Source organism: Pantoea sp. SO10 (assembly GCF_005281435.1).
GTDB lineage: Bacteria > Pseudomonadota > Gammaproteobacteria > Enterobacterales > Enterobacteriaceae > Pantoea > Pantoea leporis.
The window spans coordinates 3275050-3332720 of sequence record NZ_CP040095.1 but is presented as its reverse complement, the minus strand read 5'-3'; the positions used below and the strand labels follow the sequence as shown (position 1 = coordinate 3332720).

The window sequence follows — 57671 nt, the reverse complement described above, 5'->3', positions numbered from 1 at the left end:
GGCGATCAAACTGTCGCCGGGCGGGATTTGGCTGCTGGCTGCCGGTGGCATTGTCTATTCGCTAGGAGTGATATTCTACGTCTCGCGCCGTATTCCTTACAGTCACGCCATCTGGCACGGTTTTGTGCTCGGCGGCAGCGTGTTGCACTTCTGCGCGATTTATTTTTACGTGATGTAAGCTCAATCCAGGTCGCCGAAAATGGCGACCTTACGTGTTTAGTACGGACCCGGCCCGCAATTATTCGGTTAATGAATACGGCAGCGGCTGAATGGTCAATTTGCCACTTTCGTCGCCTTCCACGCGCAATACGCTATCCGGCTCCAAATCATTATTCATCACCACCTGCACCCAAACGCTGCCGTCATCCAGCTGCACACCGCTCAATACGGTGCCGGTGCGACGCCATTTATCGCCCATCTGCAGCTCCATCGAACCGCCAACCTCCGGCACTTTGCTGGCTTTACCTGCCAGCCAATAGAGTGCGCGTTTGTTCGCACCGCGGAATTTGGCGCGTGCCACCATCTCCTGGCCGGTGTAACACCCTTTTTTGAAGCTGATGGCATCCAGCGCCTGTAGGTTAGTGGCTTGTGGAATCAACTGCGCGCTGGTGGCGCTTTCAATCACCGGAATGCCGGCTTCGATATCCAGCGCCAGCCATTGCAGGCTGTCGTTGAACTGCGCTTCTCCCGCCAGTTTCTCTTTCAACGCATTCGCCTGTTCTGGCGTGGTCACCAGCAGGAAACGTTCGGCTGGCTGATCAAACCACAAAAGCGTGCTCTCACCTTGCTGTACTACCGGCGTTTCGGCATCCGGCAGTGTGCTGAATACGCCTGCCAGCGCGGCGCGCGCCTGGAAACCGGCAACGCCGAGCAGCACCGCTTCATCGTCAGCCACGATGGTGACTTTGGCGAACACCGCGTATTTCTTCAGTTCGGTAAGCTGCTGCTCACGCAGGTTGCGACGCACCACGTAAGCGTAACCTTCGCTGCGATGGAACAGACGAATGTTGCTCCACATTTTGCCTTTGGCATCGCAGTGCGCGGCGGGACGATGCTGCGTCTCGCCCATCGCCGCGACATCCAGCGTCAACTGACCTTGCAGATAAGACGTGCTGTCGTTGCCTTGCACCTTAACCAGCGCCCATTCGTCGAGCGAAATCAGGGTTAAAGGCAGGCGTGACGATGCAGCAGGCTGGCGAGGTGGAAGGGTAAAAATCGACATGTCTCTTTCCTGATTAATGAGGTAATAGGTTGCAATGGTAAAAGAGCAGTGCGGCTTTGCAACCTGTTTACTGAATATGGCGCACAAATCGCGTGATACCCATTGCAAACTGGGGGATGTAACGCCGAGGTATTGCACAGGGTTAAGCACAGCGCCTGCAGCGAGAAAAAAAAGCAGGTACACTGAGCCCCACTGTTTTTAGTCATGGAACCTGAGACATGGAAATTAACGACAAAGCCCGCGTCCAATGGGCATGCCGTCGCGGCATGCTGGAGCTGGATATGGCTATCATGCCGTTTTTCAAATTTGAATATGATTCGCTGAACGACACCGATAAGCAGGTTTTTATCGCGCTACTAAAGAGTGACGATCCCGATCTGTTCAACTGGTTGATGAATCACGGTGAACCGGTTGATCCCGAGTTCAAACGTATGGTGAAACTGATTCAGCAGCGTAACCGTGAACGCGGTCCGGTGGCAATGTGATCTGCGAGCGTCACGCAGTGCGCGCGCACTGAATGTGACGCTTTCTCTACTGTGCACCGGTTTGCTGCTGGCGCTGGAGTGGCCTGACGCGTGGGCGTGGAGCAAAGCGCCGGTGTTAGTGCTGCTGCTGGCGGAGTGCTGGCGTAACGAGCGCCGTTTGGTACAGCGCGTAGGTCATTTGGGGCTGGACGTGACGGGCAATTGGCTGTGGCGCGGCGTGCGCTGGCGAGCGGAACGTAATGCGGATTGGTTGCCGTATGGCGTTTTGCTGGTGCTGCGTAATCAGCAGGGAAAACGCTGGCGGCTGTGGTTAATGCATGACAACCTGCCGCCCGGTGAATGGCGCACGCTGCGCGCCTGCTGTTTTCTAAGGGATGGTCAAACGCTGCCTTAAAGCAGCGCTGCGGTTTCCGTCAGAATCTGTTCGCACCACTGCTCAATGCGCTCATCGCTCTGTTCGAACTGGTTAACATCGTCGAGCGCCAAACCGACAAACTGCGTGCCATCGGCGGTCAGCGGTTTTTTGCTGGTGAACTCATAGCCTTCCAGCGGCCAGTAACCCACAAACTGCACGCCCATCGGCTGCAGCAGTTCGTGCAGCATGCCCAGCGCATCAAGGAACCATTCGGCGTATTCGCCCTGATCGCCCATGCCGTAAAGCGCCACGATTTTTCCGCGCAAATTCAGCGCCGGAATCTGCGGCCAAATCGCTTCCCAATCTTCCTGTAACTCACCGAAATCCCACGTCGGAATGCCAAGGATCAGCAAATCGTACTGCTCCATCAGCGACGGATCGTCATCTTTCAAATTGTGCAGCGTGACTAATTCTTCACCGATAAAGTCGCGAATCTTCTCCGCCGTCATCTCGGTGTAACAGGTGCTCGAACCATAAAACAAACCGATATTCATGCAATTAATGCTCTGTCTGAACCTGACTCGGGGGCAATTGTACCAGAAGCAGGCTACTTTCAGGCATAATGAGCACGATTTCACACGGGCGGAGAGTACAGTGCAGGACAGCGATCTGATCGAACAGTTTCTGGATGCGCTTTGGATTGAGCGTAATCTGGCGCAGAACACGCTCGCCTCTTACCGGCAGGATCTGCAAACGCTCACCGGCTGGCTGCATCACCACGATCGCACGCTATTAACGCTTGAAGCGCTTGATTTGCAGCAGTTTCTTGCCGAACGCGTTGAGGGCGGCTACAAAGCCACCAGCTCGGCGCGCACCCTCAGCGCCATTCGCCGCTTGTGCCAATACCTCTATCGGGAAAAAGTGCGCAGCGACGATCCCAGCGCGCTGCTGTCGGCACCGAAACTGCCGCAGCGTCTGCCGAAAGATCTCAGTGAAAACCAGGTCGAACGCTTACTGCAGGCACCGAGCATTGATGTGCCGCTCGAACTGCGCGACAAGGCGATGCTGGAGCTGCTGTACGCCACCGGTTTACGCGTAACGGAGTTGGTGGGTTTGACCATCAGCGATATCAGCCTGCGTCAGGGCGTGGTGCGCGTAATCGGTAAAGGCAACAAAGAGCGTCTTGTGCCGTTAGGTGAAGAAGCGGTTTACTGGATTGAATACTATATGGAACATGGTCGGCCGTGGCTGCTCAACGGGCAAACGCTGGACGTGATGTTTCCCAGCCAACGCGCGCAGCAAATGACGCGGCAGACCTTCTGGCATCGCATTAAACACTATGCGACCCTTGCCGGTATCGATAGCGAAAAGCTGTCGCCGCACGTGCTGCGCCACGCATTTGCCACACATTTACTGAACCACGGCGCCGATTTACGCGTCGTACAGATGTTGCTGGGCCACAGCGACCTCTCGACCACCCAAATTTATACGCACGTCGCCACTGAGCGCCTGCGTCTGTTACATCAACAGCATCATCCGCGCGCTTGAGATGCGGTAACAAGGATTTAAGATGAAAAAGCAGCTAACGATGCTGGCTCTGCTGGTCAGTGCATTCACTGGATTGGCGCATGCCGATGACAACGCTATTCAGCAAACGCTGAAAAAACTGGGATTGCAGCAGGCTGAAATCCAGCCGTCCCCGCTGCCGGGTATTAAAACGGTGCTGACCGAAAGCGGCGTGCTTTACGTCTCCGAAGACGGCAAGCACATGATTCAGGGCCCGCTGTATGATGTCAGCGGCACCCAGCCGATCAACGTTACCAACCAGCTGCTGGACAAAAAAGTTACTGCGCTGGCGCCAGACATGATTGTCTATAAAGCGCCGAAAGAGCAGCACGTCATCACCGTGTTCACCGACATCACCTGCGGCTACTGCCGCAAGCTGCATGAGCAGATGGCCGACTACAACGCGCTCGGCATCACCGTGCGCTATCTGGCCTTCCCGCGTGAAGGTCTGAATGGTCAGGTAGAAAAAGCCATGCGCGCCATCTGGTGCAGCGCCGATCGTAACAAAGCTTTCGATGCAGCAATGAAAGGCGATGCGCCGCAGATGGATGCGCCAGCGACCTGCAAAATCAATATCGAGCAGCAGTACAAACTCGGCATCCTGTTTGGCATTCAGGGTACGCCAGCCATTCTCACGGATAGCGGCATGATGATTCCTGGCTATCAGGGACCGCAAGAGCTGAAGCAGGTGCTTGACGGCCAGAAGCGTGGCGGTTAACGCACAGTGATTCATTCTGTTGAATTGCGTCGGCGCGAAGCCGAGACCGAAGCCAGCTTACCCGCTGATTTGCCCCCTTTGCTGCGCCGCTTGTATCTGCAACGCGGCGTGAAAGAGGCGATTGAACTGGAACGCGGCGCTAAACACCTGCTGCCGTGGCAAACGCTGGGCGGCATCGAAGCCGCCGTGACGTTGCTGCATCAGATGCTGCTGGCGGGCAAACGTATCGTGGTGGTGGGCGATTTCGATGCCGATGGCGCCACCAGCACCGCGTTAACCGTGCTGGCGCTGCGCAGCCTCGGCGGTAATGTGGATTATCTGGTGCCAAACCGTTTCGAAGATGGCTACGGTTTGAGTCCGGAAGTGGTCGAGCAGGCTAAAGCGCGCGGTGCGGAGATGATCCTCACCGTCGATAACGGCATCTCATCACATGCCGGAGTGGATACCGCGCATCAGCAGGGCATTCCGGTGCTGGTTACCGATCACCACTTGCCGGGCGAAACCTTGCCCGCCGCCGAAGCGATTGTTAATCCGAACCTCAACGACAGCGAATTCCCTTCACGTTCGCTGGCGGGTGTTGGCGTGGCCTTCTATCTGATGCTGGCGCTGCGTGCGCACCTGCGTCAGCAAAACTGGTTTAGTGAGAGCCGAGCCGAGCCAAATCTGGCGGAGCTGCTGGATCTGGTGGCGCTGGGCACCGTGGCCGATGTGGTGCCGCTGGATGCCAACAACCGCATTCTGGTGTGGCAAGGTTTGAGTCGTATTCGCGCGGGCAAATGCCGTGCCGGGATTCGCGCGCTGCTGGAGATTGCCAACCGCGATGCGCGCCAACTCGCCGCCAGCGATCTCGGTTTTGCCGTGGGTCCGCGCCTGAATGCTGCCGGTCGTCTGGATGATATGTCGGTCGGCGTGGCGCTGCTGCTCACCGAAGATATTTCCCAGGCGCGCATGCTGGCGAATGAACTCGATGCGCTGAATCAGACGCGCAAAGAGATTGAGCAGGGCATGAAGAGCGAAGCGCTGGCGCTGTGCGATGAGCTGGAGCGTCAGCATACCGATCTGCCGCTTGGACTGGCGTTCTACCATCCCGAGTGGCATCAGGGCGTGGTGGGGATTCTGGCGTCGCGCCTGAAAGAGCGCTTCCATCGCCCGGTGATCGCTTTCGCCCCCGCCGGAGACGGCACGCTGAAAGGTTCGGGCCGCTCAATTGCGGGTTTGCATCTGCGCGATGCGCTGGAGCGTCTCGACACGCTGTTCCCTGGCTTAATGATCAAATTTGGTGGTCACGCTATGGCGGCCGGATTGTCACTGGAAACCGCGAAGTACGAGGAGTTCCGTGCGCGATTTGCCGCGTTGATTGATGAGTGGCTGGATGGCGAAGCGTTGCAGGGCGTGATTTGGTCGGACGGCGAACTGCATGCGCAGGAGTTTACCCTGCATACTGCCGAAATGCTGCGCGAGGCTGGTCCGTGGGGCCAGGCATTCCCGGAACCCGTGTTCGATGGCAAGTTCAAGCTGTTACAACAGCGGTTAGTGGGCGAGCGTCATTTGAAAGTGATGGTCGAGCCGCTCGGCGGCGGCCCGCTGTTGGATGGGATTGCCTTCAACGTGGATACCACGTTGTGGCCAGACAGCAGCGTGCGTCAGGTGCAGCTGGCCTATAAGCTGGATATCAACGAATACCGCGGCAATCGTTCGGTGCAATTGATCATCGATCACCTTTGGCCGTTGTGATTCACCACCAATAACGCGCAATGCATCGCGCCGCTACCTGTGCACGTATCCGTAGCGGCGCGATTTATCGCGCTCAGTTGACCGATTAAACGTTTATCAGAAACTCACATCCACACCGCCGCGCAGCACTTTTTCGTCACCGCGATCGGCGAAGTGCTGATCGGCGCGCAGGAACAGGCGCGCGCGTGACGTCTGCGCCACATCCAACCGCACACCTAACCACTGCGAACGGCGATCGAGCTGCATGCCGGGAATCGTGAAGCTGTTCTGGTCATCGCCAAATCCGCCCCAGCGCGCGCTGACATCCATCGACGGATTGTTGAATGCGTACTGGTATTCGCCATACAGGCTCAGCATGCTCCACAATCCAGCCGACCAATCCTGCCGTGCGCTGAGACTCAAACCGCTATATCCCACGCTGCGTCGATAGCTGTCGCCGTCGCCGCTTAGACCAAACGCGCTGCCCTTATCCTCAAACGCACCGGTATCCAGCCCGGTTTCACGCCAGCCGAGATAGGGTTCGAGGCGATAATTCTCCTCAATTGTCCAGCGATAGCCGCTTTGCAGCGCCGCCTGCCAGCTGTTGCTGCTGGTGGTCGATGACACCGGCGAAGCTTCATCCAGCAACACCAGACGCTTTAACTCATCGCGACCATGTTGATAGCTGAGATTGCCCTGCAGATACCATGCTGGCGTCAAATCGTAGCGGCCATACAGCATCGCGCCTTGCAGGCGATTACGGCTGGTGCCGCCGCTTTGGTCGTAGGTGGAGTCGATCTGATTCTGCGTCCAGGCCACGCCCACGCGCAGACCAGAAATACCCAAATCGCTATCCACGCCCAATGCGGTAAGCGTGTTGCGGTAATCGGTGCCGAGGTAGCCCGCCTGATCCAGTGAACCGCGCAGTTGACCGCTCTCCAGCCAGAAACCGTAACGATTGTCGGCGCTGGCATCGGCGATACGGTTACTCAACAGGCGGCTTTGATAATCCAGCGCGTTAAACAGTACCGCGTTGCTGGAAGCGTGCGCCTGACCGGAAAGTGAATTGATGGCGGCCTGCGCACTGCGGGCATCTGCCAGCGACTGAAACGCTCCTGCTGCGCCCAGCGCTGACTGCTGCGCACTGCTCAGTGAACCCTGTTGCTGCCAGCTGTCCGCTACGCTAAACGCCTGCTCCAGATTCGCGGCCGTTTGCTGAGTGCTGGCGCTGTTCATGCCCAGCGCTGCCGCTACTGCTGCGGTATTTTTACGCGTCAGCTGGCCAGTGACGCTGTTAGCGTTGTAGCTGACCGAACCGTCGAGAAAAATGCCAGTATTGACCTGACTGAACTGGCCGCTAACGCCCGCATCGCTGGTCAGCAGCGTTTCCTGCTGTTTCACCACATAAGTTGATGAGGGTGGCGCGAGGTTCAGCGTGCCGTCCAGCGTCGAGTGGCCCGCTACACGCAGCGGGCTGTTTAACGCGATATTGAGCACGCCATTACTGCGTTGCTGGTAATCGCCTTGCACCTGCAAACCGCCGTTGACCGTTCCCTGATTGAGTAAGCTGCCGCCAATCACACCGCTGCCACCTAAAGTGCCACTGCCGCTGACGTTGGCACTGCCCGCAATCGCACCCTCAATCAGCAACGTATTGGCGGCAACGCTGGTCTGGCCGAGGTAACTGTTGTTAGCGGTTAACCGTAGCACGCCGCCATTATTGGCGCCGTCGAGTATCAGGCCACGATCCCCGCTGATGGCATTCGAGAAGACATAGCTACCCGCATCCAGGCTGGCGTGAAAATCATTGGCCCAGAACATTGCCGGACCGTTGAGCGCTTTCGCCTGGTTGAGATCGCCCCAGCCGAAGGTGTTGTTGTAAGGGCGCCCGTTGGCGCTATCCGCAGCGCCTGCGTAAGCATCACTGCGATAAGTGGCGGTGGTCAGCAACGTTTGCTGCAGATTGTAACCGCTCATCCACGGAAAGCGCTGCAACACTTGCGAAGCGGCCGCAGCGGCGCGCGGTGCGGCAAACGAGGTGCCGTAGCTGCGCGCATTTACCCAGGTACCATCGGCGTTCTGAAAGCGATAATCGGTGTATCCCGGTGCGCTCAGGCACCATGCGGCAGCGTTACCACAGGCATCAAACGGCCCGGTTAACGCCGCGCGGTTCGCCGTGTCGTATGAGGTGCTGTCCATCACGCCGGTAACGGCCAGCATATTCTTTTGCAACGCGCTGTCCTGATAAATCAACGGCAGCTGCGCGTTAGGGGACGGTGTTGCAGTGCCGCCATTGCCGGTGATCACCACCGCCAAACCGTTAGCGGCCGCAATCTCACGCATGCTTTGCACCAGCACCTGATAGTGCGGCTGCGCATCGGATAGCGCCTGTGCGGAGGTTAAGCGCTCTTTGGAGGCATACGACATATTGAAAACCCGCACGCCTTGGCTCAGCAGGCCGCTCACCGCACGGGCGGTATCGTCGTATTGAAAGATATTGTTCTGCGATGCCTGCGCCACATACAGTGTGCTGCCCGGCGACAGGCCTAATAACGTCAGCGCCACCACGGTGCCGTGACCGTTAATGCCCTGATTATCATTCAAACTACTGCCGCCGCCGACGTAGCTGGTGAACTGCACGTTGGCGTAATTGATTTCACTGCGATCGGGCGATAACCCTGAATCAATAATGCCGACTTTGCTGACATTGCCTGAAGCGCTGGGCTGAGCTGGCGTGGGTGTCTCAGGCGTGCCGGTGGTGGGCGAGGTTGCCGCGCTACCGCCACCTCCGCCGCCGCCACCACCTCCGCAGGCGACAAGTAACAAAGGCATTAACAAGGCAAGCAGGCGCGGTGAAGTGCGCAAACCGGGAATAAACATCGATACTCCTTCATGTCTCTCAGGACATGTTGTGCCCGCTCACGTTTACGGGCGCTGATTACTGTGTCATTCCCTGTCGAAGCTGCGCATTCCTGGCGATCGTGGTGACAAACGGTCTGGACGTCAGTGATGTCCATCGGGGGGATAGTCACTGAGCAAAATGATAAAAGGGCGCTAATAAATCGATAGGCTGAATATCAGCTGCTTAATGGCGTTATTTGAGACGTGTCTGCTTTCTTGCAGGAAATTTCTCACAAGACAATTCTTAATGATTTATCGTTATAAATCATGATCTTTAATGACGTCATCTGGCGCCAATTGCCTAATTTTTGCAGGAAAACTCCTAAGAAGGTTCTGAAGGCGAGGTATTTGCGGGGGTGTTTGGGAAAGCGTAGCGGGTAAAGCTTTCCAGAAGGATAAGAACTTTTTTTCTTACGGCGGAGGCGCGCTCACTCAGGCGGCGTGCAATGCTACAAAGTGCGCACACTTTCGGGTAAACTAGCGCGTTAGTTTTTATCTCCTTTCACCGAATCGTCAAAAAAGACTGAAAAGCCATGTTTGAAATTAATCCGGTCAAAAATCGTATCCAGGACCTCAGTGAGCGCAGCGACGTTCTTCGGGGGTATCTTTGACTACGATGCCAAGAAAGAACGCCTCGAAGAAGTAAACGCCGAGCTGGAGCAGCCTGACGTCTGGAACGAACCTGAGCGCGCGCAAGCGCTGGGTAAAGAACGAGCTTCACTGGAAGCGGTAGTGGAAACCTTAGATCACATGACGCAAGGCCTGGAAGATGTGCAGGGCCTGCTGGATCTGGCGGTGGAAGCTGACGACGAAGAGACTTTCAACGAAGCGGTTGCCGAGCTTGATGCACTGGAAGTGAAGCTGGGCGAACTGGAATTCCGTCGTATGTTCTCTGGCGAATATGACAGCGCCGACTGCTACATGGACATTCAGGCCGGTTCCGGCGGCACCGAAGCGCAGGATTGGGCCAGCATGCTGCTGCGCATGTATCTGCGCTGGGCGGAAGCCAAAGGTTATAAAACCGAAATTATCGAAGAGTCAGACGGTGAAGTGGCCGGAACCAAATCCGCCACCATTAAAATCATCGGCGACTACGCGTTTGGCTGGCTGCGTACCGAAACCGGCGTTCATCGCCTGGTGCGTAAGAGCCCGTTCGATTCCGGCGGCCGTCGTCATACCTCATTCAGTTCGGTGTTTATCTACCCGGAAGTGGATGACAACATCGATATCGATATCAATCCTGCCGATCTGCGTATCGACGTTTACCGCGCCTCCGGTGCGGGTGGCCAGCACGTTAACAAAACCGAGTCTGCGGTGCGTATTACCCACTTGCCGACCAACATTGTGGTGCAGTGCCAAAACGACCGTTCACAGCACAAGAACAAAGATCAGGCCTTCAAGCAGTTACGCGCCAAGCTGTACGAATATGAGATGCAGAAGAAAAACGCGGATAAGCAGGCAGCGGAAGATAACAAATCTGATATCGGCTGGGGCAGCCAGATCCGTTCTTATGTTCTCGACGATTCACGCATCAAGGATCTGCGTACCAGCGTAGAAACCCGCAACACCCAAGCGGTGCTGGATGGCGATATCGATCGTTTTATTGAAGCAAGTTTAAAAGCAGGGCTATAAGGAACCGACATGTCTGAACAACAACCGCAGAGCGCTGATGCCGCCCTTGAGTTAAACAACGAACTGAAAGCGCGTCGCGAAAAACTCAGCGCGCTGCGTGAAAAAGGCGTGGCGTTTCCTAACGATTTCCGCCGCGATACCACGTCCGATGTGCTGCACGCCAGCTATGACGCGAAAGAGAATGAAGAGCTGGAAGCGCTGGGCGTTGAAGTGAGTGTGGCCGGTCGTATGATGACGCGCCGCATCATGGGTAAAGCGTCATTCGCGACCCTGCAGGATGTCGGCGGCCAGATTCAGATCTACGTCTCACGCGACGATCTGCCAGAAGGCGTCTACAACGAGCAGTTCAAAAAGTGGGATCTCGGCGATATCCTCGGTGCGCGCGGTAAGCTGTTCAAAACCAAAACCGGTGAGCTGTCGATCCACATCACTGAGCTGCGTCTGCTGACCAAAGCGCTGCGTCCGCTGCCGGACAAATTCCACGGCCTGGCCGATCAGGAAACCCGTTATCGTCAGCGTTATCTCGATCTGATCTCCAACGACGATTCGCGCAAAACCTTTAAAATTCGCTCACAAATCATGGCCGGCATTCGTCAGTTCATGGTTAACCGCGACTTTATGGAAGTGGAAACCCCGATGATGCAGGTGATTCCGGGCGGCGCGTCTGCGCGTCCGTTCATCACCCATCATAATGCGCTTGATATCGATATGTACCTGCGTATTGCGCCAGAGCTGTATCTGAAGCGTCTGGTGGTTGGCGGTTTTGATCGCGTGTTCGAGATCAACCGTAACTTCCGTAACGAAGGGATTTCGCCACGCCATAACCCAGAGTTCACCATGATGGAACTCTATATGGCGTATGCGGATTACAAAGATCTGATCGAACTGACCGAAAGCCTGTTCCGTACGCTGGCGCAGGATGTGCTGGGCACCACGGAAGTGCCGTATGGCGATCACAGCTTCGATTTCGGTAAGCCGTTCGAGAAGCTCACCATGCGTGAAGCGATCAAGAAATACCGTCCGGAAACTGACCTGAGCGATCTGGAAGACTTTGATAAAGCGGTAGCGATTGCCCAATCGCTGCACATCAAAGTTGAGAAGAGCTGGGGCCTGGGCCGCGTCGTTACAGAGATCTTCGAAGAGACCGCTGAAGCGCACCTGATTCAGCCAACCTTCATCACCGAATACCCGGCTGAAGTATCGCCGCTGGCGCGTCGTAACGACGAGAACCCGGAAATCACTGACCGGTTTGAGTTCTTCATCGGCGGCCGCGAAATCGGTAACGGCTTCTCAGAGCTCAACGATGCAGAAGATCAGGCTGAGCGTTTCCTGCAGCAGGTGAATGCGAAAGAGTCTGGCGATGATGAAGCGATGTTCTACGACGAAGACTACGTCACCGCGCTGGAGCACGGCCTGCCGCCAACCGCTGGTTTGGGTATTGGTATCGACCGTATGGTGATGCTGTTCACCAACAGCCACACCATCCGCGACGTGATCCTGTTCCCGGCACTGCGCCCGACCGGTAAGTAGTCCGGAGCTGCTGCCCCCCATCCCGGTCCGTGCTCGCTGTCCCCCTCCTCGGTCCTCCCCCATAAATGGGGGAGGAAGATGCTGCAAAATGTGAGTTCTGAAGCAGCATGTGGCAGCATCTCCTTCCCCCGCTAGCGGGGGAAGGCCGGGATGGGGGACAGCCAGCACATTCTCCCCCCAACACAAAATTCCTGATGACAACCCGGCACGCTCTGTGCAGGATGGTTTTTTTCTTTTTCAGGGAATCACCATGAGTGCAAAAGCGGCAACGTTAGAGGGCCGGATTCGTCAGCACTGGGATCAACTCTCCAGCCACGAGCAGCGACTTGCCGATGTGCTACTCGCCGCACCAGGCCAGTTAGCCATGAACACCGCCACCGAACTGGCACACAGCGCGGGCGTGTCCAAAGCCACCACCACGCGCTTCTTCCGCCATCTCGGCTATGAAAGTTATGAAGCCGCACGTCGACAGGCGCGTGACATGCAAAGCAGCGGTTCACCGCTCTATCTGCAACCGGCACCCAGCGCGTCGCCGCTGGCGAGCATCATGCAGCAGCATCTGGAAAGAGAAATCGCCAACCTGGTCAACAGCTATCGCACGCTGGACAGCGAACAGCTGCAGCAAGCGGTCAGCGCCATCAGCCAGGCGCGACGCGTGGTGGTAATGGGCTGGCGCCACAGCCAAACCATCGCGCATCTGATCTATCGTGACCTGATCCATATTCACTCCGATGTGCGTCTGCTGCCGCGTCCCGGCGATTCGTTGGCGGAACATGTAGCGGCGTTGACTGCCGAGGATGTGGTGATCTGCGTCGGTCTGCGTCGTCGCATGCCCGCGCTGGAGGCGGCGATGAACGCGCTGGCCGAGCGCAATGTGCCGATGTTGTATATCGCCGACGTGCTCTCCGGCAAACCGGCGCGCCATGCGCAGTGGGTAATCCGCTGTCACACCGACAGCAGCCTGATTTTCGACAGCACCGCCGCGCTCTCTGGCGTGTGTAACCTGCTCTGTTCACTGGTGGCCCGGCAAATGGGTAAAGCCAGCAACGATCATCTCGCGCAAATCGAAGCGCTGCACCAATCCCTCGACGAACTGGAATAATGCGCCTTGCTGGCGCATTGTGCGCCAGAAAAATCACCAAAACGGTGCAGTTCTGTCCAGTGCCCACCCATCCAATTATCCCCGTCTTACCGTGTGTGAAATCATAGAAATTAAAAATAAAAAAAAGAAACAAATGTTTCCATTTGATTATATTGAATAAAATCTGTTTTTTATCAGGTCTCCCTGCATGGTAGTGAAAAAGCTGGCACAAAATATGCTCAGTAGAAAATGACATTTCACCAACACCAGGGAAACACCATAATGAAAAAAACAGCACTGCTGATTGCCGCACTTCTCTCCGTCGGCACCATGGCGCAGGCACAAGCCGATACGCTGGCCGACATCAAAAGCAGCGGCAAAATTACCGTCGGTATCGATCCAACCTTTCCTCCCTACGAATACACCGATGACAAAGGTGAGATCACCGGTTACAGCGTGGCGATCATGCAATCCTTCGCCAACGATCTCGGTGTGAAACTGGAGTTTCAGAAAACCGCCTTCAGCGGCATTCTGCCGGGCCTGATTTCGGGCTCCTTCAATGCCGAAGGTTCATCCCTGAACGTCACGGCGGAACGCGCGAAGAAAGTGCTGTTCACCGTGCCGTACAGCAAAACCGTCAACGGCGTGCTGGTGCGTGAAGCCGAGGCGAAAACCTTCAGCGGCAAAGCCCTGAGTCCGGAAAGCTTGTCGGGTCTGCGCGGTGCGGTAAAAACCGCCAGCGTGCCAGAGCAGCTGTTGAAGGGCTTCAACGAGCAGTTGAAGAAGGAGGGTAAAAAACCGATCACCATCATCAATGTCGATTCACTCGATCAAACCGTCAGCACCTTGATGACCAAACGCGCCGACTTCGTTTATGACGACATCTCGGTACTGGCGCCGGTAGCAAAAAAATATGCCGGCAAAGTGGCGCAGGTGGGCGAAGTCGGCCCGTCGCAGTGGATGGGCTGGGCGACTCGCAAAGAAGATGGCAGCCTAAACAAAGCGATTAGCGACCACATCCTGGCGATGCAGAAAGACGGCGAACTGACCAAACTGCAGCAGCAATATCTCGGCACCACCTTTACCGTGCCCGCCAGCGACTTCATTCCGCAGGAGTAACTATGTGCCAGTCCAACCTGACGGTGCCTGCCGGCTTTGGCAAAACCTTCCGCGTGCGCAAGGGCCAGTTTATTACCGTGATTGATAGCGAAGGGCAGCAGGCGGCCGATTTTGTCGCGGTGAACGCCGATGACCTGAACGAGAAGCTGTCGCCGGTGCACACGCGCCAACAGCTGCGCTCGCTGTTCTTTAAGCCGGGTGACGCGTTGTGGTCGAGTGAAAACCGCCCGATGCTGCGCATTCTTGCCGACAGCATCGGCATCCACGACGCCAACGTGCCGGCCTGCGATCGCACCCGTTTCAGCATCGATTTCGGTGTCGAAGGGCATCGCAACTGCGTCGATAACCTGCTGGAGGGGATGAAGGCGTTTGGCGTCACCTACTTCTCGCTGCCGGAACCGTTCAACCTGTTCCAGAACGGCCCGGTCACCGCCGATGGTCGCATGGAAGTGACCGATCCCAACAGCAAAGCGGGCGATAGCATCACCTTTGAAGCGCTGTGCGATCTGATCTGCGCGGTCTCATCCTGCCCGCAGGACATTATTCCCGGCAACGGCCTGCAGGTGACGCCAATCGACATCGTGGTCAGCGACCATTTTCACGCTCAGGAGATGAATCATGCTGTTAATGCGTGAAAGTTATGAAGAAAACGCCGTGCGCACGCTGGCTGAACCGGTGCAGGTTGCAGCGGGCAGCATCGGTTCGATTAGCGTGCTGCGCGGTCAGTTGCTGCGCATCACCGCTCAGGGCGACGGCGCGGTGGCTTCGCTGTTTGGCTTTAGCCTGGCCAATCCCGCCGTGTGGCTGTCGGTGCACCACACGCGGGTGTTTAGCAACAGCTACCTGCTCGGTTCCGGCATGCGTCTGGTGAACAACCGTCGTCGTCCGATGATGGTGCTGGGCAAAGACAGCGTGAAGCGTCACGACCTGCTGTTGCCGGCCTCCACCACGGCGTTTCTCGCTGAGCGCGGTTATCCGGGCGAAGGTTGCCTCGATGCGCTGCGCGGCGAGCTGGCGCGTCTGGGCATGGTGGTGCCGAAGCTGCCGGATCCCATCAATCTGTTTATGCACGTCAAGCTGACGCGAGAAGGCGAGATTCTGCCGGAAACCAACCTGACCCAAGCTGGCGACAGCATTACCTGTCGCGTGGTGATGGACACGCAGTTCATCGTCTCCGCCTGTAACACCGGCATTGAGGGCAACGATCGTCCCGCGCCGCTGCTGCTGTCGGTGGCGGAAAACCTGCACGACTTTAACGTGGAGTAACGCATGGGGCTGGATCAACAGGTAGTGGCCGCGCTGCCGGAACTCGGACACGGCCTGCTGATGACGCTGGTGCTCACCGTGCTGGCGTCATTAGTCAGCGTGGTGATGGGGCAGCTCGGCTGCTTCCTGCAGCTGCGTCGTGCCTGGATCTGGCGCGCCATCGGGCGTTTCTATGTCAGCGTGATGCGCGGAACGCCAGCGATTGTGCAGCTGTTTGTGGTGTTTTTCACCCTGCCGCGGCTGGGATTGGGCGGTCAGCCGATGCTGGCGGCGGTGATTGCCATTGGCCTCAACAGCGGCGCGTACGTGGCGGAAATCCTGCGCGTGAATCGCAGCCTGGTGACGCGCGGACAGCTAGAAGCATCGCGCACGCTGGGTCTGAGCCGCCTGCTGACGTGGTGGTACGTCATCAATCCCCAAGTGATGCGCGCCAGTCTGCCGATGCTGGTGAATGAATTCACCATTCTGCTGAAAACCACGCCGCTAGCGTCGGTGGTGGCGCTCACTGAACTGACCTACGCCGGACAGATCGTCATCGCCCGCACCTACGAAGCTACGCAAGTGCTGCTGCTGGTGGCGGCCGGTTATCTGCTGATCGCCATGCCGTTAATTGCGGCGGCGCGCCGTTTAGAAGCGAAGCGGAGGTTGGTGTAATGGATTGGCAGGCAATTATCACCTCTCTGCCGTCGCTCGGTGACGGCCTGCTCGCCACCTTGCAGCTTTGTCTGGTGGCGGCGCTCTGCTCGCTACTGTGGGGCGCGCTATTGGCCGTGCTGCTGATGCGTGCCTCGCGGTTCTGGCTGCGTTTGCTCAATCTTTACAGCGGCTTAACCCTCGCGCTGCCGCTGCTGGTGGTGATCTATCTGCTCTATTTTGTGTTGCCGGAATATGACATCACGCTGTCGTCGCCGGTGGTGGGCGTGCTGGCATTGACGCTCTACTACGCGCCTTACATTGCGCAGGTGATCCGCTCGGCGATTGATGCGCTGCCGCAAGGGCAGTGGGAAGCGTGCCGCGTGTTGGGCCTGAGCCGCAGCGAACAACTGCGTGACGTGGTGCTGCCGCAAACGCTGCCGCAGATGCTTTCGCCGCTGGTGGGGCTGATGATCGGTTTGATTAAAGACTCCGCGCTGCTGTCGATTGTTTCGGTGCAGGAGTTTATGTACGCCGCCAAACAGGCGATTTCGGATACCTACGCGCCGCTGGAGATCTATCTCACGGTGGCGCTCTGTTACTGGCTGCTCAACAGCGTCATCGACTGGCTGGCGCGCGGCCTTGAATCTCGCATGACGCGCTATCGTCGTGCCATGCAGCATTAATCAGGAGAACAATATGTCGGCTGAATTTCAGCACCGCGAAGCGGTGACCATCCCGGCGCGCTACGGCAAAGCGGTGCGCCTGAAGAGAGGTGAAGCGGTGCAGGTGATTAACCTGCACGGCACGCAGGTGGTGGATTGCTGGGCTTACAACGCTGAGGATGTGAGTGAATATATGTGTATGGAGGCGACGCGCGTGTGGAATCAGCGTCTCAATCCCAAAGTGGGCGACAGCTTTATCACCAGCCAGCGCCATCCGATTTTGACGCTGGTGGCGGATACCTCGCCAGGCGTGCACGACACCTTTATGGCGGCCTGCGATGCGCGTCGTTATGAGCTGCTCGGCTGCACCGAACCGCATCGCAACTGCCATGACAATCTGTTTGAAGGCATGCGTGAGCTGGGCGTGACGCTGCCGCATGGCAATCTGGCCTCGTTTAATATCTTTATGAATATTCAGGTGCAGCCGGATGGCATCACGCTGAAGACGCTGCCGGTGGTGACGAAGCCGGGCGACTATATTGTGCTGCGCGCCGAGATGGACTGTTTTGTGGCGTTTTCCGCCTGTCCGCAGGATATCGTCAGCATTCAGGGGCAGGGCGACAACACCCCGCGCGATGCCGAGCTGCGTATTCTGACCAGCGGTTTCCCGCAGGTGCAGGTGCAGGGGGCGTGGGTTCCGGCTTGACTGTGCACGCTGTCCCTGTGCACGCTGTCCCCCATCCCGGCCTTCCCCCGCAAGCGGGGGAAGGAGATGCTGCCACATGCGGCTTCAGAACTCACATTTTGCAGCATCTTCCTCCCCCATTTATGGGGGAGGACCGAGGAGGGGGACAGCAATCACCGACCGAGGAGGGGGACAGCCAGCACCGACCGCCAGCACCGACCGAAGAGGGGGACAGCCAGCACGATCTAAGACTTCACCACCCCATCCAGCCACGCCTGAAAACGTGCGTACGGTACATAAAGCGCCACATTCTTAAACAGCGTTTTGCCGCTTTTATTGTCATCAATCTGGCTGCTGTAACCGACAATCACCCCCGCCAGCGTATCATCGCTGGCGTTATACACCGCGCCGCCGGACATGCCTTTCACCACGCCGGCATTGGCCGCCACCACCACACAGCTGGCTTTGTTCCAGTCATTCGCCAGCGTGGTATTGATCAGATTCTTGCCGCTTGACGCTACCGGCATCGCGGAAATAAAGCTGTAGCCATACAGATTCACGTCGTCGCCAATATGGCTATTGCGGAACGGCGGCGGCAAATTGGCTTCGCTGTTTTTATGGTACACCACGGCGATATCGCATTCGGGATGCCAGGCTTTCACCCGATAGAGTGAATACTTCGCCACGTGGGCCGCCGTCAGGCTGTATTCGGGCGTGAGAGGAATGGTGGTGCCAAGCGCACCAATGCCCAGCACCGTTGGAATGCCGGTGACGGTCATATCGACGCGTTTTGCTGCTTCTTTGCTGTATTCGTAATGCCCAACAGAGCAGCCGCTTAGGCAGCCAACCGTTAGCGCGATGAGCCATCGCATACGCTTTCCCCTCGATTTTTGACACCCCATAACCGGGCAATCCATTGAGGTATCGGCAGTGCGCGTCCATCCTTTACTGTTTGATTTTGCGTCAAAAGCTGACTCACTGTGATAACGATCACATCCTTTCCAAGCGTAGCGCGGAAACCTCTATCTGTCTCAATGGTTAGTCAGTGACATTTTCCCGCGCAGGGATTATTGCTGCAGGCGCAAAATAGTCTTGCGGCGCGCAGGATGGTTGGCATGGAAGGGCTATGCTTTAATAACAATGTGACGCAGTTCAAATTTTAATAAGCGTCTGTTGTCACCGTACTGCGTTCGCAGTGCGGCCCGCCTGCAAAAAATTATTGGGAGAGTGTGTTATGCCTGTTGCATTACTGGCGCTGGCGCTGAGTGCGTTCGCCATCGGCACCACGGAATTCGTCATTATGGGATTGCTGCCCGAGGTGGCGGGCGATCTGCAAGTGACCATTCCTTCTGCGGGATGGCTGATCAGCGGCTATGCGCTGGGCGTCGCTATTGGCGCGCCGATCATGGCGTTGCTGACCGCCAAACTGCCGCGTAAACGTACTCTGATTCTGCTGATGATCATCTTCATCATCGGTAACGTGCTCTGTGCATTGGCCTACACCTACAACCTGCTGATGCTGGCGCGGGTGGTGACGGCGCTGTGTCACGGTGCGTTCTTCGGCATCGGTGCAGTGGTGGCGGCGAGCCTGGTCGCACCAGGTAAACAAGCTTCTGCCGTGGCGCTGATGTTCACCGGTTTGACGCTGGCCAACGTGCTCGGCGTGCCGCTCGGCACCTGGTTTGGTCAGATGTTTGGCTGGCGCGCCACCTTCTGGGGCGTGGCGATCATCGGCATCTTCGCCTTTATCGCGCTGATGGTGAGCCTGCCGACCAACAAAGAAGAGAAGCCGGTGCATCTGGCAAGTGAAATCAGCGCGCTGGCCAACGGCAAACTGTGGCTGTCGCTGCTGATGACGGTATTCTTTGCGGCGGCGATGTTTGCGCTGTTTAGCTACATTGCCCCGCTGCTGTTGCAGGTGACCGGTATCTCGGATCGGGGTGTTAGCTGGACGCTGTTCCTGATTGGCGCGGGTCTGACCGTCGGCAACATCCTCGGCGGCAAGCTGGCCGACTGGAAAGTGTCGTTCAGCCTGATCCTCAGCTTTGTGCTGATTGCAGTGTTCTCGCTGCTGTTCAGCTGGACCAGCCATGCGCTGTGGCTGGCGGAAATCACGCTGTTCCTGTGGGCGATGGCGACCTTCGCCACCGTGCCGGGCTTGCAGATTAACGTGGTGCGCCACGGCAAAGATGCGCCGAATCTGGTCTCTACGCTGAATATCTCCGCCTTCAACGTCGGCAATGCGCTCGGCGCGTGGGTCGGTGGCGCGGTGATCGAGAAAGGGTACGGCCTGACGTCGGTGCCGGTTGCCGCTGCTGCGCTGGCCGCGGTCGGACTGGTGATCTGCCTGATCACCTTCCGCAAAGCGGGCGGGCAGGGCGAAGCGGTCAACGCTTAAGCCAGCCGCTCGGCAATACGTTGTGGAAACGCCGCCACGTGCTGTTGCAGGTGGTCGCAGAAGTGATCGACCAGCGCCGAAGCCGGTCGATGCTGCGGCCGCACTAAACTCACGGTGAAGGGCACGGCAATATTGAAGCGACGCATCACCACACCGCTGTCGGCGTAATCCAGCGCCGTCAGCGGATTCACAATCGAAATCCCCACGCCCGCGCGCACCATCGCGCACACTGACGCCGCGCTGTGCGTCTCCAGCACCAGACGACGCTCCACATTCTGCTCATGAAACAGGGAATCCAGCAGCTGGCGATAGCTATCGCTGCGCGACAGGCTGACGTAGTTTTCACCGTGGAAATCCTGCGGCGTCAGCACCTCGCGCTGACACAGCGGATGCTGTGGCGGCAGCACGCACACTTCGTCACAGGTCAGCAGCGGCAAGCGTTCGGTGCCCGCCGGTGCGTGTTGGGTTTCGGTCAGGCCGAGATCGTAACGCTGTGCCGACAGCCACTCTTCCAGCAACGGCGACTCCTGCGGAATGATATTCAGGCTGACCTGCGGATAGCGCTGAAGAAAGGGCTGCAGCAGCGGCGGCAACAGCGACTGAGAAAACACGGGCAGGCAGGCGATCGACAATTCACCCTGACGAAACTGACGCAATCCTTCGGCGGCATCCATGATGCGATCCAGTCCGTACCACGAGCGCTGCACCTCTTCGTACAGCCGCAAGCCTTGCACCGTTGGCTGCAGGCGGCCGCGCACCCGTTCGAAAAGCTGCAGGCCGAGCTGCTGCTCAAGGCGCGCCAGTTCGCGGCTCACCGTGGGCTGCGAAGTATGCAGCAGCGTCGCCGCCTGCGTCAGGTTGCCGCTGGTCATCACCGCGTGAAAAATTTCGATATGTCGCCAGTTAATTTTTGCCATTGTCTCCTCCAGATAGCCCATATCATATTTGTATAGATGTCGCTAAAACAGATATTTTTCTGAATTGATGCGCTGTGGCTAAATAGCCTCAATGACACAGGAGAATTGACATGCCACGCCCACTCAACAACACCGAAACCGCGTTATCTGCCGCCAACTTACTGCCGCTGGCGCAGCGTTATGCCGGCCCATTCTGGGCTTATGATGCGAAGATTATTCAGCAGCGCATTGCGCAGCTCGGCGCCTTCGACGTGGTGCGTTTTGCGCAGAAAGCCTGCTCCAACATTCACATTTTGCGTCTGATGCGTGCGGCGGGCGTCAAAGTCGATTCGGTGTCGCTGGGTGAAATCGAGCGTGCTATTGCCGCTGGTTATCAGCCGGGCGGCGAAGATATCGTCTTCACCGCCGATGTGTTTGATCAGCCAACCCTGACGCGTATCGCCGAGCTGAAAGTGCCGGTCAATGCCGGTTCGGTGGATATGCTGCATCAACTGGGCGAGCTGTCACCGGGCCACGCGGTGTGGCTGCGCATCAATCCGGGTTTTGGTCACGGTCACAGCCAGAAAACCAACACCGGCGGTGAGAACAGTAAACACGGCATCTGGCACAGCGATCTGCCGCTGGCGCTGGCGGCGATTCAGCAGCACGGTCTGCGTATGGTCGGCCTGCATATGCACATCGGTTCCGGCGTGGATTATGGCCATCTGCAGCAGGTGTGTGACGCGATGGTCGATCAGGTGGTGGCATTTGGGCAGGATTTGGAAGCGATTTCTGCCGGTGGCGGTTTGTCGATTCCGTATCGTTTTGACGAAGAAGCCATTGATACCCAGCACTATTACGGCTTGTGGAACGGCGCGCGTGAGCGTATCGCTGCGCACCTCGGTCACCCGGTGAAACTGGAGATCGAGCCAGGTCGCTTCCTGGTTGCTGAATCGGGCGTGCTGGTGTCACAGGTTCGCGCGGTAAAAGAGATGGGCAGCCGTCACTTTGTGCTGGTCGATGCCGGTTTCAGCGATTTGATGCGTCCGTCGATGTACGGCAGCTATCACCACATTTCTCTGCTGCCGGTCGATGGCCGCGCGCTGGGCGACGCCACCGTGGAGAGCGTAGTGGCCGGTCCGCTGTGTGAATCGGGCGACGTGTTCACGCAGCTGGAAGGTGGCAAAGTAGAAACCCGTGCGCTGCCTGTGGCGCAGGTCGGCGATTATCTGGTGTTCCACGATACCGGCGCGTACGGCGCGTCGATGTCGTCGAACTACAACAGCCGCCCGCTGATTCCGGAAGTGCTGTTCGAGAATGGCGCAGTGCGTGAAATTCGTCGTGCGCAGACCATTCAGGAGCTGCTGGCGCTGGAGCTGATCTGATGAAGATCGTCGCGCTCAGCGAGGTGTCGCATCACGCCACGCAGATCACCGACTGGCTGTGGCAGGCGTTTGGTGACGGTACGTCGCGTGAGTTTTACCACAGCATTGTGCGCAGCAGCCTCAACGGCGCCGACTTTCCGGTGACCTTTGTGGCGCTCGACGGCGATATACCGCTCGGTACGGTGGGATTCTGGCGCTGCGATTTGATCAGCCGTCAGGATCTCACGCCGTGGGTGGCGGCGCTGTTTGTTGAGGAGTCCGCGCGCGGCAAGGGATTGAGCAAAGCGCTGCAGCAGCATGTGGTCGATTTCGCGCAGCAGCGCGGTCATGACAAGCTGTGGTTATGGTCCACCTTTGGCGGCTATTACGAACGTTTTGGCTGGCAGTATCAATGCGACGCGCTGGAGTTTCCGGATGTGCGGGTGAAGGTGTATTCGCGGGATTTGTGATGGGTGCGCGTTGTCCCTCACCCTAACCCTCTCCCGCAAGCGGGCGAGGGGATGATTAGGTGGAGTGAACCTCGGATTTACAGCTTGCTCGGGCTGCCCCCTCGCCCGCTTGCGGGAGAGGGCTGGGGTGAGGGGAAATCACGCATAAACCCAATTCAACCCGGCCCACTCACCGAATGCCGTCTTACCAGCGTGGGGCTAAACATATTGGTCACTTCCGGCATCTCGCTGCCATTGGCTAACGCCAGCGCCAGTTGCGCCGCCTGTTGCGCCATCGTGACTATCGGATAACGCACCGTCGTCAAACGCGGACGCACATAGCGCGACACCAGCACATCATCGAAGCCAATCAGCGACATCTCTTCCGGCACGCGAATGCCGTTATCACTCAGCACCGCCAGCGCACCGGCGGCCATCGAATCGTTGTAGCAGGCCACCGCGGTGAACTGCTTGCCGCGTCCCATCAATTCGGTCATCGCCTGCTCGCCGCCCACCTCGTCTGGTTCGCCCCACGCCACCAAACGGTCGTTACACGGCAAACCGTGCTCTTTCAGCGCGTCGTAATAGCCTTGCAGACGATCTTCGGCATCGGAAATGGTGTGAGTGGAGCAAATAAAGGCGATTTGCGTATGGCCTTGCTGAATCAGATGGCGCGTTGCCAGCCAGGCGCCGTAGCGGTCATCCAGCGCGATGCAGCGATGTTCAAAGCCTTTCAGCAGGCGATTCAGCAGCACCATGCCCGGCACTTGCTTCATCAGCATCTCTAAATCGTCGTCGGGGATTTTCTTAGCGTGTACCACTAAGGCGGCGCAGCGATGGCGCATCAGTTGCTCAATCGCCTGACGCTCTTTTTGCTCATTGTGGTAACCGTTACCAATCAGCAAAAAGTTGCCGGTCTGGCCCGCAACTTCATCCACCGCTTTGACCATCGCGCCAAAAAACGGGTCGGAAACATCGCCCACCACTAAACCCAGAGTTTCGGTGGATTGCTGCGCCAGGGCGCGTGCGTTGGCGTTCGGGTGATACTGCAACTGCTCCATTGCCGCCGTAACGGCGAGGCGAGAACTCTCGCTGGCTTTGGGCGAATTATTGATGACGCGGGAGACGGTCGCAACCGACACCCCAGCCATTCGGGCAACATCCTTAATGGTAGCCATGCGATTATCGACATCCGGGAAAACGTTTACACATGCCACCAGTGTTACGGAAAACCCACCCTGTAGCAACCCGGCAGAATGCCAGCGCTGTCGCAAAAGCACGGAAAATCAGGCGCTCACAGCCGCGCTTTAGCTCGGTTACAGGCTCATGTTATGCTGCCAGACACAATCACACCTGCCTGCCGGACCCAAAAACCATGAAAACTCGCGTGCCACACCTGGCGCACTGGGGTGCATTCACTGCCGTCACCGAAAACGATCGCCTGATTGGCTGTGAACCCTTCTTCGCCGATGCCGATCCTTCGCCGATGCTCAACACCATTCCTGAACTGGTCTATTCGGATAAGCGTATTCGCCAGCCGATGGTGCGCCGTTCATGGTTGAAGTCGCGCGAGAACAGCGATCGCACTTTGCGAGGTCGGGAAGACTTCGTGGCGGTAGATTGGGATACCGCGCTGGGTTTGGTGGCGGAAGAGAATCGCCGCGTGCGCGATCGCTACGGCGCAGCGGGCATTTTCAACGGCTCTTACGGCTGGTCATCGGCGGGACGCGTCAACCACGCGCGCACGCTGATTCGTCGCTTCTATTTTCAGGGCGGCGGCGGCGTCGACCAGCAAGGTAACTACAGCTGGGGCGCGGCGCAGTTTTTCCTGCCGTACGTGATTGGCACCTACATGCCGCTCACCGGCCGCGTCACCGACTGGCCGGAAGTGGTGCAGCACGCCGACATCTTTATCGCCTTCGGCGGCCTGGCGCTGAAAAACGCGCAGGTGGCGTCCGGCGGCGCAGGGCAGCACAGCCTGAAACCGGCGCTGGAGCAGCTCAGTGCCAAAGGCACGCCAATCATTAACATCAGCCCAATGCGCGATGACTGCCCAGCGTTTGTGAATGCCGAGTGGATTCCGATTCGCCCGAACACCGACGTGGCGCTGATGCTGGCGCTGGGTTTTGAAATCACCAGGCGTAACGCGCTGGATGAAAGCTTCCTCGCCAGCCACTGCACCGGCTGGCCGCAGCTGCGCGGCTATCTGCTCGGTGAAAGCGATGGCATCGCCAAAACGCCTGAGTGGGCCAGCAGCATTACCGGCATTCCGGCGGCGCGCATTGCTTTGCTGGCGCAGCAGCTGATCGGCAAACGCAGCTTTATTACCTGCTCCTATTCGGTACAGCGCGCCCATCGCGGCGAGCAGCCGTACTGGATGATGATTGCGCTGTCGTCAATGCTCGGTCAGCCGGGCTTGCCGGGCGGCGGTTTCTCCTTTGGTCATGGCTCGATGAACAGCGTCGGCAATCCGCGTCAGGATGGCCCGGCACCCATGATGAGCACCGGCCCGAATCCGGGCAATTTGTCGATTCCGGTGGCGCGCATCAGCGACATGCTGCTCAATCCCGGCCAGCCGTACGCATTCCAGGGTGAAACCCAGCACTATCCGGATATCCATTTGGTGCACTGGGCGGGCGGCAATCCGTTCCATCATCATCAGCAGCTCAATCGTCTGGTGGAAGGCTGGCAGCGCCCGGATACTGTGATTGTGCAGGATATCGTCTGGACGCCGGCGGCGCAGATGGCGGATATCGTGTTGCCCGCCACCACCACGCTGGAGCGTAACGACATCGGCGGATCGTCGCGCGATCGCTTCGTGCTGGCGATGCATCAGGCGATCAAGCCGCAGCATCAGGCGCGCAATGATTTCGACATCTTCGCTGATATCGCCGATCGCCTCGGCTATCGTGATGTGTTCACTGAAGGGCGCAATGAGATGCAGTGGATTGAGCATCTGTATCAGCAGTGCGCGGTAGCGCATGCGCGGCGCGATATTCCGTTCCCGGAGTTCGGTGAATTCTGGGAGCGCGGCTTTGTCGAGATCCCCGAAGGCGGCAAGCCGTTCGTGTTTATGGATGATTTCCGCGCCAACCCAGAAACACATCCGATTCAAACCGCCAGCGGTAAGATTGAGCTGTTCAGCCAGACTATCGCCGATTACCAGCTGGAGGATTTCGCCGGACATCCCGAGTGGCGCGAGCCGCAGGAGTGGCTGGGCGCGCCGCTCAGCGCGCAGTTCCCGCTGCATATGATCTCGATTCAGCCATCCGATCGACTGCACAGCCAGATGGATGCCACCGCCACGGTGCAAGCCAACAAAACCGCCGGACATGAGACGCTGTATATGCATCCGCAGGATGCGGCAACGCGTGATATTCAGGATGGCGATGAGATTGAGGTGAGCAACGCGCGCGGGCGCATGCTGGCCGGTGTGCGCCTGACCGACGGGGTAACGCCGGGCGTGGTGATCATCGCCACCGGCGCCTGGTTCGATCCTGGCTTTGGCCGCGCCTGGCAACCGTGGGATCGCGCCGGCAACCCGAATGTCCTGACATTGGATATCGGCACCTCGTCGTTAACGCAGGGTCCTAACGCCATGAGTTGCCTGGTGGAAATCAAAAAACATCTGATGTGAATGGGCAACGAATAATCTCATCGCTGGTTACATTTTGCCGGTAACTGTTGCGTTTAGGCGATGGTTTCCCAGCGTGCCACCTTGCTACAGTCAGGGTCCCAGAGGTATTGATGGGTGAACATCAAAAAGTTTTCTTGATTACACCGACCTGCGCAGATGCGCAGGTTTTTTTTTGCTTAACGAATCGAAACACAGTTTTCCTGTCAACTCGCTTTACGTTTCTTTATAACTGCAAGCAATAAGCTTCAGATTCACTTACAGCAGCGGATTGCCATGCCTCAAATAAAAAAATTTCTGGGAAAAGACCAGATAAAAGCGCCCTTTAACCCGTTTCGTTTTCGCCTGATCTGCCTTGGCGTTTTCTGCTGTTTGGTGCTGTTGCTGATTTGCGTTGGTGACCTGCAGCTGATCAAGCATCCGATGCTGGAGCACGAAGCCGATCAGCGCTCGCTGCGTACCGTAACGTTGCCAACTAACCGTGGCACCTTGCTGGATCGCGACGGCCAGGCATTAGCGCTGAGCGTTCCGGCGCGTGACATCATCGCCGATCCAATGCGCGTGCTGGAGGCGAATCCCGATTTCACCAGCGCCAAATGGGCTTATCTGGCGGCCGCGCTCAATCAGCGTCCGGAAGATCTGCGCGCGGCCATCACCGCCAACCCGAAAAAACGCTTCCTCTATCTGGGCCGCAAAATCGAACTCGGCATCGCCAAAGATATCGCCGAACTGAAACTGAAAGGCATCAGCTCGGTGTATAACGACAGCCGCTTCTATCCGATGAGTGAAGCGGCTGCGCCGCTGATTGGTATCGTGGGGGCCGACAGCAACGGCCTGAACGGCATCGAGAAGGGCTTCGACCATGTGCTGCAGGGCGATCCGGGCAAAGAAGTTTATCGTCAGGATGGTGAAGGCAACATCATTGCGATGATCGATTACCAGCCGCCACAGCAGCCGCCAACCGTGCAGCTCAGTATCGACAAGTTCGACCAATTCACGCTCTACAGCAAACTGCGCGACGGCGTGCTGCTTAACAAAGCGGATTCGGGTGCGGCGGTATTGGTGAAAATCGATACCGGCGAAATTCTGGCGATGGCCTCTTATCCGTCGTTCAACCCGAACAACTATGAAAATGCCACGCCGGCGCAGATGCGTAACTCGGCGATCAACGACAGCTACGAACCCGGCTCCACGGTGAAACCGCTGGTGGTGATGGAAGGGCTGGAACGCCATCTGGTGCGCGCCGATTCGGTGATCGATACCACGCCGTACAGCGTCAACGGCCACTTAATTCGCGACGTTGGTCACTGGCCGCGCCTCACCATGACCGGCATTTTGCAGAAATCGAGTGACATCGGCGTCTCGCACATTGCGCTGGCGATGCCCGCTGAAGCGCTGGTTAATACCTATCAGGCATTTGGCCTGGGTAAACCTACCGGGCTGGGATTGACCGGTGAGAGCGTGGGGTACTTCCCGCTGCACCGCGAGCGCTGGGCCGATATCGAACGCGCCACCTTTGCCTTTGGCTACGGCCTGCGCGTCACGCCGCTGCAGATTGCGCGTGAATACGCCACGCTTGGTTCGTACGGCGTTTATCGTCCACTGTCGATCACCAAAGTGACGCCGCCGGTGTTAGGCAAACAGGTGGCGAATCCGCAGGTGGTGCAAACCGTGGTGCATATGCTGGAGAGCGACGTACTGCCGGGCGGCACCGGGGTGAGAGCGGCGGTGCCGGGTTATCGTCTGGCGACCAAAACCGGTACCGCAGAGAAGATGGGCACCAGCGGTAAGTACGATGGCGGTTATATCAACTACACCGCCGGCATCGCGCCCGCCAGCCATCCGGAAGTGGCGCTGGTGGTAATGATCAACCATCCCACCGCGGGCGATCACTTTGGTGGCTCGGTGGCAGCACCGATCTTCGGCAACATCATGGGCCCGGTACTCAAGCACATGAACGTGGCACCCGATGCGATCTACAGTAAACCTTCTTCAGACAAATCTTAGTTAAATCAAAAGTGTAAGTGAGGTGTGGAGAATATTCACACCTCGTTTCACTTCCCCAAACACCGTTGCTTTTTGCACCTGTCTTTCACCGACTCATCGGTGCGAGTATGGAGATCCCAGAGGTATTGATGGGTGTGAAACAAGCTGCTTTGGCAGTACCCTGTTATTACACCGACCCACGCAGATGCGTGGGTTTTTTTTGCTTGTAATTTACTGCCGTGCGAACTCGCTCACACCTCTTGTCTGAGTCTTAACGCTTCCCCGGCAACATAAAAATATCGGGTTGTGTAACCTGTAGGTAACGCACCGCGATGTCGCATTCCATGGCGGTTCGCTAGCCCCTTACGGTGTTGGTAGCGCTTTAGGGGGCGATTTTTTATTGCGATTCGTTGAGGCCAACCCGCGATGCCAAAAACCAAAGACCGCACGCCAAAAGGCGAGGGCCGCTCTTCGGCGTTTCAGTTACGTATTCACCCGGAGCTGCACGAGCAGCTGCGCAGTGTGACCGACGACGACAACGTTACACTGTCGTGCTGGTTAAAAGAGCTGGCGCGCCGCGAGCTGCGCCGCCGCGGCATCGAACCCAAAGGTTGAATCGGTTGTTATTGCGTGCACATAACCGTAGCGGCGCAATTCATTGCGCTCCTTTGACCTTTTTCCCGCTGTTATCTTGCGCAATAAATTGCGCCGCTACGAAATTTTCGATAATCGATTTCGGGGCTGAAAACCCGCAAAACGCTAAAAATCCCAACCCTTTATGGCACGAAAGGTTTACCATTTTCCTTTGGAAAATATATTTTACGCAACCTTAACAACCCCGCTTAACCCGCCTCCCTACAATGGCTTTTTGAGTCATTACCTTCGTGACTATTCCCTTCCTATCTTTTAGAGAACAACTATGCGCCTGAAACTTCTTTCTGCCAGCGTGGTGTTTTTACTGGCAGCCTGTGACCAGGGCGGAGCAAAGCCCGCCGCATCCGCCACCCCGCAAGTGGGCGTGGTCAACCTGAAAGCGCAACCCGTTACGCTGGTTAGCCAATTGCCTGGCCGCACCACGGCGGTGAGAACCGCGCAGGTGCGTCCGCAGGTGAGCGGCGTGATTGAAAAAATCCTGTTCACTGAGGGCGGTGAAGTGAAAGCCGGCCAGCCGCTGTATCAAATCGATCCGGCCACCTATAAAGCCGCCTACGACAAAGCCATGGCGACCTGGCAGAACGATGCGATGGTGGTGAAGCGCTATCAGCCGCTGGCCAACGCGCACGCCATCAGCCAGCAAACCTACGACGATGCGGTCGCCGCCGCGCGTGAAGCGCAGGCCGACGTGGAAACCGCCAAAGTGAATCTCGACTACACGCTGGTGAAAGCACCGATTTCCGGCCACATTAGCCGCTCGCTGTACACCGCCGGTGCGCTGGTCACCAACGGGCAAACCGATTATCTCGCCACCATCACTCAGCTTGATCCGATCTACGTCGATGTCAGCGAATCCTCCACCGATCTGCTGCACCTGCGCCGCGCGCTGGCCGACGGCAAAATCGCCAAAGTGGCCGACAACACCGCCGCCGTGGGCTTGTCGCTGGAAGATAACAGCCAGTACGCCGAGCAGGGCAAGCTGGCGTTCTCGGAAGTGAACGTCGATACCGCCACCGGCACCGTGGTGCTGCGCGCGGTATTCCCGAACCCGAATAACGAACTGCTGCCTGGCATGTACGTGCATGCCAGCTTCCCGCAGGGCATTCAGCAGCAAGGCATTTTGCTGCCGCAAGAGTCGATCATGCATGACACCAAAGGTCAGCCGTATGTCTTTGTGGTGAAAAGCGACAACACCATCGAGCAGCGCAGTATCCACACCGGCGAGATGATTAAAGGAGAATGGCTGGTGACCTCGGGCTTGCAGCAAGGGGAAAACGTGGTGGTGAACAACCTGCAAAGCGTGCGCAGCGGGGTGAAAGTGACCACCACCGCCGCCAACACCAACGACACGCCATCCGCCAATGCGGTGAGTCTTTCGATGACTGACGCAGCGGCGCAATAAGGGGGCGGCATGTCGAAGTTTTTTATAGAACGTCCAATCTTCGCCTGGGTTATCGCCATTATCGTGATGCTGGTCGGCGCGATTGCCGCCATCAGTTTGCCGGTCAATCAATATCCCAATATCTCCGCGCCAGCGGTCTCTATCTCGGTGACCTATCCGGGTGCCAGCGCCGAAACCACGCAAAACACCGTGGTGCAGGTCATTGAGCAGCAGCTGAACGGTCTGGATGGTTTGCGCTATCTGGAGTCGAGCAGCGCCTCGGACGGCAGCGCGCAGATCATCGCCACCTTTAATCAGGGCATCAATCCCGATATCGCCCAGGTTCAGGTGCAGGATCGCGTGTCGCTAGCGGAGTCGCAGCTGCCCACCGATGTCACTCAGCAAGGTATCCGCATCCGTAAGTACCAGAAAAACTTTATGATGGTTATCGGGCTGATCGCCAAAGACGGCAAGCTGACTAACGGCGATCTGGCCGACATGCTGGTGTCGAAACTGGAAGATCCGATCTCGCGTACGCCGGGCGTCGGCGACTTCATGGTGCTGGGATCCGAATACGCGATGCGCATCTGGCTCGATCCGGCCAAATTGTACAAATACAACCTGATGCCGAGTGATGTCACCACGGCGATTGATAACCAGAACGTGCAGGTGTCGTCCGGTTCACTGGGCGGTTTGCCGACCATTCAGAGCGCAAAAACCCAGGCGACGATCCTCGGCAAAACCCGTTTCACCACCGTGCAGCAGTTTGAGAATGTGCTGCTGAAGGTGAACAGCGACGGCTCGCAGGTGCGGCTGAAAGATGTGGCCAGCGTCGCGCTCGGGCCGCAAAGCTACGGCATCGATGCCACCATGAACGGCAAACCGGCCGCCGGTATCGCGTTGCGTCTGGCAACCGGTGCCAATGAACTGGATACCGCCAAGGCGGTGCGCCAAACCATCGCCGACCTGAAAGATTCGCTGCCGGATAACGTCGAGATTCAGTATCCGTACGACACCTCGCCGGTGGTCAGCGCCTCAATTGAAGAGGTGGTGAAAACGCTGATCGAAGCGGTGGTGCTGGTGTTCTTCGTGATGCTGATCTTCCTGCAAAACCTGCGCGCCACGCTGATCACCACGCTGGTGGTGCCGGTGGTGCTGCTGGGCACTTTTGGCATTCTTTCGGCGTTTGGTTACAGCATTAACACCCTCACCATGTTCGGCATGGTGCTGGCCATCGGGCTACTGGTGGATGACGCCATTGTGGTGGTGGAGAACGTTGAGCGCGTAATGCACGAAGAGCAACTCGACCCGAAAGCCGCCACCATTAAATCGATGCAGCAGATTCAGGGCGCGCTGTTTGGTATTGCGCTGGTACTGTCGGCGGTGCTGCTGCCGATGGCGTTCTTTTCAGGATCGACCGGCGTGATTTACCGCCAGTTCTCGGTCACCATCGTCTCGGCGATGGCGCTGTCGGTGATCATGGCGCTGATCTTCACGCCTGCGCTGTGCGCCACCTTGCTGAAACCGGCGGCGGCGGAGCACAAAACCACCGGATTCGCCGGTTGGTTTAACCGCAAGTTCGACAGCGGGGCAATGCACTACACCAATGGCGTCAGCAAAGTGATTTCCCGTCGCGGCCTGTTCCTGGTGATCTATCTGGTGATCGTCGGCGTGACGGGCTTTTTGTTCACCCGCGTACCAACCACCTTCCTGCCGGGTGAAGATCAGGGCTTGATGATGGTGCAGATCACGCTGCCGGTGAACTCGTCATCGCAGCGCACCCAGCAGGTGATCAACGATCTCAACGCTTATCTGCAGCAGAACGAAGCGTCGGTGGTGACCACCACCTTTGGCGTGGCGGGCTTTAACTTTGCCGGTCGCGGCCAGAGCAACGCCATGGCTTTTGTGCGCCTGAAAGATTGGGGCGACCGTACGCACAGCGGGCAAAGCGTGCAGGATTTGGCGAACCGCGTGATGGCGCACTTCGCCAACTATCAGAACGCCAAAATCTTCGCCATGGTGCCACCAGCGGTGATGGAGCTGGGTAACGCCACCGGTTTCGATCTCTATTTGCAGGATACCGGCGCGCACAGCCATCAGCAGATGATGGATGCCGCGCATCAGCTGATTACGCTGGCGAACAACGATCCACATCTGGCGCAGGTACGTCTTAACGGGCTGGAAGATGAGCCGCAGTATCAGCTGGAGATCAATGATGAGAAGGCCAGCGCGCTCGGCCTGAGCATGACCGACATCAACAACACTTTGTCGGTGGCGTGGGGCTCCAGCTACATCGATCAGTTCATGTATAACGGCCGCGTGAAAGAGGTCTATCTGATGGGTAAAGCGGACTCGCGCGCCACACCGTCGGATCTCGACAAATGGTACTTCCGCAACAGCAGCGGCACCATGGTGCCATTCTCCGCCTTCGCCTCGGGCAAATGGGTGTACGGCTCGCCGCACTTTGAACGCTTTAACGGCTTAACCGCTGAGGAGATCCTCGGATCGCCCGCGCCGGGCCAAAGTACCGGTGAAGCGATGAAAGCGGTGGAGCAGCTGGCGAAGCAGCTGCCGCACGGTTTCCGCGTGCAGTGGTACGGTATTTCGTATGAGGAGCAGGCCTCCGGCAGCCAAACCACGCAGTTGTATCTGATCTCGATTCTGGTGGTGTTCCTGTGTCTGGCAGCGCTGTACGAGAGCTGGTCGATTCCGTTCTCGGTGATCATGGTGGTGCCGCTCGGCATCCTTGGCACCATCAGCGCGGTGCTGCTGCGTGGCCTGCAGAACGATGTGTTCTTCCAGGTCGGCCTGCTGACCACCGTGGGGCTGGCGGCGAAAAATGCCATCCTGATCGTGGAGTTCGCCAAAGAGCTGCATGAGCGCGAGGGCAAAACGCTGGTGGAAGCGGCGGTAGAAGCGGCGCGGCTGCGTATCCGTCCGATTATCATGACCTCAATGGCGTTTATTCTCGGCGTGCTGCCGCTGACCATATCCAACGGCGCGGGCGCCGGCAGTCAGCACTCGATTGGTACGGCGGTGGCGGGCGGTATGATCACCGCGACTTTCCTCGCCATCTTCTTTGTGCCGATGTTCTACGTGGTGGTTTCGCAGTTCTTTGCGCGTAAGAAACAAACATCCGCAGAGGGGGTTAAAAATGAACATGAATAACTTCCGTCTGGCACTATTGCCGCTCGCGCTGGCATTGGCCGGTTGTACGCTGGCACCGCACTATCAGCGCCCGGCGCTGCCGGTGGACGCCAAATACGATCAGGCGACGCCGGTTGGCAACGTCGCCGATTTACCGTGGCAGAACTTCTTCACCGATGCCACGCTGCGCAACCTGATCCAGCTGTCGCTCGATAACAACCGCGACCTGCGCGTGGCGGCGCTGAACGTGCAAGAGGCGCAGCAGGGCGTCACGGTGCAGCGCGCGGCGCTGATGCCGTCGATCAACGCCACGGCCAGCCAGACTTCGGCGCATGAACCGGCCAATCTCTACAACACCAAAACCAGCGGCGCGGTGACCTATCACGAGCTGAACAGCGGCTTGAGCGTCACCTCGTGGGAGCTGGATTTCTTCGGTCGCCTGCAAAGCCTGAGCGATCAGGCGCAGGAAACCTATCTGTCGAGCGCCGCCACCGAACGCGCCACGCGCATCTCGCTGATCGCGGAAGTGGCGACGGCGTGGCTGACGCTGAGTTCGGATAACGATCTGCTGCATCTGGCGCAACACACCGCGCAAAGCCAGCAGGAATCGTATCGCCTGACCAAGCTCAGCTACGACGGCGGTGCCAGCAGCGATCAGGATCTGGCGCAGGCCGAAAGCACGGTGCGGGCGGCGCAGGCGGACGTGGCGAGTTACACGCGTCAGGTGCGGCAGGATGTGGATGCGCTGCGCTTGCTGGTCGGCACCGATCTGCCCGCCACGCTGCTGTCACACGCCACGCTGGACGCCAACTGGCAGTTCCCGGCCACGCCTGCTGGCTTACCGTCGGATCTGCTGACGCGTCGCCCGGATATCATGGCGGCGGAGCACACGCTGAAGGCGGCCAATGCCAATATCGGCGCGGCGCGTGCCGCCTTCTTCCCGAGCATCACGCTGACCGCGTCCGGCGGCTCCACCAGCAGCTCGCTTGGCAGCCTGCTGGGCGGCGGCACCGGCGCATGGTCATTCATGCCATCGATTAACCTGCCGATTTTTGACGGTGGTAAAAACCAGGCCAACCTGAATATCGCGCATATCGAGAAACGCATTGATATTGCTGACTATGAGAAGGCGATCCAGACCGCGTTTAAAGAGGTGAACGATGCGCTGGCCGGTCAGGATACCTGGCAGGATCAGCTGACGGCGCTGCAACAGGAGGTTGGCGCCAATCAGCGCGACTACGATTACTCCACATTGCGCTTCAAGCAAGGCGTCGACAATTATCTCAATGTGTTAGTGGCCCAGCGGTCGCTTTACAGTGCGCAGCAGTCGCTGATCAGTGCGCATCTCGGCCAATTGAGCCAGAAAATCACCCTGTACAAGGCGTTAGGCGGCGGCTGGAAATCTTAATCACCTTAACGAAACCCTTACGGTTCGCGTATGGAATTCGCGCGGGCATTCAACCGATAATGCGCGTAGTGATGATTTCCCCTTGAAATAGTCCCCTGTTTTACAGGGGATTTTCCGTTTTCTGGCTAACCTGAAGATCCTGATGACTAACAACGCTTCCCGCTCCCCGTTTTCCCGCTGGCTGAAATGGCTCCTGTTGTTGCTTGTGCTATTGATTGTGGCGGGCGTGATCTGGCGCGTGGTCGGCGGTCATGGCGGCATGCCGGGCGGCGGAAAGCCGCCGGGCGCACGCGGCGGTCATCGCGGTGGCGCGGGTGGCCCGCCGGGCATGGCGATGATGATGGGCGGTGCTACGCTGGTGCACAGCGGCGTCGCCAGCAGCGCGGATGTGCCGGAATACCTCAACGCGCTCGGCACGGTGATCCCCAACGCCAGCGTCACCGTCACCAGCCGCGTCGCTGGACAGCTGGAAAAAGTGTTCTTTACCGAAGGGCAGAAAGTTAGCGCCGGCCAGCTGCTGGCGCAGATCGATCCGCGCAGCTATCAGGCCACGCTGGCGCAGTATCAGGGCGATCTCAATCAGAATCAGGCGTTGCTGAAGAGCGCGCAGTTAACGCTGGTGCGTTATCAGAAACTGGCGGCGCAGGATTCGTTATCTCGGCAGGATCTCGATACCCAAACTGCCACCGTCGGCCAGTACAAAGGCGCGGTCGCCGCCGATGAAGCGCAGATCGCCAGCGCCAAACTGGATATCGAGTATGCGCGCATCACCTCGCCAATCAGCGGACGCGTCGGTTTGCGTCTGGTCGATCCCGGCAATATGGTGCAAACCACCGATACCACCGGCATCGTGGTGGTGACGCAGATGCAGCCCGCCGCCGTGACCTTTAGCGTGCCGCAGGGCAACATTCCGCAACTGACCAAAGCGCTGCACGGCGGGCAAAGTCTGCCCGCCACCGCCTTTGATCAGGATAACAGCCGCGCGCTGGCGCAGGGCGAGGTGAAGTTCATTAGCAACCAGATCGATACCGCGACCGGCACCATTGAGCTGAAAGCCACCTTCCCAAATGAAGACGAATCGCTGTTCGCTAACCAGTTCGTCAATCTGCGGCTGCAAACCAACATCCTGAAAAATGTCACGGTGATCCCGGCGCAGGCGCTGCAGCTGAGCAGCGACGGCAGCTTCGTGTTTGTCATCAACCAAGACAACACCGTGACGCGCAAAGCGGTCACCACCGGGCCAACGTTTGGTGAAGATCAGCAGGCGATCCTCAAAGGGGTGGAACAGGGCGATCGCCTGGTGACCGAAGGCATCGATCGCCTAACCAACGGCAGCAAAGTGCAGCTGGCGGATGAGCGCAAAACCACCGCGACCGCCGAGGCCAAATGAATCCGTCTCGCCTGTTTATCCAGCGTCCGGTCGCCACCATTTTGCTGATGGTCGGCGTGCTGATCGCCGGGATCTTCTCCTACCGTTTTCTCTCCACCTCGGCGCTGCCGCAGGTGGATTACCCAACCATTCAGGTCACCACGCTCTATCCCGGTGCCAGCCCGGATGTGATGGCGTCGTCCGTCACCTCGCCGCTGGAGCGCCAGCTGGGTCAAATGGCTGGGTTGAGCCAGATGACGTCAACCAGCTCAAGCGGATCGTCGATCGTCACGCTGAAGTTCAGCCTCGATCTGTCGCTGGATGTCGCCGAGCAGGAAGTGCAGGCGGCGATCAATGCTGCCAATAACTTGCTGCCGAGCGATCTGCCCAATCCGCCTACTTACAAAAAGGTCAATCCAGCCGATACCGCCGTGATTACGCTGGCGGTAAGTTCCGACACGCTGCCGCTGACGCAGGTGCAGGATCTGGTGAACACGCGCGTGGCGCTCAAGCTGTCGCAGATTAACGGCGTCGGCATGGTGACGCTGGCGGGCGGCCATCAACCGGCGATTCGCGTGCAGATGGACCCGAAAGCGCTGGCGGCGCATCAGCTGTCGCTGGAGGACGTCAACACGCTGATCGGCAACAGCAACGTGAACGGCTCGAAAGGCGGCTTCGACGGCAAATATCACTCGGTGACCATCGACGCCAACGATCAGCTGCGCACCGCCGATGAGTACGGCAATTTGATCATCACTTACCAAAACGGTGCGGCGCTGCGGCTAAAAGATATCGCGCATATCGAACAGGGACCGGAGAACAGCTTCCAGTCGGCATGGGCCAACAACAGTCCGGCGATTGTGATCAGCGTGCAGCGCCAGCCGGGCGCCAACGTGATTCAGGTGGTGGACAGCATCAAAGCGCAGCTGCCGAAGCTGCAGGCGGCGCTGCCGGACGGCGTGAAGATGAGCATCTTGTCGGATCGCACGCAAACCATTCGCGCCTCGATCAGCGACGTGCAATTTGAGCTGATGCTGTCGGTGGCGCTGGTGGTGATGGTGACGTTCCTGTTCCTGCGCAACGTGGCGGCGACGCTGATTCCCAGCGTGGCGGTGCCGCTGTCGCTGATTGGCACCTTCGGCGTGATGTATCTGGCCGACTTCAGCCTGAATAATCTGTCGCTGATGGCGCTGACCATCGCCACCGGCTTCGTTATCGACGATGCGATTGTGGTGGTGGAGAACATTTCGCGGCGGCTGGAAGAGGGCGAAACGCCGATGCAGGCGGCGCTGAAAGGCTCGCAGCAGATTGGCTTCACCATCATCTCGCTGACCTTCTCGCTGATTGCGGTACTGATTCCGCTGCTGTTTATGGGCGACGTGGTTGGGCGGCTGTTCCGCGAATTTGCCATCACGCTGGCGGTGTCGATTCTGGTGTCGATGGTGGTGTCGCTAACCCTGACGCCGATGCTGTGCGCCTATTTGCTGCAGCACATTCCGCCAGAAAAACAGTCGCGCTTCTCGCGTAAAGGCGGCGAACTTTTCGACAAGCTGGTTCGCGGCTACGACCGCATGCTGACGGTGGTGCTGAACCATCAGAAGCTGACGCTGCTGGTGGCGCTGGCGACCTTTGCGCTCACCGCGCTGCTGTATATCGCCATCCCAAAAGGCTTCTTCCCGACCCAGGATACCGGGCTGATTCAGGGCGTTACCGTAGCGTCGCAGGATGTGTCGTTTAGCGAGATGTCGAAGCGGCAGCAGGCGCTGGCGAAAGTGATTCTGCAAAATCCGTCGGTGGAGAGTTTGTCCTCAACCATCGGCATTGATGGCAGCAACACCAGCCTGAATAGCGGGCGCATCCAGATCAACCTCAAGTCGTTTGACCAGCGCGACGACAAAGCCGACGTGGTGATCAAACAGCTGCAACAGGCGGCGCAGCAGGTGGCGGGCATTCAGCTCTATCTGCAACCGGCGCAGGATTTGACCGTTAACGATCAGGTGTCGCCGAGCCAGTATCAATTCACGCTGGATGATGCCGACAGCGAAAACCTGGTGCGCTGGACGCCGAAGATGGTCGCCGCCTTGCAGCAGCGTCCGGAGTTTAACGGCGTGGTGAGTAACCTGCAGGATCAGGGCCGCGTGGCTTACGTCGAGCTGAACCGCGATAAAGCGGCGCGCTACGGCATTACCGCCGCCGATGTCGATACCGCGCTGTACAACGGCTTCGGTCAGCGTCTGGTCTCCACCATCTTTACCCAGGCCAATCAGTATCGCGTGGTGCTGGAAGTGGCGCCGCAGTATCAGCAATCGCCCGCTTCGTTTGATGATGTCTATTTGCCGGTGACCAGCGCGAGCAGCAGCACTTCCACCACGGATGACACCACCACAACCACCACCGGCATGGTGAAGCTCACGTCCATCGCCACCATTCACCAGCGCACCGGTTCGCTGATGCACATGCGGCTCAATCAATTCCCGGCGGTGATGGTGTCGTTCAATCTCAATAAAGGCTATTCGCTGGAAGAGGGGCAGAAGGCGATTGCCACAGTAACGCAGCAGCTCAATTTGCCGTCGAGCATCACCTTGCGTTATCAGGGCGAAACCTCGGCATTCCAGAGCGCCACCGGCAACACGCTGTGGCTGATTCTGGCGGCATTAATCACCATGTACGTGGTGCTCGGCATTCTCTATGAGAGCTTTATCCATCCGGTGACCATTCTCTCGACGCTGCCGTCAGCGGCGGTCGGCGCGCTGTTGACGCTGCTACTGGCGGGCAGCGAGTTCAGCCTGATTGCGCTGATTGGCGTGATCCTGCTGATCGGTATCGTCAAGAAGAACGCGATTATGATGATCGACTTTGCGCTGGAGGCGGAAAACAAGCAGCACATGAGCGCGCGGGACGCGATTCATCAGGCGTGTTTGCTGCGCTTCCGCCCGATTCTGATGACCACCATGGCGGCGCTGCTCGGTGCGCTGCCGCTGATGCTGGCGTCCGGTTCCGGTGCCGAGCTGCGCCAGCCGCTCGGTCTGGTGATTGTTGGCGGTTTGATCGTCAGCCAGGTGCTGACGCTGTTCTCCACGCCGGTGATTTACCTGTGGTTTGATGGCATCGCGCAGCGCGGCAAGCGCTACATGCAGCGCAAGCAGCAGCAGGCGCGAGGCGAGCGATGAACCTCACCCGGCTGTTTATCTTCCGCCCGGTTGCCACGTTACTGCTGACGCTGGCGATCCTGCTGCTGGGCGCGCTGGGCTATCGGCTGCTGCCGGTGGCGCCGCTGCCGCAGGTGGATTTCCCTACCATTATGGTCAGCGCCAGCCTGGCCGGTGCCAGCCCGGAAACCATGGCGGCCACCGTCGCTACGCCGCTGGAGCGTTCGCTGGGGCAGATTGCCGGCGTCACCGAGATGACCTCGACCAGTTCGCAGGGATCGACCAGCGTGATTTTGCAGTTTGATCTCGATCGCGACATCAACGGCGCAGCGCGTGACGTGCAGGCGGCGATCAACGCCGCACGCAGTTTGCTGCCGAGCGCAATGGAGTCGCTGCCGATCTATCGCAAAGCCAATCCATCGGATGCGCCGATTGTGATGCTGGCGCTGACGTCCGCCACGCGCACACCGGGCGAACTCTACGATCTGGCCGAAAGCAAAATCGAGCAGGCGATGGGCCAGGTGAAAGGCGTGGGCGAAGTGTCGCTGATGGGCAGCGCCTTACCGGCGGTGCGCATCGATTTGCAGCCGCTGAAGCTGACGCAGTATGGCATTTCGCTGGATACGGTGCGCAGCGCCATCGCCAACAGCACCAGCAATAAGCCGAAAGGGATTTTGCAGGGCAGCAGCCAGTCGTGGGTGGTGGACAGCAACGGCCAGCTGGATAAAGCCGCGCAGTATCAGGATCTGATCGTTACGTATCAAGAGGGCAAAGCGGTGCGGCTGCATGATGTCGCCACCGTGTATGACTCGGTTGAAGATCAGTATCAGGCCGGTTTCCTCAATGCCATGCCATCGGTGATGGTGGGCATTAAGCGCCAGGCCGGTGCCAACATGCTCGACACCATTGATGCCATCAAAGCGCAGCTGCCGGCGCTGGAAAAAAATCTGCCCGCCGATACGCAACTGAAAGTGGTGGTGGATCGCTCGCCGACGGTGCGCGCCTCGCTGTATGACACCGAAGAGACGCTGCTGGTGGCGATGCTGCTGGTGATCGCCGTGGTGTTTGTGTTTCTGCGTAACGTGCAGGCGGTGATTATCCCGGCGCTGGCGCTGCCGGTCTCGCTGATTGGCACCTGCGCGGTGATGTATCTGCTGGGTTACAGCCTCGATAACCTGTCGTTGATGGCGCTGATTATCGCCACCGGCTTTGTCGTCGATGACGCGATTGTGGTGCTGGAAAACATCACGCGCCATATCGAAGAAGGGCTCAGTCCGCTGCGTGCGGCGCTACGTGGCGCGCAGGAAGTGAGTTTTACCGTGCTGTCGATGACCATGTCGCTAATTGCGGTGTTCATCCCGATTCTGCTGATGGGCAGCATCGTCGGACGCTTGTTCCGCGAATTTGCCGTCACGCTGACGGTATCGCTGCTGATTTCGATGTTTGTCTCGCTTAGCCTGACGCCGATGCTGTGCGCGCGCCTGCTGAAGCCAAAGCCCAAAGTCACGCAACGCCCGCATCCGCTGTATCAGTTTATCGAAAACCAACTTAACGCATTGCTGGCGGCTTATTCGCGCGGGTTAACCTGGGTGATGGCGCACCAAAAGCTGACGATGTTTAGTCTGGTGCTGACCGTGCTACTCAACCTGTTCCTGTTTTCCGTGGTACAGAAAGGCTTTTTCCCCAATCAGGATACTGGCCTGCTGATGGGCGCGCTGCGTGCCGATCAGAACATCTCCTTCCAGGCGATGAAGCCGAAAATGCTGCAGTTCACCCACATCATCCAGTCCGATCCGGCGGTGGAGAGCGTGATGTCGTCGATGGGCAGCGGCATGTTCGGCTCGCGCAACAGCGCCAACTTCTTTGTTCGCCTCAAGGATTTTGACAAGCGCGATGCCACCGCCACCGAAGTGGCGAACCGCCTGAGTATGAAAACCAGCCATATTGCCGGCGCGCAGATGTTCCTGATGGCGGCGCAGGATCTGCACATCGGCGGGCGCAGCGCCAACGCCACCTATCAATACAGTTTGCAGGCCGACGATCTCGATCTGCTACGTGAGTGGACGCCGAAAGTGCAGGCGGCGCTGGCGGCAATCCCGCAGCTGAATAGCGTCGATTCAGACTCGCAAACCGGCGGTCAGGAAGTGGTGATTAATATCGATCGTGACCGCGCGAAACGGTTGGGCGTGGATGTGCAGATGCTCGACACCCTGCTGAATAACGCCTTCAGCCAGCGTCAGGTCGCCACGCTCTATCACACGCTTAATCAGTATCATGTGGTGATGTCGCTGCAGAATAGCTACACGCGCGATCCGGCGATTTTGCAGCAGCTGTATGTGATTAACGACAGCGGCGATCGCGTGCCGCTCGCCGCATTCGCCAGCTTCAAAGGCGGCAACGCGCCGCTGTCGGTGGCACATCAGGGCCAATCCGCCACCAGCACCGTGGCGTTTAACCTCAACGATGGCGTGTCGCTGGAGCAGGCGCAGGCGCTGATTAAGCAGGCGATGGCGCAGCTCGGTTTACCCTCCAGTATTCAGGCCGGTTTTGCCGGCACCGCCGCCGCCTTCGCCCAGCTTACCGCCACCATGCCGTGGCTGATTATCGCGGCGCTGGCGGCGGTGTATATCGTGCTCGGCGTGCTATATGAGAGTTACATCCATCCGCTCACCATTCTCTCAACGCTGCCGTCGGCGGGCGTGGGCGCGCTGTTGTTGCTGCTGCTGACCAACACGCAGCTGACGGTGATCGCGCTGATCGGCATCATCCTGCTGATTGGTATCGTGAAAAAGAACGCCATCATGATGATCGACTTTGCGATTCACGCCGAGCGTAGCCAAGGCATGACGCCGCAGCAGGCGATCACCCAAGCCTGCTTGATGCGTTTCCGGCCGATCATGATGACCACGCTGGCCGCCTTCTTTGGCGCGCTGCCGCTGGCGCTGGGCAGCGGCGGCGATGCCGACTTACGTAGCCCGCTCGGGCTGGCGATTGCCGGTGGTTTGGCGCTGAGCCAATTATTAACGCTGTTTACTACGCCGGTGGTTTATCTCTGGCTCGACCGTTTAAGCCGCGCCACGCAACGTCAGTGGCAGCGGTTGCGTCATGTGGAATCCCGATAGATGAAAATGTCTCTGAAAATTACGCCGTTGCTCACCGTGATGTTGCTGGCGGGCTGCGCGGTTGGCCCCGATTATCAGCGCCCGAGCATGGCGATGCCGACCCATTTCAAAGAAGCCAAAGGCTGGACGCAGGCGATGCCGCAGGATGCAAACAGCAAAGGTGAATGGTGGCTGGTGTATCACGATGCCACGCTGGCTAGCCTGCTGAAGCAGGTGAGCATCTCCAACCAGAACGTTGCCAGCTATGCCGCGCAGTACCGCGAAGCGCAGGCGTTAGTTGGGCAATCACGCGCGGAGTTGTTGCCGTCGGTAAGCTACGACACCAGCAGCACGCGCAGCGGCAGCCGCGCCAGCGCCAGCGGTCAACGCAGCGTCAGCAACAGCCATGCCGCCGATCTCAGCGCCAGCTGGGAGCTGGATGTGTGGGGCAAACTGCGACGCACGCTGGAGGAGAACCACGCCAGCGCCGAAGCCAGCAAGGCCGAGCTGGCGAATATCACCTTGAGCGCGCAGTCCGAACTGGCGCAGGACTATTTCCAGCTGCGCATCATCGACGAGAAAATCGCGCTCTATCAGCGCAGTATCGCGGCCTATCAACGCTATCTGACGGTGATTGAAAACAAATACGCGGCGGGCAGCGAATCACGCGCCACCTTAGCGCAGGCGCAGATGCAGCTGGAGAGCGCCCGTGCCTCGGCGCAGGATTACCAGTGGCAGCGTGCGCAGATGGAGCACGCGATTGCGTTGCTGCTGGGCCGCGCACCGGCGGATTTCTCCTTGCCGGTGGCGAAGCTGGAGGCCGCGCTGCCCGCGATACCGAACAGCGTGCCGTCGCAACTGTTGCAGCGCCGTCCCGATATCGCCTACGCCGAGCGCAACGTGGCGGCGGCGAATGCGGCGGTCGGCGTGGCGATTGCCGGTTACTATCCCGACCTGACGCTGAGCGCCAGCGGCGGCGTGAGTTCATCGGCGATCAACAGTTTGTTCTCGCTGCCCAATCGCGTCTGGTCTTTGGGGCCGGAGCTGAGCGGTACGCTGTTAGATTTCGGCGCCACCTCAGCGAAAGTCGAACAGGCGCGCGCCGCCTATGATGCCAGCGTTGCCAGCTATCGCCAGTCGGTGCTGACCGGCATGGGCGAAGTGGAAGATTATCTGGTGCAGCTGAATACTTTGCAGGGCGAAATCGCCGCACAGCAGCGCGCCACCGACGCGGCGCAGGAATCGGCGCGCGTAACGCGCAATCAGTATGACGCCGGAATGATCGACTATCTCGACGTCGCCACCACCGAAAACAGCAGCCTGAGCGCGCAGCAGAGTTTGCTGTCGCTGCAGAGCACGCAGTGGGTCAGCAGCGTCGGCCTGATCGCCGCGCTGGGCGGTGGCTGGCAGGCGGATACGCGGTAAAACCAGGTCGCCATGAATGGCGTAATGCTTGTTAGTTAAGAAAGCATTTTTGGTGCGGGCTCTGACACATCTGCTGCGTCACGGGCCGTCCTCGCGCCGCTAACGCGGTGCCTTCGGCTTCCACGTCGTGCCGACGGATCGTTCGTGGATCGGCCGTCCTGGCCGCCCCGAACTGCCTCACGCATCCCTGCGTGAGGCTCCTGGCCCAACGTAAAAGCCTCAGCGCTGCGAATGGCCCTTTGCCGCAGCTGACGCGCCAGCGCCTCTGGCAAACGAGCGAAGTGAAGGCACCGCGCTAGCGGCGCGAGGACCGCCGGACCACAAGTGGCCCCGGCCTGCGCACTCATCGTTGGCTTAACTGACAAGCATTACGCCATGAATAGCGGCCCTACGACCGCTATTGCGTTTAAATCACCACGCCACTTGTCGAAAATCCCCAGATCCTGCATCGTAAGAGCCATTTTTAAGACTGCTAAGGAGCTGGCATGCTACTCACTTTTTTCCGTTTCCTGTTCCGCCTGCTGTGGCGTGTGGAACTGCGCGGCGACCTCGCGGCACTGCATAAAGAGAAAGTGCTGATCACCCCCAATCACACGTCGTTTCTGGATGGGGTATTACTGGCGCTGTTTCTGCCGATCAAACCGGTGTTCGCGGTCTATTCGTCGATCAGCGATCAATGGTTTATGCGTCTGCTGAAGCCGATTATCGACTTCGTTCCGCTCGATCCCACCAAGCCGATGTCGATCAAACATCTGGTGCGCATGATCAATCAGGGCCGTCCGGTGGTGATCTTCCCCGAAGGGCGCATCACCGTGACCGGATCGCTGATGAAGATCTACAGCGGCGCGGGCTTTGTGGCGGCGAAATCCGGTGCCACCGTGGTGCCGATGCGTATCGAAGGCGCGGAATATACGCCGTTTGGTCGTCTGGCGGGCGTGTTTAAACGGCGCCTGTTCCCGCGCATCACCTTAACGGTGCTGCCGCCAACGGTAATCCCGATGCCTGAAGCCAGGCGCGCGCGCGATCGTCGCACGCTGGCGGGCGAGCACCTGCATCATGTGATGATGGAAGCCCGCATGGCGGTGCGTCCGCGTGAGACGCTGTTCGAAGCTTTCCTGAATGCGCGTCAGCGTTATGGCGCGATGAAGCCGTGCATCGAAGACGTCAACTTCAAACCGGATAGCTATACCGGTTTGCTGAAGAAAGCGCTTGGCGTGGGCCGCATTCTGGAGCGCTACAGCCAGCAAGGTGAATACGTCGGTCTGCTGCTGCCGAACGCCACGGTGACGGCGGCGGCGATTCTCGGTGCCTCGCTGCGCGGGCGCATTCCGGCGATGCTCAACTACACCGCAGGCGTGAATGGCATGCGTGCGGCGTTGACCGCATCGCAGGTGAAAACCGTGTTTACCTCGCGGCAGTTCCTCGAAAAAGGCAACCTGTGGCACTTGCCGCAGGGACTCAGCGAAGTGCAGTGGATCTATCTGGAAGATCTGAAAGATACCGTTACGCTGCAGGACAAATTGTGGATTGTGGCGCATCTGCTGATGCCGCGCCGTGCGCTGGTGGCGCAGCAGCCGGAAGATGCGGCGATGGTGCTGTTTACCTCCGGTTCGGAAGGCCATCCCAAAGGTGTGGTGCACTCGCATAAAAGTCTGTTGGCGAACGTTGAGCAGATTCGTACCGTGGCGGATTTCACCCCGCGTGACCGCTTTATGTCGGCGCTGCCGCTGTTCCATGCTTTCGGTTTAACCGTTGGCCTGTTTACCCCGTTGCTGACCGGCGCGCAGGTGTTTCTCTATCCGAGCCCGCTGCATTACCGCATCGTGCCGGAGCTGGTTTACGACCGTAACTGCACCGTGCTGTTTGGTACCTCAACCTTCCTTGGCAACTATGCGCGTTTCGCCAGCCCGTACGATTTTGCGCGTCTGCGCTATGTGGTGGCGGGCGCGGAGAAACTGCAGGAAGCGACGCGTCAGATCTACATGGAAAAATACGGCATCCGTATTCTCGAAGGCTACGGCGTGACGGAGTGCGCGCCGGTGGTGGCGATCAACGTGCCGATGGCGGCAAAAAATCACACCGTGGGCCGCATTCTGCCGGGCATGGATTCGCGTCTGATTTCGGTGCCGGGCATTGAGCAGGGCGGTCGCCTGCAGCTGCGCGGTCCGAACGTGATGAACGGGTATCTGCGCGTGGAAAATCCAGGCGTGCTGGAAGTCCCGGTCGCCGATAACGGCGAAGGCGAGATGGAAGCGGGCTGGTACGACACCGGCGATATCGTCAGCTTTGATGAAGGCGGTTTCTGCCAGATTCAGGGCCGTGCGAAACGCTTCGCCAAAATTGCCGGTGAGATGGTGTCGCTGGAGATTGTGGAGCAGATTGCGCTAAAAGCCTCTAACGAGAAGCAGCATGCGGCGTCGCTGCGTCCGGACGGTAATCGAGGCGAAGCGTTGGTGCTGTTTACTACCGACAGCGAGTTGGGCCGCGACACGCTGCTGAAAGCGGCGCGTGAAATTGGCGCGCCGGAACTGGCGGTGCCGCGCGATATCCGCGTGATGAAACAGCTGCCGATGCTGGGTAGCGGCAAACCGGACTATGTCAGCCTGAAGCAGCTGGCGGAAGAGGAGCAGGCATGAGCCAGGCGTTAAATAACGATGCACCGCTGTTATCGCGCAACATGCTGGCGGTGATTGTGGCGCAGTTCTTCTCGGCATTTGGCGACAACGCGCTGTTGTTTGTGACGCTGGCGGTGCTGAAAAATCAGTTCTATCCGGACTGGAGTCAGCCGATCCTGCAAATGCTGTTTGTGGCCACTTACATTCTGCTCGCGCCGTTTGTGGGGCAGATGGCGGATAGCTTTGCCAAAGGTCGGGTAATGATGTTCGCCAACAGTCTTAAGCTGCTCGGCGCGCTGGTTATCTGTTTCGGCTTCAATCCGTTCTTCGGCTATACGCTGGTGGGGATTGGCGCGGCATCCTATTCGCCAGCCAAGTACGGCATCCTGACGGAGATCACCAGCGGTGAACGCCTGGTCAAAGCCAACGGCTTAATGGAAGGTTCGACCATTGCGGCGATTCTGCTGGGTTCGGTGTCGGGCGGTATTCTGGCGGACTGGAACCTGGTCGCCGCGCTGGTGGTGTGTGCCATGACCTATGCGATGGCGGTGGTGGCGAACATCTTTATTCCGCGCCTGACGGCAGCGCGTCCCGGTCAGAGCTGGCATTTTGGCGCCATGCTGCGCAGTTTCATCGCGGCCACTAAGCTGCTGTGGCGCAACGGCGAAACGCGCTTCTCGCTGCTCGGCACCAGCTTGTTCTGGGGCGCGGGCGTGACGCTGCGTTTCCTGCTGGTGCTATGGGTGCCGGTGGCGCTCGGCATCAGCGATAACAAAACCCCGACCACGCTGAATGCCATGGTGGCGATTGGCATCGTGATTGGTGCGGCAGCGGCAGCGAAGCTGGTGACGCTGCAAACCGTGCGTCGCTGCATGCCCGCCGGTGTGCTGATTGGCGTGATGGTGGTGGTGTTCGCGTTGCAAACCAGCTTGCTCAATGCCTATCTGGTTTTGATGCTGATTGGTGCGCTGGGTGGTTTCTTCGTGGTACCGCTCAATGCGCTGCTGCAGGAGCGTGGCAAGGCATCCGTGGGTTCGGGCAACGCGATTGCGGTGCAAAATCTCGGTGAGAATACCGCGATGCTGCTGATGCTGGGATTGTATACCGTGGCGATTAAGCTGGGCGCGCCTGCGGTGGCGACCGGCGTCGGATTCGGCGCGATTTTCGCCGTGGCGATTGCGGTGTTGTGGTGGAAAGCGCGGAAGTAACAAAAGCATAGCGTCGTAGCGGGGCAATGTATTGCGCAATGGCGAATGCCGCACAAAGGGAAAAGTGTGCGGCGTTTTTAAAGCGCGCGATAAATCGCGCCGCTACGGTGTGGTGCGATTTATGGCGCTGGATAGGTAAACTGGCGATGAATCGCTTCCAGTTCCTCTAACACCTCGGCATTCAGCGTCAGATTGAAACTCTCTACGTTAATCTTCAGCTGCTCCAGCGTGGTGGCGCCCAGCAAGGTGCTGGCGACAAACGGCTGTTGACGCACATACGCCAGCGCCATCTGCGACGGATCCATATTGTGCTTCTGCGCCAGCGCAACATAGGCTGCAATCGCCTGCTGAGACTGATCGCCGCTGTAGCGGGTAAAGCGACTAAACAGCGTATTGCGCGCACCGGCTGGTTTCGCACCGTTCAGGTATTTGCCACTCAACGTACCAAACGCCAGGCTGGAATACGCCAGCAGCTCAACGCCTTCATGCTGGCTGATCTCCGCTAAACCGACCTCGAAGCTGCGGTTCAGCAGGCTGTACGGGTTCTGGATGGTAACGATACGCGGCAGCTCATGCTTTTCAGCCAGCTGCAGGTAACGCATCACGCCCCACGCGGTTTCGTTCGACACGCCAATGTAGCGAATCTTACCGGCGCGCACCTGTTCGGTCAGCGCTTCCAGCGTTTCCAGCAGCGTCACCGGCACGCTGGAATCGGTGTATTGATAGCCCAGCTTGCCGAAGTAGTTGGTCTGACGCTGCGGCCAGTGCAGCTGATAGAGATCGAGATAATCGGTGTTCAGGCGTTTCAGGCTGGCATCCAGCGCTTCACGAATGTTTTTGCGATCCAGCGCCTGATTCGGGCGAATCGACGCATCCGCGCCGCGTACCGGACCGGCCACTTTGCTGGCGAGGATGATTTTGTCACGGCTGCCGCGCTTCTTCAGCCAGCTACCAATGTATTGTTCGGTTAATCCCTGGGTTTCCGGGCGCGGCGGCACCGGATACATTTCTGCGGTATCAATCAGGTTGATGCCACTGCTAACCGCGTAATCAAGTTGTGCGTGGGCGTCGGCTTCGCTATTCTGCTCACCAAACGTCATGGTTCCAAGCCCCAGCTGACTCACTTCCAGCGTGCTATGGGGAATACGGTGATAGTGCATGTGCCGGCATCCTTTTTTCATTATGAAAGGGAATGTTGTGTCCTTTGGGACTATAGCGTGTGAAGCGGCGCGGAAGGAAGAGGGGAAAGTTCGGGAAATCGCCTGCACAAGGGGAAAACGCGTGCAGGCAGGGCAATTTGGCACTTAACGCTCAATGATGGTTGAAACCTCGTCACCATTGATCTGCATCTGATGGCCTTGCTCATCGGTGTACTGTACCAATCCGGTCTCTTTATCGATGGCGGGTTTGCCATCTGTCATGATCATGCGGCCATCTTTGGTCGCCATGACGTAATCACTGCTACAACCACTCAATAACAGCGTCACCAAGGTTAAACCTACTGCACTCACCAACCCTTTCATTCTTATCTCCTTCTCGCGACTTCAACAGCAAAAGTGTAGTAATAAATGCTTTCGTCGTTAGGAGTAATCGCATCATTCCTAAAATTATCGGCAGCAATATGCATTTACAGTAAAAAATGTTGCGCCAAAAGCGGACCGGTGAAGCTCTTCTTCAGATAAAAGCCGCGCGGCAGCGTCATGATTGGCTCGCCGTGTTCGCCAATCGCTTCGGTCAACGCTTTGCTGTTGGCGGCTTTAGGGCGGATTTGCAACCAGGCACCGTGACGTGCGGTGATGCGCTCCACCTGACCGAGCACAATCATGTCCATCAACTCTTCCCAGTCTTCGCGCAGCTGTTGCTCCTCTTCTGCACTCGGATGCCACAGCAGCGGCGAACCGACGCGGCGCTCGGCCAGCGGCAAAGCACGATCGCCTTCGATCGGGATCCACAATACCCGCGCCAGTTTGTGCCGCACATGGCTGGTTTGCCAGGTCACGCCGCTATTGCCCGTTAACGGCGCGACGCACACGAAGGTGGTCTCCAGCGGTTTGCCCTGCGCATCTACCGGAATCGTTTTCAGCTCAATGCCGAGATGGGCGAAATCCTGCTCGGCTTTGCTGCCAGCGCTGGCACCCAAATGCAGCTCTAACAGCATGCCAACCCAGCCTTTGTCGCGTTTCAAATCTGCCGGAATCGGCAGGTTAATCTGCGCCGCCAGCGCGGCAAAGGTCTGTCCCGCCAGCTGCTGTGCGCGCTGCAGTAATTCCGCTTCGTTTTCAGGTGGCGATGGCAATAACGGTGAGAAGTGCATGCTAAAACCTACATTGGTTAAAGAGTGAACAGTAAACGCGAGCCGGGTTTGTCCACATGGCAGTTAGTTGAATAAAGGTGATAATAGCATGATTCAGCATGCTTTTTTATTTCAATAGAATGGGACGATCCAGTGATATGGCCCGGTTATCCCAGCTTGTTATCGACAATGAACAGGTGTTGAACCTGGTTATCCACAGAAAAGTGGGGTAACACCCTTTTGGGCATACCCCTGTTTCCATTTACAGCCTTGACTTTCGCGTTTTGAACGCTTTTTTTCCTTTCTTTGACCAGGTTTAGGGCATTCTCTGTGGATAAAAACGTCGGTGATGGATCTTTAACCGATCGAAAAAACTGAGCGGAGTATAACTACGGATCCTGGTAACGATTTAACGGTTAATAAGTCATATCCCGATGAATATGATGATTTTTTTGCGTATTGTTATGTTGGGTGATGAGATTTATCCGAAGGGGTTATTCAATTCATTCCCGTGTTCTGCACAAAGCTATCCACAGAAAAGGTGAATAAGATCGCCGATAAATGGGCCTCTCTGTTTATAACTTGGCTAATCTCTGTGAGTTATCCTGTTTTTATTCCTTCTGCGGCCCGCTATCCAGTGGTTTACCGCCTGTAAGGAGTGTGAAACAATCAGGCTATTCAAATTTAGCTTTGAGGTAGTCCAGTGATCGATGATGATGGCTACCGCCCGAATGTTGGTATCGTAATCTGTAACAGGCAAGGACAAGTGTTGTGGGCCAGGCGCTTTGGACAGCACTCCTGGCAATTTCCTCAGGGAGGCATCAATCCGGGTGAAACTGCTGAACAGGCGATGTATCGCGAACTGTTCGAAGAAGTGGGTTTACACCGCAAAGATGTTCGAATACTTGCTTCAACCCGAAACTGGTTACGCTACAAGTTGCCAAAACGTTTGGTGCGTTGGGACACAAAGCCGGTGTGTATCGGCCAGAAACAAAAGTGGTTTCTTCTGCAGTTGATGTGCAGTGACGCGGAAATCAATGTGCAGCACAGCAGCACGCCCGAGTTTGATGGTTGGCGCTGGGTTAGCTTCTGGTATCCGGTACGTCAGGTGGTCTCTTTCAAGCGCGATGTGTATCGCCGCGTAATGAAAGAATTCGCGGGCGTAGTGATGTCTATGCAGGAGAGTGCGGGGCAGCGTAATAATGCCGCCCAACGACGTAAAAGAGGATAGGCCACGCCCTTTATGCTCACTCAGTTACGCGAAATAGTAGAGAAAGTGGCGAGTGCTCCACGTCTGAATGAAGCACTCGACATTCTGGTAAACGAAATTTGCCTTGCGATGGAAACCGAGGTTTGCTCGGTTTATCTCGCCGATCACGATCGTCGTTGCTACTACCTGATGGCGACACGCGGGCTAAAAAAGCCGCGTGGTCGTACGGTCACGCTGGCGTTTGACGAAGGCATTGTTGGCCTCGTTGGACGCTTAGCCGAGCCGATCAACCTCGCCGACGCGCAAAGCCATCCCAGCTTCAAATACATTCCTTCCGTTAAAGAAGAGCGTTATCGCTCCTTCCTCGGCGTGCCGATTATCAGCCGCCGCCAGCTGCTTGGCGTGTTGGTTATCCAGCAGCGCGAACACCGTCAGTTTGATGAAAGCGAAGAGTCATTCCTCGTCACGCTCGCCACGCAAATGGCGGGATTGCTGTCGCAGTCGCAGCTTGGTCAACTGTTTGGTCAATTCCGTCAGACGCGGGTAAAAGCGATTGCCGCTGCGCCGGGCGTGGCGGTCGCGCCGGGTTGGGTGGATGAAACTCAGCCGCTGCTCGATCAGGTTTCCGCTGCGTCCACGCTTGACGTGCAGCGCGAACGCGAGCGCCTGGTGCTGGCGATGGGCGAGGCCGGCAACGAATTCCGCCGTTTCAGTAAACGCTTTGCTGCCAGCGTGCAGAAAGAGAGCGCGGCAATCTTCGATCTCTATTCGCACCTGCTCACCGATGCGCGCCTGAAGAAAGATCTGTTTGATGAGATCGAGCGCGGATCGGTCGCGGAGTGGGCGGTTAAAACGGTGATCGAGAAGTTCGCCGAGCAGTTCGCCAATTTACAGGATCAATATCTACGCGAGCGCGCTGGCGATCTGCGCGTGCTCGGTCAACGTCTGCTGTTCCACCTCGATGATTCGCTGGTCGGCACCAATGCCTGGCCGGAACGCTTCGTGTTAGTCGCAGATGAACTCACCGCCACCACGTTGGCTGAATTGCCGCAGGAGCGTCTGGCGGGCGTGGTGGTGCGCGACGGTGCCGCCAACTCGCATGCGGCGATTTTAACGCGCGCGATGGGTATTCCCACCGTGATGGGCGCGGATATTCTGCCAGCGCAGCTCAGCAAACGCTTGCTGATTGTTGATGGTTATCGCGGCGAAGTGCTGATCGATCCGGAACCGGTGCTGGTGCAGGAGTATCAGCGTTTAATCAGCGAAGAGAACGCGCTGAGCAAAATGGCTGAAGGCGTGGTCGAGCAGCCCGGCGAGCTGAAAAGCGGTGAGCGCATTCAGGTGATGCTGAATGCCGGCCTCAGCCCGGAACACGAGCAGGCGCTCGATAACTGGGTGGATGGCATCGGTCTGTACCGCACCGAAATTCCGTTCATGCTCCACAACGGCTTCCCGTCCGAAGAGGAGCAGGTGGCGCAGTATCAGGGCATGCTGCAGCTGTTCTACGACAAACCGGTGACGCTGCGTACGCTGGATGTCGGCGCGGATAAGCAACTGCCGTACATGCCGATCAGTGAAGAGAATCCGTGCCTTGGCTGGCGTGGTATTCGCTTAACGCTCGATCAGCCGGAAATCTTCCTGGTGCAAGTGCGCGCGATGCTGCGCGCCAACGTGGCGTCTGGCAACCTGAGCATTCTGCTGCCGATGATCAGCCATATCGATGAGATCGATGATGCGCGTCGTCTGATTGATCGCGCTGGCCGCGAAGTGGAAGAGATGCTCGGCTATGTGATTCCCAAGCCGCGCATTGGCATCATGATTGAAGTGCCGTCGATGTTGTTTATGATCCCGCATCTGGCGGATCGCGTCGATTTTGTCTCGGTTGGCACCAACGATTTGACGCAATATCTGCTGGCGGTTGATCGCAACAACACGCGCGTGGCGAACCTGTATGATTCGCTGCATCCGGCGATGCTGCGGGCGCTGCACACTATTGCCAGCGAAGCCCGCCAGGCCAAGCTGGAGCTCTGTTTGTGTGGTGAAATGGCTGGCGATCCAATGTGTGTCGCGCTGTTAGTGGGCATGGGATATCACCATCTCAGCATGAACGGCAAGAACGTGCCGCGGGTGAAATATCTGCTGCGCCATCTCGATTTTGAAGAGGCACAGAAGCTCAGCGAGCATGGACTGGCCGCGCATACCGCCTCGGAAGTGCGCCATCTGGTCTCCACCTTTATGGAGCGCCGTGGTTTAGGCGGTTTGATTCGCGGCGGGCGTTAACGGTTACAACTTCACGACCTGTAAAAAAAAGTGGCTGTGCTATCATGCGCAGCCTTTTATTGTCCCGTTTCAGGGCAGAAAAATGATGGTGAAAGATGACTGACGGCTACATTTCGTTTCCCCAATTCGATCCGGTAATTTTCTCTATCGGACCGGTTTCGCTCCACTGGTACGGCTTGATGTATCTGGTGGGCTTTGTATTTGCTATGTGGCTGGCGACGCGACGCGCCAACAAACCTGGCAGCGGCTGGAAAAAAGAGGAAGTGGAAAACCTGCTGTATGCGGGCTTCCTCGGCGTATTCCTCGGTGGACGTATCGGCTATGTGTTGTTCTACAACCTGCCGCTGTTCCTGGAGAATCCGCTGTATCTGTTTAAGGTCTGGGATGGCGGCATGTCGTTCCACGGCGGCCTGATTGGCGTGATTGTGGTGATGCTAATCTTCGCACGCCGCACCAAGCGCACGTTCTTCCAGGTGGCGGATTTCATTGCCCCGCTGATCCCGTTTGGTTTGGGTGCCGGTCGTCTCGGTAACTTCATCAACGGCGAACTGTGGGGCCGCGTGGCGCCTGATTTCAAATACGCGATGTTGTTCCCCGGTTCACGCAGCGAAGATATCGCGCTGGCAGCCAACAATCCGCAGTACCAGGAGTTGCTGAACACCTACGGCGTGCTGCCGCGTCATGCTTCGCAGCTGTATGAGCTGTGCCTCGAAGGCATCGTGCTGTTCATCATTCTCAACCTGTTTATTCGCAAGCCGCGCCCCATGGGCAGCGTCTCGGGCCTGTTCCTGATCGGCTACGGCGCATTCCGCATCATCGTGGAGTTCTTCCGTCAGCCGGATGCGCAGCTTGGTCTGTTTGAAGGCGGCGTCAGCATGGGGCAGATTCTGTCGATCCCAATGATTCTGGCCGGTGTAATTATGATGATCTGGGCGTATCGTCGTCGCCCGCAGCAACAAACTCGTGAGGTAAAATGAAACAGTATCTGGACCTAATGCAACATGTGCTGAATGAAGGCGCAGAAAAGGCCGACCGTACCGGTACCGGCACGCTCTCCATCTTTGGCCACCAGATGCGTTTCAATTTGCAGGATGGTTTTCCGCTGGTCACCACCAAGAAAGTGCACCTGCGCTCGATCATTCATGAGCTGTTGTGGTTTCTGAAAGGTGAGACCAACATCGGTTACCTGAAAGAGAACAAGGTCACCATCTGGGACGAATGGGCCGATGAGAACGGCGATCTCGGCCCGGTCTACGGCAAGCAGTGGCGCAGCTGGGGCAGCGCCTCGGGTGAAGAGATTGATCAAATTAGTAAAGTGATTGAGCAGTTAAAGCGAGATCCGGATTCGCGTCGCATCATTGTCTCGGCGTGGAACGTGGGCGAGCTGGATCACATGGCTCTGGCACCTTGCCACGCCTTCTTCCAGTTCTACGTGGCTAACGGCAAGCTCTCTTGCCAGCTCTATCAGCGCTCGTGCGATATCTTCCTCGGTCTGCCATTCAACATCGCCAGCTACGCGCTGCTGGTGCATATGGTGGCGCAGCAATGCGATCTCGAGGTGGGCGATTTTGTCTGGACCGGTGGCGATACGCATCTGTACAGCAACCATTTAGAGCAGGCGCGCCTGCAGTTAACGCGTGATCCGCGCCCGTTACCGAAGCTGGTAATCAAGCGTAAACCGGCTTCTATCTTTGATTATCAGTTCGATGATTTCGAGATTGAAGGCTACGATCCACATCCAGCGATTAAAGCGCCCGTCGCCATTTAACGCCACTCCCGCAAGGTCGCCATTCATGGCGACCACGCCCAAATCGCACCTCAATCCTGAATCCGTCTCACAAAACGTTGTATCTCTCTGCACCTCTCCTCGATTTCCTGCGCAACGTTTCCCAACGTCGATTTCTCTCCCTTGTTGAACTTCATGTTGCTGGGCACATTACCCGCCATGAACAGATACGATAACCACGGTTTCACTTTGCCCGAACTGTTATTGGTGATGGTGATCGCCGGCATACTTAGCGTCGGCGCGCTGCAAGGTTGGCAGCGCTGGCAGCAATATCAACAGCTGCGCGACAGCGTACTGCAACTGCAGGGATTTCTGCTGCGTTTGCGCGCCCATGCTAACTGGCACAACCGCGATCTCACGCTGTGGGTACAGAGCGGTGAAAACGGCTGTCTTGGCGCAGGACCTAAACCTGCAGAAGGCTGCGCACTGCCCTCGCGCTGGTTATTTAAACCGCCGCACGACAGCGTGCGCCTTGTCGGCATCAATGGTGACGTCGGTTTTTACGGTCGGCGTGATGTCGCGCGTCCTGGCAGCATCGATCTCGCCAGTGCGGCGGGGCGCTGGCGCTTAATTATCTCCGCCAGAGCGCGCATCCGTGCCTGTCAGCCGGGAGAGAAAGGATGCGAATAACACAACGCGGATTCAGCCTGCTGGAGATGCTGATTGCCATGGCGATTGGCGCGGTACTGATGATCAGCGTCGGGCGATTTTTACCGCTGCTGCTGGAGCAGAATCTGCGCCTGCAACAGCGCGTGCAGTTACAGCAGGAGCTGCAGCAGATCGCCAATACGCTGCAAAAAGCGCTGCGCCGTGCCGGCTATTGCCACGGCCAGTGCAGCGGTTCGGCGCTAACGATTGCCGCCAGCGGCAGCTGCGTTTTACTGCGCTGGGATGAGAACAGCAACGGGCGCTGGGAAGGCGTGGGCCACAGCGAAAGTGACTATTACGGCTATCGGCTGCGCAGCGGACAGCTTGAAATGCAGCGTGGCGTGGATGAGTGCAACAGCAGCGGCTGGGAGAAACTCTCCGATCCGGCATTTCTCACCATCGATACCTTCAAGCTTGAACGGCAGGGATCGCGTCTGGTGCTGCAACTGGCGGGACACGCCAACAGCCAAAGCGTGGAGCTGGCAAGCTGGATAGAAGGAATCAATCTGTGAAGCAGCGTGGCAATAGCACGCTGGGCATGGTGCTGATGATGTTACTGATGGGCGGACTGACGCTACACGCCACGCGAACGCAGCTCTCGCAAGGCATGGTGTTAGTGGCTGATGAGCAGCTGCACAGTCAGGATTTCTGGCAGGCGCAGGCGGCGTTAGTGTGGGGCAGTGTGCAAAACTGGCCGCAGGCCACCGGCTGGCAATGTCAGCAATGGACAGCAGAACAGTGGCAAAGCTGCCTGCTACGAATGGAGGATGACAATGCGTTGTTATCGGGACATGGAGAAGGGCGCGCGCTGTGGCTCTATCGTTGGGTATCCATCCCCAACACGCAACCCCAGCCGCAAGCGCATGGCTGGATCGATTACTGCCCGCTGTCGCAGCCGGCGCTGTGTCAGCCAGAAGCAGCAGGGCTTTAGCCTGGCGGAAACGCTGGTGGCGATGCTGTTGCTGGCGATGACCATCAGCACATTGCTGCAATATCATCGCGCGCTGGCGCTGGGGTTTAGCCAGCAGTGGCAGCAGCGTCAGGCGTGGCGTGTTGCCGGTCAGGCATTGCTTGGCCGTGACGTTGAAGGATGGCAGAGTCAGCGCCAGCAACAGAGCCTGGCGGGCGGCTGCACGCTGGAGCGCGTCACGGTCACGGCGCCACAGCAGCGTTCCGCCTCACTGGCGCAGCTCAATTGCCACTAGCGGTAGGCATCGCAGGTGATAAACGGTAGAGTGGCTCGGCTGCGTTGTTGTCTTGTGTTTAGGAGAAATATGTTCCGGGTCTATCACTCTAATCAGCTTGACCTGTTGAAAAATCTGGCAGGTATTCTGATTGAAAATCAACCGCTGACCGATCCGCTGGCGGCTGAACAGGTGCTGGTACAAAGCCCAGGCATGGCGCAGTGGCTGCAAATGGAACTGGCTAACAGTTTCGGCATTGCCGCCAACATTGATTTCCCGCTGCCTGCGAGCTTCATCTGGAACATGTTCGTTAAGGTGCTGCCCGATATTCCTGAAGAGAGCGCCTTCACCAAGGCCAGCATGAGCTGGAAGCTGATGCATCGCTTGCCAACTTTGCTGGAGCAGGACGCTTTCCAGCCGCTGCGTCACTACCTCAATGATGACGACGACAAGCGCAAGCTGTATCAGCTCAGCGCCCGTGTTGCCGATCTGTTTGACCAATATCTGGTGTATCG

48 protein-coding genes (2 of these 48 only partly in view) are annotated in these 57671 nt (G+C 58.0%); 39 read left to right on the top strand and 9 right to left on the bottom strand.

Annotated elements, in window-relative coordinates; translation table 11 throughout:
- Positions 1 to 178 carry the end of a hemolysin III family protein gene (locus tag FCN45_RS15410; protein ID WP_110867988.1) on the top strand. 476 nt of this gene lie to the left of the window's left edge, so the window shows 178 of its 654 coding nt (coding positions 477-654); its start codon lies beyond the left edge, outside the window; it ends in the stop codon at positions 176 to 178.
- A 60-nt stretch (positions 179 to 238) separates the two neighbouring features.
- Here the strand turns inward: FCN45_RS15410 and ygfZ are convergent, their stop codons facing one another.
- Positions 239 to 1222 carry a tRNA-modifying protein YgfZ gene (gene ygfZ, locus FCN45_RS15405; protein ID WP_101761957.1) on the bottom strand — a complete coding sequence of 328 codons (984 nt, stop codon included), beginning with the start codon at positions 1220 to 1222 and terminating at the stop codon, positions 239 to 241.
- 218 nt (positions 1223 to 1440) lie between these two features.
- Here ygfZ and sdhE point away from each other — a divergent pair, with 218 nt between their 5' ends.
- Positions 1441 to 1707: an FAD assembly factor SdhE gene (sdhE, locus tag FCN45_RS15400; protein ID WP_101761958.1), complete on the top strand. Its 267-nt coding sequence runs from the start codon at positions 1441 to 1443 to the stop codon at positions 1705 to 1707.
- A gap of 34 nt (positions 1708 to 1741) precedes the next feature.
- The gene (locus tag FCN45_RS15395) at positions 1742 to 2101 is read left to right on the top strand and encodes a protein YgfX (RefSeq protein WP_246862531.1); all 360 of its coding nucleotides are present in this window, start codon (positions 1742 to 1744) and stop codon (positions 2099 to 2101) included.
- Here the strand turns inward: FCN45_RS15395 and fldB are convergent.
- A complete protein-coding gene (gene fldB, locus FCN45_RS15390; protein ID WP_101761960.1) occupies positions 2098 to 2616 on the bottom strand; it encodes a flavodoxin FldB in 519 nt (172 codons plus the stop codon). The genes FCN45_RS15395 and fldB overlap by 4 nt on opposite strands.
- A 100-nt stretch (positions 2617 to 2716) precedes the next feature.
- On the opposite strand from fldB, the gene xerD reads away from it, so the two are divergent.
- Genes xerD through recJ form a run of 3 tightly spaced genes read left to right on the top strand, consistent with a single transcriptional unit; the run spans position 2717 to position 6080 of the window.
- Complete coding sequence (gene xerD, locus FCN45_RS15385) at positions 2717 to 3610, top strand: site-specific tyrosine recombinase XerD (protein ID WP_008108233.1); 894 nt, start codon at positions 2717 to 2719, stop codon at positions 3608 to 3610.
- Positions 3611 to 3632: 22 nt separating this feature from the next.
- Positions 3633 to 4346, top strand: coding sequence for a bifunctional protein-disulfide isomerase/oxidoreductase DsbC (gene dsbC / locus FCN45_RS15380; RefSeq protein ID WP_101761962.1), 714 nt, complete (start codon positions 3633 to 3635; stop codon positions 4344 to 4346).
- Between the two features lie 6 nt (positions 4347 to 4352).
- Positions 4353 to 6080 carry a single-stranded-DNA-specific exonuclease RecJ gene (gene recJ, locus FCN45_RS15375; RefSeq protein WP_137386387.1) on the top strand — a complete coding sequence of 576 codons (1728 nt, stop codon included), beginning with the start codon at positions 4353 to 4355 and terminating at the stop codon, positions 6078 to 6080.
- A 96-nt stretch (positions 6081 to 6176) separates the two neighbouring features.
- On the opposite strand, the gene FCN45_RS15370 is transcribed toward recJ, so the two are convergent.
- Positions 6177 to 8939 carry an autotransporter domain-containing protein gene (locus FCN45_RS15370; RefSeq protein ID WP_137386386.1) on the bottom strand — a complete coding sequence of 921 codons (2763 nt, stop codon included), beginning with the start codon at positions 8937 to 8939 and terminating at the stop codon, positions 6177 to 6179.
- Positions 8940 to 9493: 554 nt separating this feature from the next.
- Between FCN45_RS15370 and prfB the strand changes: the two genes are divergently transcribed.
- The 9 genes from prfB to FCN45_RS15325 all read left to right on the top strand — a co-directional run bounded on the left by prfB (position 9494) and on the right by FCN45_RS15325 (position 17592).
- Positions 9494 to 10592 (top strand): peptide chain release factor 2 gene (prfB, locus tag FCN45_RS15365; protein ID WP_110867985.1). Its coding sequence is split into 2 segments (ribosomal slippage): positions 9494 to 9568 and positions 9570 to 10592, totalling 1098 coding nucleotides; the frame shifts between segments, so codons are not numbered across the junction.
- Between the two features lie 9 nt (positions 10593 to 10601).
- Positions 10602 to 12122, top strand: coding sequence for a lysine--tRNA ligase (gene lysS / locus FCN45_RS15360; protein ID WP_101761966.1), 1521 nt, complete (start codon positions 10602 to 10604; stop codon positions 12120 to 12122).
- A gap of 250 nt (positions 12123 to 12372) precedes the next feature.
- The gene (locus FCN45_RS15355; RefSeq protein ID WP_101762021.1) at positions 12373 to 13224 is read left to right on the top strand and encodes a MurR/RpiR family transcriptional regulator; all 852 of its coding nucleotides are present in this window, start codon (positions 12373 to 12375) and stop codon (positions 13222 to 13224) included.
- A gap of 261 nt (positions 13225 to 13485) precedes the next feature.
- Positions 13486 to 14322 (top strand): transporter substrate-binding domain-containing protein, encoded by an 837-nt coding sequence (locus FCN45_RS15350; RefSeq protein WP_137386385.1) that lies wholly within the window; start codon positions 13486 to 13488, stop codon positions 14320 to 14322.
- Positions 14323 to 14324: 2 nt separating this feature from the next.
- A complete protein-coding gene (locus FCN45_RS15345; protein WP_101762022.1) occupies positions 14325 to 14957 on the top strand; it encodes a DUF1989 domain-containing protein in 633 nt (210 codons plus the stop codon).
- On the top strand, positions 14941 to 15588 hold the full coding sequence (locus tag FCN45_RS15340) for an urea carboxylase-associated family protein (RefSeq protein ID WP_137386384.1): 648 nt from the start codon (positions 14941 to 14943) through the stop codon (positions 15586 to 15588). The genes FCN45_RS15345 and FCN45_RS15340 overlap by 17 nt, the downstream gene beginning before the upstream one ends.
- Positions 15589 to 15591: 3 nt before the next feature.
- Positions 15592 to 16242, top strand: coding sequence for an amino acid ABC transporter permease (locus FCN45_RS15335; RefSeq protein WP_101761969.1), 651 nt, complete (start codon positions 15592 to 15594; stop codon positions 16240 to 16242).
- Positions 16242 to 16907, top strand: a complete 666-nt coding sequence (locus FCN45_RS15330) for an amino acid ABC transporter permease (protein ID WP_137386383.1) — start codon at positions 16242 to 16244, stop codon at positions 16905 to 16907. The genes FCN45_RS15335 and FCN45_RS15330 overlap by 1 nt, the downstream gene beginning before the upstream one ends.
- Before the next feature lie 13 nt (positions 16908 to 16920).
- Positions 16921 to 17592, top strand: coding sequence for a DUF1989 domain-containing protein (locus FCN45_RS15325; RefSeq protein WP_137386382.1), 672 nt, complete (start codon positions 16921 to 16923; stop codon positions 17590 to 17592).
- Positions 17593 to 17816: 224 nt separating this feature from the next.
- Here the strand turns inward: FCN45_RS15325 and FCN45_RS15315 are convergent, their stop codons facing one another.
- The gene (locus FCN45_RS15315; RefSeq protein WP_101761972.1) at positions 17817 to 18443 is read right to left on the bottom strand and encodes a hypothetical protein; all 627 of its coding nucleotides are present in this window, start codon (positions 18441 to 18443) and stop codon (positions 17817 to 17819) included.
- A gap of 362 nt (positions 18444 to 18805) precedes the next feature.
- Between FCN45_RS15315 and FCN45_RS15310 the strand changes: the two genes are divergently transcribed.
- The gene (locus tag FCN45_RS15310) at positions 18806 to 19969 is read left to right on the top strand and encodes an MFS transporter (protein ID WP_101761973.1); all 1164 of its coding nucleotides are present in this window, start codon (positions 18806 to 18808) and stop codon (positions 19967 to 19969) included.
- Here FCN45_RS15310 and FCN45_RS15305 read toward each other — a convergent pair.
- The gene (locus FCN45_RS15305) at positions 19966 to 20886 is read right to left on the bottom strand and encodes a LysR family transcriptional regulator (protein WP_101761974.1); all 921 of its coding nucleotides are present in this window, start codon (positions 20884 to 20886) and stop codon (positions 19966 to 19968) included. The two genes, FCN45_RS15310 and FCN45_RS15305, sit on opposite strands and share 4 nt — an antisense overlap.
- A gap of 110 nt (positions 20887 to 20996) precedes the next feature.
- Between FCN45_RS15305 and lysA the strand changes: the two genes are divergently transcribed.
- Positions 20997 to 22250 (top strand): diaminopimelate decarboxylase, encoded by a 1254-nt coding sequence (gene lysA / locus FCN45_RS15300; RefSeq protein ID WP_137386381.1) that lies wholly within the window; start codon positions 20997 to 20999, stop codon positions 22248 to 22250.
- Positions 22250 to 22699 (top strand): GNAT family N-acetyltransferase, encoded by a 450-nt coding sequence (locus tag FCN45_RS15295; protein WP_137386380.1) that lies wholly within the window; start codon positions 22250 to 22252, stop codon positions 22697 to 22699. Before lysA ends, FCN45_RS15295 begins: the two co-directional genes overlap by 1 nt.
- Positions 22700 to 22854: 155 nt before the next feature.
- Here the strand turns inward: FCN45_RS15295 and galR are convergent, their stop codons facing one another.
- Positions 22855 to 23856: an HTH-type transcriptional regulator GalR gene (gene galR, locus FCN45_RS15290; protein WP_036649453.1), complete on the bottom strand. Its 1002-nt coding sequence runs from the start codon at positions 23854 to 23856 to the stop codon at positions 22855 to 22857.
- Between the two features lie 197 nt (positions 23857 to 24053).
- Here galR and FCN45_RS15285 point away from each other — a divergent pair, with 197 nt between their 5' ends.
- From FCN45_RS15285 to lplT, 12 genes are all read left to right on the top strand, one after another.
- A complete protein-coding gene (locus FCN45_RS15285; RefSeq protein WP_137386379.1) occupies positions 24054 to 26315 on the top strand; it encodes a molybdopterin-dependent oxidoreductase in 2262 nt (753 codons plus the stop codon).
- A gap of 273 nt (positions 26316 to 26588) precedes the next feature.
- Positions 26589 to 28319, top strand: a complete 1731-nt coding sequence (locus FCN45_RS15280; protein ID WP_101761978.1) for a penicillin-binding transpeptidase domain-containing protein — start codon at positions 26589 to 26591, stop codon at positions 28317 to 28319.
- A 405-nt stretch (positions 28320 to 28724) separates the two neighbouring features.
- Positions 28725 to 28913: a hypothetical protein gene (locus FCN45_RS15275; protein WP_061719884.1), complete on the top strand. Its 189-nt coding sequence runs from the start codon at positions 28725 to 28727 to the stop codon at positions 28911 to 28913.
- 304 nt (positions 28914 to 29217) lie between these two features.
- A complete protein-coding gene (locus FCN45_RS15270) occupies positions 29218 to 30354 on the top strand; it encodes an efflux RND transporter periplasmic adaptor subunit (RefSeq protein WP_137386378.1) in 1137 nt (378 codons plus the stop codon).
- 9 nt (positions 30355 to 30363) lie between these two features.
- Positions 30364 to 33501, top strand: a complete 3138-nt coding sequence (locus FCN45_RS15265; protein ID WP_137386377.1) for an efflux RND transporter permease subunit — start codon at positions 30364 to 30366, stop codon at positions 33499 to 33501.
- Positions 33488 to 34888, top strand: coding sequence for an efflux transporter outer membrane subunit (locus FCN45_RS15260; RefSeq protein WP_137386376.1), 1401 nt, complete (start codon positions 33488 to 33490; stop codon positions 34886 to 34888). Before FCN45_RS15265 ends, FCN45_RS15260 begins: the two co-directional genes overlap by 14 nt.
- A gap of 142 nt (positions 34889 to 35030) precedes the next feature.
- Positions 35031 to 36278, top strand: a complete 1248-nt coding sequence (locus FCN45_RS15255; RefSeq protein WP_137386375.1) for an MdtA/MuxA family multidrug efflux RND transporter periplasmic adaptor subunit — start codon at positions 35031 to 35033, stop codon at positions 36276 to 36278.
- On the top strand, positions 36275 to 39427 hold the full coding sequence (locus FCN45_RS15250) for an MdtB/MuxB family multidrug efflux RND transporter permease subunit (protein ID WP_137386374.1): 3153 nt from the start codon (positions 36275 to 36277) through the stop codon (positions 39425 to 39427). The genes FCN45_RS15255 and FCN45_RS15250 overlap by 4 nt, the downstream gene beginning before the upstream one ends.
- Positions 39424 to 42528, top strand: a complete 3105-nt coding sequence (locus FCN45_RS15245; RefSeq protein WP_137386373.1) for an efflux RND transporter permease subunit — start codon at positions 39424 to 39426, stop codon at positions 42526 to 42528. Before FCN45_RS15250 ends, FCN45_RS15245 begins: the two co-directional genes overlap by 4 nt.
- On the top strand, positions 42529 to 43932 hold the full coding sequence (locus FCN45_RS15240; protein ID WP_137386372.1) for an efflux transporter outer membrane subunit: 1404 nt from the start codon (positions 42529 to 42531) through the stop codon (positions 43930 to 43932).
- A 485-nt stretch (positions 43933 to 44417) separates the two neighbouring features.
- Positions 44418 to 46568: a bifunctional acyl-ACP--phospholipid O-acyltransferase/long-chain-fatty-acid--ACP ligase gene (aas, locus tag FCN45_RS15235; protein WP_137386371.1), complete on the top strand. Its 2151-nt coding sequence runs from the start codon at positions 44418 to 44420 to the stop codon at positions 46566 to 46568.
- Entirely contained in the window at positions 46565 to 47755 is a 1191-nt protein-coding gene (lplT, locus tag FCN45_RS15230; RefSeq protein WP_137386370.1) for a lysophospholipid transporter LplT, read from the top strand. The genes aas and lplT overlap by 4 nt, the downstream gene beginning before the upstream one ends.
- A gap of 119 nt (positions 47756 to 47874) precedes the next feature.
- Here the strand turns inward: lplT and FCN45_RS15225 are convergent, their stop codons facing one another.
- From FCN45_RS15225 to mutH, 3 genes are all read right to left on the bottom strand, one after another.
- Positions 47875 to 48915: an NADP(H)-dependent aldo-keto reductase gene (locus FCN45_RS15225; protein WP_110867968.1), complete on the bottom strand. Its 1041-nt coding sequence runs from the start codon at positions 48913 to 48915 to the stop codon at positions 47875 to 47877.
- A gap of 144 nt (positions 48916 to 49059) precedes the next feature.
- Positions 49060 to 49278 (bottom strand): YgdI/YgdR family lipoprotein, encoded by a 219-nt coding sequence (locus FCN45_RS15220; protein ID WP_101761992.1) that lies wholly within the window; start codon positions 49276 to 49278, stop codon positions 49060 to 49062.
- A gap of 104 nt (positions 49279 to 49382) precedes the next feature.
- Complete coding sequence (mutH, locus tag FCN45_RS15215) at positions 49383 to 50069, bottom strand: DNA mismatch repair endonuclease MutH (protein WP_137386369.1); 687 nt, start codon at positions 50067 to 50069, stop codon at positions 49383 to 49385.
- A gap of 682 nt (positions 50070 to 50751) precedes the next feature.
- On the opposite strand from mutH, the gene rppH reads away from it, so the two are divergent.
- From rppH to recC, 9 genes are all read left to right on the top strand, one after another.
- Positions 50752 to 51279 (top strand): RNA pyrophosphohydrolase, encoded by a 528-nt coding sequence (gene rppH / locus FCN45_RS15210; RefSeq protein ID WP_007890933.1) that lies wholly within the window; start codon positions 50752 to 50754, stop codon positions 51277 to 51279.
- Between the two features lie 12 nt (positions 51280 to 51291).
- On the top strand, positions 51292 to 53538 hold the full coding sequence (ptsP, locus tag FCN45_RS15205; RefSeq protein WP_137386368.1) for a phosphoenolpyruvate--protein phosphotransferase: 2247 nt from the start codon (positions 51292 to 51294) through the stop codon (positions 53536 to 53538).
- Positions 53539 to 53633: 95 nt separating this feature from the next.
- Entirely contained in the window at positions 53634 to 54515 is an 882-nt protein-coding gene (gene lgt, locus FCN45_RS15200; protein ID WP_008109262.1) for a prolipoprotein diacylglyceryl transferase, read from the top strand.
- Positions 54512 to 55306 carry a thymidylate synthase gene (gene thyA / locus FCN45_RS15195; protein WP_137386367.1) on the top strand — a complete coding sequence of 265 codons (795 nt, stop codon included), beginning with the start codon at positions 54512 to 54514 and terminating at the stop codon, positions 55304 to 55306. The genes lgt and thyA overlap by 4 nt, the downstream gene beginning before the upstream one ends.
- A gap of 177 nt (positions 55307 to 55483) precedes the next feature.
- Positions 55484 to 55954 carry a prepilin-type N-terminal cleavage/methylation domain-containing protein gene (locus tag FCN45_RS15190; protein WP_137386366.1) on the top strand — a complete coding sequence of 157 codons (471 nt, stop codon included), beginning with the start codon at positions 55484 to 55486 and terminating at the stop codon, positions 55952 to 55954.
- Entirely contained in the window at positions 55945 to 56484 is a 540-nt protein-coding gene (locus tag FCN45_RS15185; protein ID WP_101761996.1) for a prepilin peptidase-dependent protein, read from the top strand. The genes FCN45_RS15190 and FCN45_RS15185 overlap by 10 nt, the downstream gene beginning before the upstream one ends.
- Positions 56481 to 56903 (top strand): DUF2509 family protein, encoded by a 423-nt coding sequence (locus FCN45_RS15180; protein WP_137386365.1) that lies wholly within the window; start codon positions 56481 to 56483, stop codon positions 56901 to 56903. The genes FCN45_RS15185 and FCN45_RS15180 overlap by 4 nt, the downstream gene beginning before the upstream one ends.
- Positions 56836 to 57177, top strand: a complete 342-nt coding sequence (locus tag FCN45_RS15175; protein ID WP_137386364.1) for a prepilin-type N-terminal cleavage/methylation domain-containing protein — start codon at positions 56836 to 56838, stop codon at positions 57175 to 57177. Before FCN45_RS15180 ends, FCN45_RS15175 begins: the two co-directional genes overlap by 68 nt.
- A gap of 69 nt (positions 57178 to 57246) precedes the next feature.
- A protein-coding gene (gene recC, locus FCN45_RS15170; RefSeq protein ID WP_137386363.1) for an exodeoxyribonuclease V subunit gamma crosses the window boundary here: on the top strand, positions 57247 to 57671 show its 5' end (the start). The gene runs 2956 nt beyond the window's last position; 425 of the gene's 3381 nt are visible here — the first part of the coding sequence; the start codon lies at positions 57247 to 57249; its stop codon lies off the right edge, out of view.

Excerpts from the sequence above, each read along its gene's own strand:
- ygfZ (WP_101761957.1), bottom strand. The coding sequence starts at position 1,222 with ATGTCGATTTTTACCCTTCCACCTCGCCAGCCTGCTGCATCGTCACGC.
- sdhE (WP_101761958.1), top strand. The coding sequence starts at position 1,441 with ATGGAAATTAACGACAAAGCCCGCGTCCAATGGGCATGCCGTCGCGGC.
- fldB (WP_101761960.1), bottom strand. The coding sequence starts at position 2,616 with ATGAATATCGGTTTGTTTTATGGTTCGAGCACCTGTTACACCGAGATG.
- dsbC (WP_101761962.1), top strand. The coding sequence starts at position 3,633 with ATGAAAAAGCAGCTAACGATGCTGGCTCTGCTGGTCAGTGCATTCACT.
- FCN45_RS15370 (WP_137386386.1), bottom strand. The coding sequence starts at position 8,939 with ATGTTTATTCCCGGTTTGCGCACTTCACCGCGCCTGCTTGCCTTGTTA.
- lysS (WP_101761966.1), top strand. The coding sequence starts at position 10,602 with ATGTCTGAACAACAACCGCAGAGCGCTGATGCCGCCCTTGAGTTAAAC.
- FCN45_RS15355 (WP_101762021.1), top strand. The coding sequence starts at position 12,373 with ATGAGTGCAAAAGCGGCAACGTTAGAGGGCCGGATTCGTCAGCACTGG.
- FCN45_RS15350 (WP_137386385.1), top strand. The coding sequence starts at position 13,486 with ATGAAAAAAACAGCACTGCTGATTGCCGCACTTCTCTCCGTCGGCACC.
- FCN45_RS15345 (WP_101762022.1), top strand. The coding sequence starts at position 14,325 with ATGTGCCAGTCCAACCTGACGGTGCCTGCCGGCTTTGGCAAAACCTTC.
- FCN45_RS15340 (WP_137386384.1), top strand. The coding sequence starts at position 14,941 with ATGCTGTTAATGCGTGAAAGTTATGAAGAAAACGCCGTGCGCACGCTG.
- FCN45_RS15335 (WP_101761969.1), top strand. The coding sequence starts at position 15,592 with ATGGGGCTGGATCAACAGGTAGTGGCCGCGCTGCCGGAACTCGGACAC.
- FCN45_RS15330 (WP_137386383.1), top strand. The coding sequence starts at position 16,242 with ATGGATTGGCAGGCAATTATCACCTCTCTGCCGTCGCTCGGTGACGGC.
- FCN45_RS15325 (WP_137386382.1), top strand. The coding sequence starts at position 16,921 with ATGTCGGCTGAATTTCAGCACCGCGAAGCGGTGACCATCCCGGCGCGC.
- FCN45_RS15315 (WP_101761972.1), bottom strand. The coding sequence starts at position 18,443 with ATGCGATGGCTCATCGCGCTAACGGTTGGCTGCCTAAGCGGCTGCTCT.
- FCN45_RS15310 (WP_101761973.1), top strand. The coding sequence starts at position 18,806 with ATGCCTGTTGCATTACTGGCGCTGGCGCTGAGTGCGTTCGCCATCGGC.
- FCN45_RS15305 (WP_101761974.1), bottom strand. The coding sequence starts at position 20,886 with ATGGCAAAAATTAACTGGCGACATATCGAAATTTTTCACGCGGTGATG.
- lysA (WP_137386381.1), top strand. The coding sequence starts at position 20,997 with ATGCCACGCCCACTCAACAACACCGAAACCGCGTTATCTGCCGCCAAC.
- FCN45_RS15295 (WP_137386380.1), top strand. The coding sequence starts at position 22,250 with ATGAAGATCGTCGCGCTCAGCGAGGTGTCGCATCACGCCACGCAGATC.
- galR (WP_036649453.1), bottom strand. The coding sequence starts at position 23,856 with ATGGCTACCATTAAGGATGTTGCCCGAATGGCTGGGGTGTCGGTTGCG.
- FCN45_RS15285 (WP_137386379.1), top strand. The coding sequence starts at position 24,054 with ATGAAAACTCGCGTGCCACACCTGGCGCACTGGGGTGCATTCACTGCC.
- FCN45_RS15280 (WP_101761978.1), top strand. The coding sequence starts at position 26,589 with ATGCCTCAAATAAAAAAATTTCTGGGAAAAGACCAGATAAAAGCGCCC.
- FCN45_RS15275 (WP_061719884.1), top strand. The coding sequence starts at position 28,725 with ATGCCAAAAACCAAAGACCGCACGCCAAAAGGCGAGGGCCGCTCTTCG.
- FCN45_RS15270 (WP_137386378.1), top strand. The coding sequence starts at position 29,218 with ATGCGCCTGAAACTTCTTTCTGCCAGCGTGGTGTTTTTACTGGCAGCC.
- FCN45_RS15265 (WP_137386377.1), top strand. The coding sequence starts at position 30,364 with ATGTCGAAGTTTTTTATAGAACGTCCAATCTTCGCCTGGGTTATCGCC.
- FCN45_RS15260 (WP_137386376.1), top strand. The coding sequence starts at position 33,488 with ATGAACATGAATAACTTCCGTCTGGCACTATTGCCGCTCGCGCTGGCA.
- FCN45_RS15255 (WP_137386375.1), top strand. The coding sequence starts at position 35,031 with ATGACTAACAACGCTTCCCGCTCCCCGTTTTCCCGCTGGCTGAAATGG.
- FCN45_RS15250 (WP_137386374.1), top strand. The coding sequence starts at position 36,275 with ATGAATCCGTCTCGCCTGTTTATCCAGCGTCCGGTCGCCACCATTTTG.
- FCN45_RS15245 (WP_137386373.1), top strand. The coding sequence starts at position 39,424 with ATGAACCTCACCCGGCTGTTTATCTTCCGCCCGGTTGCCACGTTACTG.
- FCN45_RS15240 (WP_137386372.1), top strand. The coding sequence starts at position 42,529 with ATGAAAATGTCTCTGAAAATTACGCCGTTGCTCACCGTGATGTTGCTG.
- aas (WP_137386371.1), top strand. The coding sequence starts at position 44,418 with ATGCTACTCACTTTTTTCCGTTTCCTGTTCCGCCTGCTGTGGCGTGTG.
- lplT (WP_137386370.1), top strand. The coding sequence starts at position 46,565 with ATGAGCCAGGCGTTAAATAACGATGCACCGCTGTTATCGCGCAACATG.
- FCN45_RS15225 (WP_110867968.1), bottom strand. The coding sequence starts at position 48,915 with ATGCACTATCACCGTATTCCCCATAGCACGCTGGAAGTGAGTCAGCTG.
- FCN45_RS15220 (WP_101761992.1), bottom strand. The coding sequence starts at position 49,278 with ATGAAAGGGTTGGTGAGTGCAGTAGGTTTAACCTTGGTGACGCTGTTA.
- mutH (WP_137386369.1), bottom strand. The coding sequence starts at position 50,069 with ATGCACTTCTCACCGTTATTGCCATCGCCACCTGAAAACGAAGCGGAA.
- ptsP (WP_137386368.1), top strand. The coding sequence starts at position 51,292 with ATGCTCACTCAGTTACGCGAAATAGTAGAGAAAGTGGCGAGTGCTCCA.
- lgt (WP_008109262.1), top strand. The coding sequence starts at position 53,634 with ATGACTGACGGCTACATTTCGTTTCCCCAATTCGATCCGGTAATTTTC.
- thyA (WP_137386367.1), top strand. The coding sequence starts at position 54,512 with ATGAAACAGTATCTGGACCTAATGCAACATGTGCTGAATGAAGGCGCA.
- FCN45_RS15190 (WP_137386366.1), top strand. The coding sequence starts at position 55,484 with ATGAACAGATACGATAACCACGGTTTCACTTTGCCCGAACTGTTATTG.
- FCN45_RS15185 (WP_101761996.1), top strand. The coding sequence starts at position 55,945 with ATGCGAATAACACAACGCGGATTCAGCCTGCTGGAGATGCTGATTGCC.
- FCN45_RS15175 (WP_137386364.1), top strand. The coding sequence starts at position 56,836 with ATGGCTGGATCGATTACTGCCCGCTGTCGCAGCCGGCGCTGTGTCAGC.